Annotated in this window: 53 protein-coding genes (2 of these 53 cut by a window edge); 20 read left to right on the top strand and 33 right to left on the bottom strand. The window is 69.7% G+C overall.

Features of this window, described 5'->3' with window-relative positions:
• Together ACZ6WN_RS14445 and ACZ6WN_RS14440 are read right to left on the bottom strand one after the other, a co-directional pair.
• Window positions 1–670 carry the 5' portion of a hypothetical protein gene (locus tag ACZ6WN_RS14445; RefSeq protein ID WP_465865409.1) on the bottom strand. Its footprint begins 170 nt before the window's first position, so the window shows 670 of its 840 coding nt (coding positions 1–670); it begins with the start codon at window positions 668–670; the stop codon falls past the left edge of the window.
• Window positions 651–1,805 carry a hypothetical protein gene (locus ACZ6WN_RS14440; protein WP_465865408.1) on the bottom strand — a complete coding sequence of 385 codons (1,155 nt, stop codon included), beginning with the start codon at window positions 1,803–1,805 and terminating at the stop codon, window positions 651–653. Before ACZ6WN_RS14440 ends, ACZ6WN_RS14445 begins: the two co-directional genes overlap by 20 nt.
• Window positions 1,806–1,880: 75 nt before the next feature.
• On the opposite strand from ACZ6WN_RS14440, the gene ACZ6WN_RS14435 reads away from it, so the two are divergent.
• The gene (locus ACZ6WN_RS14435) at window positions 1,881–2,249 is read left to right on the top strand and encodes a hypothetical protein (RefSeq protein ID WP_465865406.1); all 369 of its coding nucleotides are present in this window, start codon (window positions 1,881–1,883) and stop codon (window positions 2,247–2,249) included.
• Here ACZ6WN_RS14435 and ACZ6WN_RS14430 read toward each other — a convergent pair.
• The 14 genes from ACZ6WN_RS14430 to ACZ6WN_RS14365 form a co-directional block, all read right to left on the bottom strand.
• Window positions 2,188–2,946: a glucose 1-dehydrogenase gene (locus ACZ6WN_RS14430; protein ID WP_465865405.1), complete on the bottom strand. Its 759-nt coding sequence runs from the start codon at window positions 2,944–2,946 to the stop codon at window positions 2,188–2,190. The genes ACZ6WN_RS14435 and ACZ6WN_RS14430 overlap by 62 nt on opposite strands.
• A gap of 2 nt (window positions 2,947–2,948) precedes the next feature.
• Complete coding sequence (locus ACZ6WN_RS14425; protein ID WP_465865404.1) at window positions 2,949–3,833, bottom strand: SDR family NAD(P)-dependent oxidoreductase; 885 nt, start codon at window positions 3,831–3,833, stop codon at window positions 2,949–2,951.
• 6 nt (window positions 3,834–3,839) lie between these two features.
• A complete protein-coding gene (locus tag ACZ6WN_RS14420) occupies window positions 3,840–4,034 on the bottom strand; it encodes a ferredoxin (protein ID WP_465865403.1) in 195 nt (64 codons plus the stop codon).
• A 37-nt stretch (window positions 4,035–4,071) separates the two neighbouring features.
• Window positions 4,072–4,548, bottom strand: coding sequence for a pyridoxamine 5'-phosphate oxidase family protein (locus ACZ6WN_RS14415; RefSeq protein ID WP_465865401.1), 477 nt, complete (start codon window positions 4,546–4,548; stop codon window positions 4,072–4,074).
• 83 nt (window positions 4,549–4,631) lie between these two features.
• Window positions 4,632–5,507, bottom strand: a complete 876-nt coding sequence (locus tag ACZ6WN_RS14410) for a hypothetical protein (protein WP_465865400.1) — start codon at window positions 5,505–5,507, stop codon at window positions 4,632–4,634.
• Window positions 5,507–6,094, bottom strand: coding sequence for a hypothetical protein (locus ACZ6WN_RS14405; protein ID WP_465865398.1), 588 nt, complete (start codon window positions 6,092–6,094; stop codon window positions 5,507–5,509). The genes ACZ6WN_RS14410 and ACZ6WN_RS14405 overlap by 1 nt, the downstream gene beginning before the upstream one ends.
• Window positions 6,095–6,099: 5 nt before the next feature.
• A complete protein-coding gene (locus ACZ6WN_RS14400; RefSeq protein ID WP_465865397.1) occupies window positions 6,100–7,377 on the bottom strand; it encodes an MCE family protein in 1,278 nt (425 codons plus the stop codon).
• Window positions 7,374–8,732: an MCE family protein gene (locus tag ACZ6WN_RS14395; protein WP_465865396.1), complete on the bottom strand. Its 1,359-nt coding sequence runs from the start codon at window positions 8,730–8,732 to the stop codon at window positions 7,374–7,376. The genes ACZ6WN_RS14400 and ACZ6WN_RS14395 overlap by 4 nt, the downstream gene beginning before the upstream one ends.
• Window positions 8,729–9,979, bottom strand: coding sequence for an MCE family protein (locus tag ACZ6WN_RS14390; protein ID WP_465865395.1), 1,251 nt, complete (start codon window positions 9,977–9,979; stop codon window positions 8,729–8,731). The genes ACZ6WN_RS14395 and ACZ6WN_RS14390 overlap by 4 nt, the downstream gene beginning before the upstream one ends.
• Window positions 9,976–10,965: an MCE family protein gene (locus ACZ6WN_RS14385; RefSeq protein ID WP_465865393.1), complete on the bottom strand. Its 990-nt coding sequence runs from the start codon at window positions 10,963–10,965 to the stop codon at window positions 9,976–9,978. The genes ACZ6WN_RS14390 and ACZ6WN_RS14385 overlap by 4 nt, the downstream gene beginning before the upstream one ends.
• Window positions 10,965–12,065 (bottom strand): MCE family protein, encoded by a 1,101-nt coding sequence (locus tag ACZ6WN_RS14380; protein ID WP_465865392.1) that lies wholly within the window; start codon window positions 12,063–12,065, stop codon window positions 10,965–10,967. The genes ACZ6WN_RS14385 and ACZ6WN_RS14380 overlap by 1 nt, the downstream gene beginning before the upstream one ends.
• Window positions 12,062–13,204, bottom strand: coding sequence for an MCE family protein (locus ACZ6WN_RS14375; protein WP_465865391.1), 1,143 nt, complete (start codon window positions 13,202–13,204; stop codon window positions 12,062–12,064). Before ACZ6WN_RS14375 ends, ACZ6WN_RS14380 begins: the two co-directional genes overlap by 4 nt.
• Before the next feature lie 7 nt (window positions 13,205–13,211).
• Window positions 13,212–14,054: an MlaE family ABC transporter permease gene (locus tag ACZ6WN_RS14370; RefSeq protein ID WP_091041523.1), complete on the bottom strand. Its 843-nt coding sequence runs from the start codon at window positions 14,052–14,054 to the stop codon at window positions 13,212–13,214.
• Window positions 14,055–14,061: 7 nt separating this feature from the next.
• Window positions 14,062–14,835, bottom strand: a complete 774-nt coding sequence (locus ACZ6WN_RS14365) for an MlaE family ABC transporter permease (protein WP_465865389.1) — start codon at window positions 14,833–14,835, stop codon at window positions 14,062–14,064.
• A 335-nt stretch (window positions 14,836–15,170) separates the two neighbouring features.
• On the opposite strand from ACZ6WN_RS14365, the gene ACZ6WN_RS14360 reads away from it, so the two are divergent.
• Complete coding sequence (locus ACZ6WN_RS14360) at window positions 15,171–16,421, top strand: phospholipase D-like domain-containing protein (RefSeq protein WP_465865388.1); 1,251 nt, start codon at window positions 15,171–15,173, stop codon at window positions 16,419–16,421.
• Window positions 16,422–16,440: 19 nt separating this feature from the next.
• Here the strand turns inward: ACZ6WN_RS14360 and ACZ6WN_RS14355 are convergent, their stop codons facing one another.
• On the bottom strand, window positions 16,441–17,346 hold the full coding sequence (locus tag ACZ6WN_RS14355) for a DNA-3-methyladenine glycosylase family protein (protein ID WP_465865387.1): 906 nt from the start codon (window positions 17,344–17,346) through the stop codon (window positions 16,441–16,443).
• Window positions 17,343–18,731 carry a serine hydrolase domain-containing protein gene (locus ACZ6WN_RS14350; protein ID WP_465865385.1) on the bottom strand — a complete coding sequence of 463 codons (1,389 nt, stop codon included), beginning with the start codon at window positions 18,729–18,731 and terminating at the stop codon, window positions 17,343–17,345. The genes ACZ6WN_RS14355 and ACZ6WN_RS14350 overlap by 4 nt, the downstream gene beginning before the upstream one ends.
• 76 nt (window positions 18,732–18,807) lie before the next feature.
• Here ACZ6WN_RS14350 and ACZ6WN_RS14345 point away from each other — a divergent pair, with 76 nt between their 5' ends.
• The 3 genes from ACZ6WN_RS14345 (at window position 18,808) to ACZ6WN_RS14335 (ending at window position 22,633) form a co-directional block, all read left to right on the top strand.
• Window positions 18,808–20,328, top strand: a complete 1,521-nt coding sequence (locus ACZ6WN_RS14345; protein WP_465865384.1) for an ATP-dependent DNA ligase — start codon at window positions 18,808–18,810, stop codon at window positions 20,326–20,328.
• 56 nt (window positions 20,329–20,384) lie between these two features.
• Window positions 20,385–21,845 carry a glycerophosphodiester phosphodiesterase gene (locus tag ACZ6WN_RS14340; protein ID WP_465865383.1) on the top strand — a complete coding sequence of 487 codons (1,461 nt, stop codon included), beginning with the start codon at window positions 20,385–20,387 and terminating at the stop codon, window positions 21,843–21,845.
• A 62-nt stretch (window positions 21,846–21,907) separates the two neighbouring features.
• Window positions 21,908–22,633: a TetR/AcrR family transcriptional regulator gene (locus ACZ6WN_RS14335; RefSeq protein WP_465865381.1), complete on the top strand. Its 726-nt coding sequence runs from the start codon at window positions 21,908–21,910 to the stop codon at window positions 22,631–22,633.
• A gap of 528 nt (window positions 22,634–23,161) precedes the next feature.
• Here ACZ6WN_RS14335 and ACZ6WN_RS14330 read toward each other — a convergent pair.
• Complete coding sequence (locus ACZ6WN_RS14330; protein WP_465865380.1) at window positions 23,162–24,442, bottom strand: acetyl-CoA C-acetyltransferase; 1,281 nt, start codon at window positions 24,440–24,442, stop codon at window positions 23,162–23,164.
• Between the two features lie 151 nt (window positions 24,443–24,593).
• Here ACZ6WN_RS14330 and ACZ6WN_RS14325 point away from each other — a divergent pair, with 151 nt between their 5' ends.
• Genes ACZ6WN_RS14325 through ACZ6WN_RS14305 form a run of 5 tightly spaced genes read left to right on the top strand, consistent with a single transcriptional unit; the run spans window position 24,594 to window position 28,442 of the window.
• On the top strand, window positions 24,594–25,916 hold the full coding sequence (locus ACZ6WN_RS14325) for a 3-oxoacyl-ACP reductase (protein WP_465865379.1): 1,323 nt from the start codon (window positions 24,594–24,596) through the stop codon (window positions 25,914–25,916).
• Window positions 25,916–26,797 (top strand): MaoC/PaaZ C-terminal domain-containing protein, encoded by an 882-nt coding sequence (locus ACZ6WN_RS14320; RefSeq protein WP_465865377.1) that lies wholly within the window; start codon window positions 25,916–25,918, stop codon window positions 26,795–26,797. Before ACZ6WN_RS14325 ends, ACZ6WN_RS14320 begins: the two co-directional genes overlap by 1 nt.
• A gap of 54 nt (window positions 26,798–26,851) precedes the next feature.
• Window positions 26,852–27,766 (top strand): GNAT family N-acetyltransferase, encoded by a 915-nt coding sequence (locus tag ACZ6WN_RS14315; RefSeq protein ID WP_465865376.1) that lies wholly within the window; start codon window positions 26,852–26,854, stop codon window positions 27,764–27,766.
• Window positions 27,767–27,822: 56 nt separating this feature from the next.
• Window positions 27,823–28,041 carry a type II toxin-antitoxin system VapB family antitoxin gene (gene vapB / locus ACZ6WN_RS14310; protein WP_091041496.1) on the top strand — a complete coding sequence of 73 codons (219 nt, stop codon included), beginning with the start codon at window positions 27,823–27,825 and terminating at the stop codon, window positions 28,039–28,041.
• Window positions 28,032–28,442: a PIN domain-containing protein gene (locus ACZ6WN_RS14305; RefSeq protein ID WP_465865374.1), complete on the top strand. Its 411-nt coding sequence runs from the start codon at window positions 28,032–28,034 to the stop codon at window positions 28,440–28,442. The genes vapB and ACZ6WN_RS14305 overlap by 10 nt, the downstream gene beginning before the upstream one ends.
• Window positions 28,443–28,448: 6 nt before the next feature.
• Here the strand turns inward: ACZ6WN_RS14305 and ACZ6WN_RS14300 are convergent, their stop codons facing one another.
• From ACZ6WN_RS14300 to ACZ6WN_RS14290, 3 genes are all read right to left on the bottom strand, one after another.
• Entirely contained in the window at window positions 28,449–28,799 is a 351-nt protein-coding gene (locus tag ACZ6WN_RS14300; RefSeq protein WP_465865373.1) for an arsenate reductase family protein, read from the bottom strand.
• Window positions 28,800–29,089: 290 nt separating this feature from the next.
• Window positions 29,090–29,968, bottom strand: a complete 879-nt coding sequence (locus ACZ6WN_RS14295) for an acyl-CoA thioesterase (protein ID WP_465865371.1) — start codon at window positions 29,966–29,968, stop codon at window positions 29,090–29,092.
• A 15-nt stretch (window positions 29,969–29,983) separates the two neighbouring features.
• A complete protein-coding gene (locus ACZ6WN_RS14290; protein WP_465865369.1) occupies window positions 29,984–30,943 on the bottom strand; it encodes a proteasome assembly chaperone family protein in 960 nt (319 codons plus the stop codon).
• Between the two features lie 310 nt (window positions 30,944–31,253).
• Here ACZ6WN_RS14290 and ACZ6WN_RS14285 point away from each other — a divergent pair, with 310 nt between their 5' ends.
• The gene (locus ACZ6WN_RS14285; protein ID WP_350658645.1) at window positions 31,254–32,453 is read left to right on the top strand and encodes a thiolase family protein; all 1,200 of its coding nucleotides are present in this window, start codon (window positions 31,254–31,256) and stop codon (window positions 32,451–32,453) included.
• Complete coding sequence (locus ACZ6WN_RS14280; RefSeq protein WP_465865367.1) at window positions 32,450–34,543, top strand: 3-hydroxyacyl-CoA dehydrogenase NAD-binding domain-containing protein; 2,094 nt, start codon at window positions 32,450–32,452, stop codon at window positions 34,541–34,543. The genes ACZ6WN_RS14285 and ACZ6WN_RS14280 overlap by 4 nt, the downstream gene beginning before the upstream one ends.
• A 63-nt stretch (window positions 34,544–34,606) precedes the next feature.
• Here the strand turns inward: ACZ6WN_RS14280 and ACZ6WN_RS14275 are convergent, their stop codons facing one another.
• From ACZ6WN_RS14275 to ACZ6WN_RS14265, 3 genes are all read right to left on the bottom strand, one after another.
• Window positions 34,607–34,837, bottom strand: coding sequence for a hypothetical protein (locus ACZ6WN_RS14275; protein WP_465865365.1), 231 nt, complete (start codon window positions 34,835–34,837; stop codon window positions 34,607–34,609).
• A 147-nt stretch (window positions 34,838–34,984) separates the two neighbouring features.
• On the bottom strand, window positions 34,985–36,883 hold the full coding sequence (dxs, locus tag ACZ6WN_RS14270; protein WP_465865363.1) for a 1-deoxy-D-xylulose-5-phosphate synthase: 1,899 nt from the start codon (window positions 36,881–36,883) through the stop codon (window positions 34,985–34,987).
• Between the two features lie 11 nt (window positions 36,884–36,894).
• Window positions 36,895–37,347 carry an NUDIX hydrolase gene (locus tag ACZ6WN_RS14265; RefSeq protein ID WP_465865361.1) on the bottom strand — a complete coding sequence of 151 codons (453 nt, stop codon included), beginning with the start codon at window positions 37,345–37,347 and terminating at the stop codon, window positions 36,895–36,897.
• Window positions 37,348–37,567: 220 nt separating this feature from the next.
• On the opposite strand from ACZ6WN_RS14265, the gene ACZ6WN_RS14260 reads away from it, so the two are divergent.
• Complete coding sequence (locus tag ACZ6WN_RS14260; RefSeq protein WP_465865359.1) at window positions 37,568–37,777, top strand: hypothetical protein; 210 nt, start codon at window positions 37,568–37,570, stop codon at window positions 37,775–37,777.
• Here ACZ6WN_RS14260 and ACZ6WN_RS14255 read toward each other — a convergent pair.
• Window positions 37,774–39,009, bottom strand: a complete 1,236-nt coding sequence (locus tag ACZ6WN_RS14255) for a PucR family transcriptional regulator (protein WP_465865357.1) — start codon at window positions 39,007–39,009, stop codon at window positions 37,774–37,776. The two genes, ACZ6WN_RS14260 and ACZ6WN_RS14255, sit on opposite strands and share 4 nt — an antisense overlap.
• Before the next feature lie 224 nt (window positions 39,010–39,233).
• Here ACZ6WN_RS14255 and ACZ6WN_RS14250 point away from each other — a divergent pair, with 224 nt between their 5' ends.
• Entirely contained in the window at window positions 39,234–41,555 is a 2,322-nt protein-coding gene (locus tag ACZ6WN_RS14250) for a molybdopterin cofactor-binding domain-containing protein (RefSeq protein ID WP_465865356.1), read from the top strand.
• A gap of 8 nt (window positions 41,556–41,563) precedes the next feature.
• Window positions 41,564–42,055 carry a (2Fe-2S)-binding protein gene (locus tag ACZ6WN_RS14245; RefSeq protein WP_465865354.1) on the top strand — a complete coding sequence of 164 codons (492 nt, stop codon included), beginning with the start codon at window positions 41,564–41,566 and terminating at the stop codon, window positions 42,053–42,055.
• A gap of 9 nt (window positions 42,056–42,064) precedes the next feature.
• Here the strand turns inward: ACZ6WN_RS14245 and ACZ6WN_RS14240 are convergent, their stop codons facing one another.
• Window positions 42,065–46,264, bottom strand: a complete 4,200-nt coding sequence (locus tag ACZ6WN_RS14240; protein WP_465865852.1) for an nSTAND1 domain-containing NTPase — start codon at window positions 46,262–46,264, stop codon at window positions 42,065–42,067.
• A gap of 172 nt (window positions 46,265–46,436) precedes the next feature.
• Between ACZ6WN_RS14240 and ACZ6WN_RS14235 the strand changes: the two genes are divergently transcribed.
• A complete protein-coding gene (locus ACZ6WN_RS14235) occupies window positions 46,437–46,697 on the top strand; it encodes a hypothetical protein (protein ID WP_465865352.1) in 261 nt (86 codons plus the stop codon).
• 17 nt (window positions 46,698–46,714) lie between these two features.
• Here ACZ6WN_RS14235 and ACZ6WN_RS14230 read toward each other — a convergent pair whose 3' ends face one another.
• On the bottom strand, window positions 46,715–47,020 hold the full coding sequence (locus ACZ6WN_RS14230; protein ID WP_378863631.1) for a thiamine-binding protein: 306 nt from the start codon (window positions 47,018–47,020) through the stop codon (window positions 46,715–46,717).
• A gap of 87 nt (window positions 47,021–47,107) precedes the next feature.
• Here ACZ6WN_RS14230 and ACZ6WN_RS14225 point away from each other — a divergent pair, with 87 nt between their 5' ends.
• Together ACZ6WN_RS14225 and ACZ6WN_RS14220 are read left to right on the top strand one after the other, a co-directional pair.
• The gene (locus ACZ6WN_RS14225; protein WP_465865350.1) at window positions 47,108–47,335 is read left to right on the top strand and encodes a hypothetical protein; all 228 of its coding nucleotides are present in this window, start codon (window positions 47,108–47,110) and stop codon (window positions 47,333–47,335) included.
• Window positions 47,332–48,018 carry a hypothetical protein gene (locus ACZ6WN_RS14220; protein WP_465865348.1) on the top strand — a complete coding sequence of 229 codons (687 nt, stop codon included), beginning with the start codon at window positions 47,332–47,334 and terminating at the stop codon, window positions 48,016–48,018. Before ACZ6WN_RS14225 ends, ACZ6WN_RS14220 begins: the two co-directional genes overlap by 4 nt.
• A 79-nt stretch (window positions 48,019–48,097) precedes the next feature.
• Here ACZ6WN_RS14220 and ACZ6WN_RS14215 read toward each other — a convergent pair whose 3' ends face one another.
• Window positions 48,098–49,135 carry a hypothetical protein gene (locus ACZ6WN_RS14215; protein WP_465865346.1) on the bottom strand — a complete coding sequence of 346 codons (1,038 nt, stop codon included), beginning with the start codon at window positions 49,133–49,135 and terminating at the stop codon, window positions 48,098–48,100.
• Between the two features lie 250 nt (window positions 49,136–49,385).
• Complete coding sequence (gene acnA, locus ACZ6WN_RS14210) at window positions 49,386–52,073, bottom strand: aconitate hydratase AcnA (RefSeq protein ID WP_465865344.1); 2,688 nt, start codon at window positions 52,071–52,073, stop codon at window positions 49,386–49,388.
• Window positions 52,074–52,326: 253 nt separating this feature from the next.
• Between acnA and ACZ6WN_RS14205 the strand changes: the two genes are divergently transcribed.
• Together ACZ6WN_RS14205 and ACZ6WN_RS14200 are read left to right on the top strand one after the other, a co-directional pair.
• Window positions 52,327–52,698 carry a hypothetical protein gene (locus ACZ6WN_RS14205; protein WP_465865342.1) on the top strand — a complete coding sequence of 124 codons (372 nt, stop codon included), beginning with the start codon at window positions 52,327–52,329 and terminating at the stop codon, window positions 52,696–52,698.
• Window positions 52,685–53,125 (top strand): hypothetical protein, encoded by a 441-nt coding sequence (locus ACZ6WN_RS14200; RefSeq protein WP_465865341.1) that lies wholly within the window; start codon window positions 52,685–52,687, stop codon window positions 53,123–53,125. Before ACZ6WN_RS14205 ends, ACZ6WN_RS14200 begins: the two co-directional genes overlap by 14 nt.
• A 7-nt stretch (window positions 53,126–53,132) precedes the next feature.
• Here the strand turns inward: ACZ6WN_RS14200 and ACZ6WN_RS14195 are convergent, their stop codons facing one another.
• The 3 genes from ACZ6WN_RS14195 to ACZ6WN_RS14185 all read right to left on the bottom strand — a co-directional run.
• A complete protein-coding gene (locus ACZ6WN_RS14195; protein ID WP_465865339.1) occupies window positions 53,133–53,951 on the bottom strand; it encodes an arylamine N-acetyltransferase family protein in 819 nt (272 codons plus the stop codon).
• Window positions 53,952–54,012: 61 nt separating this feature from the next.
• Window positions 54,013–55,194, bottom strand: coding sequence for a class I SAM-dependent RNA methyltransferase (locus ACZ6WN_RS14190; RefSeq protein ID WP_465865337.1), 1,182 nt, complete (start codon window positions 55,192–55,194; stop codon window positions 54,013–54,015).
• Window positions 55,191–55,342, bottom strand: partial view of an APC family permease gene (locus ACZ6WN_RS14185; protein ID WP_465865335.1) — the final stretch only. 1,864 nt of this gene lie beyond the right edge of the window; only the last 152 of its 2,016 coding nucleotides appear in the window; the start codon falls outside the window, past its right edge — the gene reads right to left on this strand; its stop codon occupies window positions 55,191–55,193. The genes ACZ6WN_RS14190 and ACZ6WN_RS14185 overlap by 4 nt, the downstream gene beginning before the upstream one ends.

Here is a 55,342-nt window from a genome sequence, read left to right as displayed (position 1 = left end):
CGACATAGTCGGCCTCGAGCACCCACTGGCAGGTCGGTCCCTGGCTGGTCGCCTCGATCGAGATCACGACCGTCTCGCCCTTGGCCAGCGTGACCGTCCCGCCGTCGAAGTACGCCGAGCCGTCATCGGCCGAGGTCAGCTGCGGGACCTTCGCGTCGATGGCCGTCTTCAGCTCGATCTTCGTGCCTTCACCCTGCGGGAGGTCCTCCACGATCGTCCCGGCCTCGAGCCGCTTCGTGCAGGGTCCCGTCCGTTCGGGACGCAGGTCGGTGATCACCACCGGGTCGCTGTGGCGCCCGACGAGAGTCACCTCCCAGGTGATGTAGCCGGCGGCGTACCACTCGTGCTGGGCCTCCCACTCGGCGTCGTTGACGGAAGCCGTAGCGTCCGCCCGGTCATCGAACCGAGCCGATTCGGGGTCCGGGATCAGCACGCGACCGCTCAGCGGCTGGCGGCGTACGTCCACGACCTTGATGCCGTCGCCGGGCTCGCTCCATCCGTCGGGCAGCAGACCGGTGAACAGGCTCTGCAGACCCGAGCTGAAGGTCGCCCCCAAGGCGACCAGGATCACGCCGACGACCCACGTAGCGGGCTTCGTCAGCAGCGAGGTGAACCGCCCGCCCCCATCGCGCGGACGCTCGTCGTTCCCCTCACGCCGCTGTTTCGACATCAGTGCGCACCCCTCTCGAGAGTCGATGGGAGATCGCTACGGCGACCCCGGTCGTCCAGCCGAAGCAGGCAGCGAACCTCACGCCGTCGGCGGCGACCTCGAACGCCCAGTAGAGGGCCGATCCGGCGAACTCCTCCTGCTGCACCAAGACGCCCTCGAGCAGACCGACGACCGCCGCCAGCACAGCCACCACACCCCAGCACTGCATGAGGACGGACAGCACGCTCGGCCCTCCTCCGCGAGGCCAGCGCGCCACGATCAGCAGCATCGCCAGCCACACCAGCAGCACCAGTGCGATCGAGCTGAACGTACGCGGCAACCACACCGAGGTCTCGAAGCTGCCGCTCAGCGCATGCGGGTTGTGCGGCGCCGAGAGGCTGGCGTGAGCGAACCAGACCAGGCGGACCCAGGCCTGTCGCGACTCCACGGCCACCCCGTACGGGTCCGCGTCCGGACCGTAGTCCCAGACGAAGCCGCCGACGAGGGCCAGCACGAGGATCGGCAGCGCTCCCCAGGTGGCGATCCTCGCCGCCCGTGCCCTTCCGTAGACCCCATCGGAGGCTTCCGTCGCGCGGGAGTCCTCGGTGTCGGCATCACGGAGGGCGAGCGAGGCGATCTTGGCGAACGCCGCCGCTGCATAGGCCGCGTAGCCGCCGAGCACGCCCACGACCAGACCGAGCCAGATCCCGTCGGCGGGTAGTGCCCAGATGATCGCCGGCAAGGATGCCAGTCCGCCACGGACCTCCAGGACGGCCTGGAAGACCACGAAGAGGTTCGTCAGACCGCCGGCGAGGACGCTCGCGCACAGCACCCGCCCGGCAACCGCGTAGGCGCTGTCCGAGGCGGTGCGCAGGCTCGCGTAGACCAACGTCACGAGCAGCACGACGAACACCACTGTCGGCCAGGCGGAGGCAGGCGCGACGGGATACCCCTCGTCCATCACGGCCGATCCCCACAGGAACGAGAACCCGTCCACCACCCGGCGCAGCGCCTCCCCGAACCAGGCATACCCGCGTGCGGTCCAGAGCGCCGAGATGTCGCCGACGTAGACCGGGATCGCGAGGGTCAGGCTGTAGAGGAAGGCGAAGACACCGAGGACCACGACGGTGGTGAACGCACTGCGTCGTCGCGACATGTTCTGATGGCCTTCGGTTAGTCCCCCGGTGACTGAAACCTTCCCGGCGAAGTATGCCGGAGACCGACCCCGTGCGTGGCCGACTCACCCATGCCGAGGCGTCACCCCGGTCGGCCGAGTTGGCATCACCATGCCGTCTCGGCCGACGTACGTGACGGCTCGACCGACGTACGTGCCCCCTCGGCCGACGTACGTGACCCCTCGGCCGACGTACGTGACGGCTCGACCGACGTACGTGACGGCTCGACCGACGTACGTGACCCCTCGCCCGACCGCGGAGACGCTTCGGCCGACGTACGCGACGGCTCGGCCGACCGGGGTGACGGCTCGGCCGACCGGGGTGACGGCTCGGCCGACCGGGGTGACGCCTCGGCTGACGGGCTCAGCCGCCGAAGGCGTGGGTGGCGGTCGCGCCGCCGTCGATGGCGATCTCGGCTCCGGTGACGAAACCGGACTCGTCCGAGGCCAGGTAGACGTAGAGAGGGGCGATGTCCTCGGGGTGGCCGACGCGCTTGAGGGCGACCTTGGCGGCACCGAACTCCATGGCGGCATCGTCGGCGCCGACGCCGCGGGTCATGGAGGTGTCGATCATGCCCGGATGTACGGAGTTGACCCGGATGCCGCTGGGGCCGAGCTCGAGGGCGGCGGCCTTGGTCATGCCGCGGATGGCGAACTTGGTGGAGGTGTAGCCGGCTACGAACGCCATCCCGGCGAGGCCCTCGATCGAGGAGGCGTTGATGATCGAGCCGCCGCCGTTCTCCTTCATGGTCGAGATCACCGAGCGCATCCCGAGGAAGCAGCCGAGGGTGTTGACCCGCCACAGCAGCTCGAACTCCTCGACCGGCTGGACCAGGATCTCGCCGAAGCGCAGGATGCCGGCGTTGTTGGCCAGGACGTTGACCGGGCCGTACGCCTCGGCGGTCTCGGCCACCAGCGCGGTCCAGGACTCCTCCGAGCTCACGTCGTGGTGCACGAAGAGCGCCGAGTCCCCCAGCTCCTCGGCGAGCAGCTTGCCGGGCTCGTCGGCCACGTCGGCGATGACGACCTTGGCACCCTCCGCGACGAAGGCGCGCGCGATGGCGGCTCCCTGGCCCTGTGCACCACCGGTGACGATCGCGGTCTTGCCCTCGAGACGTGCCATCACTACTCCTCCTGGTCTTTCAGCGTGAGCTGCATGATCGAGTCGGCCGAGAACCCGGCCGCGGGGTGGCGGTCGGCGAACCAGCCGCCGACCTGCTTGTCGAGCGAGTCCAGGTCCCAAGCGGCGTTGTCGAAGCGTTCGGCCACCGTGGGCGGCGCGAGGACGGCGATCATCCCGCCGTAGACGACGAAGACCTGCCCGGTGATCGCGGCGGCGGCCGGCGAGGCCAGATAGGTGACCAGCGGCACCACGTGCTCGGCCCCGTAGGAGTCGCCCGTGAGCACGCCCTCGGTCATCGCGGTCGCGGCCCGTGGGCAGATCGCGTTGGCACGTACGCCAGAACGGCCCATCGAGCGGGCCGTCGACATCGTCAGCGCGGTGATCCCGGCCTTCGCGGCGCCGTAGTTGGCCTGTCCGGGAGGCCCGGCCAGGAACGCCTCCGAGGAGGTGTTCACCACCGCGGCGTCGACCGGTGCGCCCGTCGACTTCGCGACCGAGCGCCAGTGCGCCGAGGCGTTGCGGGTGAGCAGGAAGTGGCCGCGCAGATGGACGCGTACGACGAGGTCGAACTCCTCGTCGGACATGTTGAAGAGCATCTTGTCGCGGGTGATGCCCGCGTTGTTGACCACGATGTCGAGCCCGCCGAAGCCGTCGACGGCCGCGGCCATCATCGCGTCGGCGGTGGCGCGCTCGCTCACGTCGCCGGCCGCGATCACCGCCTCGCCACCGAACCCGCGGATCTCCTCGGCCGCCTCCTCGGCAGCGCCGGGGAGATCGTTGAGCACCACCCGCGCGCCCGCCCGGGCCAGCGCGACCGCCTCCGCGCGCCCCAGACCCGCTCCGGATCCGGTGACGATCGCGACCTTGCCGTCCAGATCTACGCTCACGTGGGGCTACTCCTCGATCCTCAGGGCCGCCTTGGGGCAGCCGGCCACGGCCTGCTCGACGCGGCCGCGGTTCTCCTCGGTCACCGTCGGGTCCGCGATCTGCAGGTAGTCGTCGTCATCGATCTCGAACACGTCGGGCGCGAACGACTCGCACATCCCGTGGGACTCGCACAGGTCGAAGTCCGCGATCACCTTTGCCATGTCCGTCTCCTTGTCCTCGTCATCGTCGTCATCGACGTCAGCCTTGGCCGGGCAGCGCGCCCAGCTTGCGGTGGTCCCAGCTTGCGACCTTGTCGGGCTCGATGACGATGCCGACCCGCTTGTGCGCCTGCTTCGAGACCAGGTCCTCGCCGAGCTCGCCCAGATCGGCTCCGCCGGCCATCCGGGTCATCACCCGCGACCCGATGCCCTTGATCTCGTCGTAGTCCTCGACGAGCCGCGCCCGCCCGGTGATGCTCACCCCACGCAGCTCGAAGTAGTCCACGCCGTCCTCGACCAGGCAGGTGACCCGCGGGTCACGCCGCAGGTTGCGGACCTTCTGCGAGGACCCGTAGGTCCAGAAGACGATCCTTCCTTCGTCGAGCACGTAGAACAGCGTGGTCAGGTGCGGCGCTCCGTCGGGACCGACGGTCGCGACCTGCACCTTCATCTGCGATCCGAGGAAGTCCTCGATCTCGGTATCGCTCAGCTGTACGGACTGGCGTGAGCCGGCCATGTGCCCTCCTCGAGCAGTGAAACTAGAACACGTTCTACCATATCAGGATGGAGCGGTCCCTCGAAGGGACCTCAGGGTGAGATCTAGGAAGCAGCCTTCATCTCGGAGATCAGCCAACCACCGTCGTCCTTCACCAGCGTCAGCACCTCCCAGGTCGGGCTCACCACGGTGTTCTTCGTCTTCGGCGCGGTCGCGCTCTGGTTGACGAAGAGCAGCACCTCGGCCGAGTCCTCGGTCGCCGAGATGATCGAGGCGGCACAGTCCTCGTCGACGCAGGCCTTGCCCTCCTCGGCAGCCTTCGCGCCCTCCTCGGAGAGCGGGGCCACCTCGGCGTCGACCTTGATGCCGAGGTCGGCCTGCTCCTTGCGCTTGTCCTCGCCGGGCAGCGTCTTCTCGTAGTCCTTCTGCATCGCCGGCGTCATCAGCTTCTTCGCCGCCGCGATGTCCTTCTCCGCACTTGCGGCCCGGTAGGACATCACCGTCTGCGCCAGTCCGACCGAGTGCTCCATGATCGCCGCCCTGGAGCCGGCCGCGGTCAGCTCGCCGCCCGGCGCCACGTCGTCCTTCGACGCCATGTCGACCGCCAGCCAGAGCAGGCCGCCGGCCACCAGGACGAGTACGCCGAGAACGGCCGTCAACACTCGGCTGCCATCGCCCAGCCAGCGCTCGGCGAGCCCGGCGCGCGCCTCGGTCTCACCCTCACCCTCATCCTCAGCTTGAGGCTCTACGGCCGTCGTCTCGGCGTCCTCGGGCTCGGCCGAACCAGCAGCGTTCTCCTGCGGAGCCTCGACCTCCTCGCGTACGTCCTCGGCCTGCTCCGCGCCCTGCTCCTCGGCAGGAGGAAGCAGGTCGGAGCCGCAGTAGCGGCACTTGATCGCGGCGGCCTTGATCGTCTCCGCGCAGAAGGGGCACTCCTTCTGGCCGGCGGAGACCGATCCGTTCGCTCGTACGCCTGTCATCAGTTGACTCCTGCCAGGTCGGACATGCGCCATCCGTCCTTCGTCTTGGCCAGCGACACCTTGAAGCGGTACTTCGAGCACCGCGCACCGTCGTAGGGGCAGGTGTCGCTCTTCTTCAGCTCTGCGGTCTGGCTGCTGGTGACGACCGAGTCGACGGCGACCAGGACGACCGCCTTCTTCGACCCGACCGCGCGGATGCCGACCTGCCTGACCTTGCCCTTGGACACCGTCTGGGCCGGGATCGCGGCCTGCCGGATCTGCTCGGCGATGGCGGTGTACTCCTTGCCGAAGGTGCCGGTCGAGATCTCCTTGACGGCCTGGATCCTCGGATCCATGTCGCGGTAGTCGACGTCGAGGAAGGCGATCACGCCGTCCTCCGCGACCGCCGCCACCTCGTCGTAGTCGGCGGCCGCCGCCTCGGCGGGCGTCGTCCAGGGAAGCACCCGAGCGCCGCCGATGAAGACGGCCGCCGCCAGCACGACCAGGATCACGACCACCGCCGCGAGCACGGTGTTGACCCGCCCCAGTCGGGCGAGGGAGAGCTTGACCTCGAGAGCGTTCTTGGCCTGGTCGGCAGGTTCAGCCACCGGACTCACTCCTCTCCCATGATCATCGATCGCCAGGAGTCGTCGGACAGGGCGGAGACGAGGCCTCCGTCATCGTTCGGGGTGGACATCGTGACCGTCTTTCCATCGGGAAGCTTGGTGCGCCCGGTCTTCGGGTCGTAGGTCGTGACGTACTTCCCCACGCCCTCGGGCTCGGGGACCATGTTGACGCCACGCTGCATGATCGGGTTGTCGCCCTCGTAGCCGGGCTGGGCGCGCTCGTCGGTGCACTTGGCCGGATAGAGCGGCTGGTCCTCCATCACGGTGCCGGGGATCCACTGGTCGGCGGGCTTGTAGCCCTCCTGGCACGGCGGTGTGGTGTAGACGAAGCCCATCGACAGGTGACCGTAGCCGTCACCGGGCGAGCCGGTCCAGCCTGTCGCCACGACGCGCGGGAAGGTCACCAGGGTCTGCTCGATCGCGGGCAGCCGGGCGGTGAGCACCTCGTTGACGGTGCTCAGGTTGGCCAGGAAGACCGGCAGGAGCGGCTGCAGCCCGTCGATCAGCGACTGGACCTGGACCGCGGTCGCCTCGCCGCCCTGGAGGATCTCGCGCAGCTCCGGGTCGCGCTTGTCCAGCGTCGCGGTGACCTCCTCGAGCCCCTTGGCGAACTCGCGGATGTCGCCGCTGTGCTCCTTCTGCGTCTGGAGCACGGTCTGGCTGGTGTTGAGGAGCCGCACCGTCTCCTTCTGGTGGGCGGAGGCCTGGTCGACCAGCGTGGAGCCCGAGTCGAGCAACGTACGCAGGTTCTCGGCGTTGCCGCGGAACAGCGTGCCGAGCTCGGCGACGACGGTGCTCAGGTCCTCGCCGTTGATCGAGGTGGTGAAGCTGTTCAGCTCGGTGAGGAGCTCGTCGGTGGTGCCGGGCATCGACTCGGGCCCGGCGGTCACGACGTCACCCTCGGCGAGGTAGGGGCCGGCGGCCGAGTCGGGGATGAAGTTGATGTACTGCTCCCCCACCGCCGAGAGGTTGTGGACCTCCACCGCGGCATCCCGCGGCACCTCGGTGCCGGGATCGAGCTCCAGCTCGGCGCGTACGCCCTCCTCGGTGACGATCATCGAGGCGACCCGGCCGATGCTGATGCCGCGGTAGTTGACCTCGCTGCCCTCGTAGAGACCGCCGGAGGCCGGCAGGTCGACCGAGACATCCACGTGGCGGCCCAGGACCCGGTCGACGACGCCGAGGTAGGCGGCCGAGACGTAGAAGATGCCGACGGCGGCGAGGATCAGGAAGATGACCAGCTTGTTGCGGACGCTCCGTGTCATCGGCTACCGCCTCCCAGCAGTCCGAGGAGGCCGGCCAGGCCTCCGGTCGTCGGCTCGGCCGTGGGCGACTCGGTCTCCGTCGGGCCGGACAGTCCCTCGGCGATCTCCGGGACCAGGTCGTCGAGCCCCGGTGTCTTGGTCGAGGCCGAGCTCTTGGGCATCAGGTCGGAGACGTCGGGGATCTTCGGCATCTTCTCGCCCTTCTTGAGCGGCGTGTCCTCCTTGCCGACCACCGAGCACACCAGGTTCAGGTTGGTCAGGTCGCACAGCGCCTTGGCCAGCGGCTGGACCGCCGCGCACCCCTTGGAGTAGGAGAGGCAGATCTGGATGACCTGCGGCAGGATGCCGGTCGACTTGCCGTTAGTGAGGCTGCCGACCAGCTTGTTGAGGTCGAGATCCATGTGGAACAGCGCGTTGGAGTAGTCGCCCATCGCCAGCCCGGAGGCGTTCTCGGGGAACGGGAAACTCGCGGCCATCATCAGGCCGCGCGGCAGCGAGTCACCGGCGTCGGCGAGCTCGCGCAGCGTCGGGGCCAGCTCGTCCAGCGCCGTGGTCAGGTTGTCGCCGCTCTGGTTGATCACCCGGGTCGCGACCACACCGAGCCGGTCGAGCGCCTTCATCATCTTCATCAGGTCGGCGTGCTGCTGGCGCAGCACCTCGAGCGCCGGGCCGAAGGAGTCGATGGCCGCCTCGATCTTCGCGGACTCCTTGTTGAGGGTGCGGGTCAGCCGGTCGACCTGCTCCATCGCCTTGATGATCGAGCCCTTCTGCTGGTTGAGCGAGGCGACCGTGGTCTCCAGGTTTCCCAGCAGCGCCCGCATGTCGCCGGTGCGCCCGTCCATCATGGTGTTGAGCTCGTCGCTGATCGTCTTCAGCTGCCCGACGCCGCCGCCCGCCAGCAGGAAGGAGAGCGCACCGAGCACCTCCTCGACCTCGGGGTTGCGGTTGGTGCGGTCGAGCCCGATGGTGGCGCCGTCGGCCAGTTTGCCGGCGCTCGCGATGGTGGATCCCTCGGGTGCCACCAGGGCGATGTACTTCTCCCCGAGCAGGCTGGTCTGGCGTACGTTGGCCAGCGCGTCCGCCGGGAGCTCGATGTTCTTGCGCAGGGTCATGGTGACCTTCGCGTGCCAGCCCTCCCGCTCGACCTTGTCGACCTGGCCGACCGGCACGTCGTTGGCCATCACCTTCGTGCGCGGCACCACGTCGACGACGTCGTTGAACTCGGCGGTGACGACGTAGCCGTCGCCCTCGCCGACCTCCTTGCCGGGCAGCGGCAGGTCATAGGCCTGTACGCCGCACCCGCTCGCCACCGCGACGAGGCCGAGCATCGCCAGGCCGATCAGGACGCGCCTCATTTCTTGCCTCCCGACATCAGATCCTGCAGTGAGCCGCTGAGCTCGGTGATGCCACCTTGGGTGACCACCTCGGGCTCCACCTCCGGCTTCTTGGCCGGGGTGCCGTTGTCGAGCGGCAGCCCGGTCTCGGTGTCGCGGTCGGTGGGGGCACTGCCCTCGGTGAGCGCCTGGCCCGCCTGCGCCGTCGACCCCGTCGGCAGCAGCGCCTTGAACAGCGCGCAGATCTCCTTGGCCCCCGGGATCTGGTCGTTCTCCACGACCATGCAGAGGATGTTGGACAGGTCCGAGCCGATCGGGCCGACCTGCAGCCGGAAGCCGACCGAGCCGGACGCCGGGTCGAAGGACTCGGCCAGGTTACCGATGCCCAGCGGCGCCAGGTCGATGACCGTGCCGAGGGTCTCCTTCTCCTTGGCCAGGATGTTGAGCGTCTTGTTGAGCTGCTTGACGTCGCCGACCAGCGCGTCGGAGTTGTTCTCCACGAAGGACTTGGTCACCTTGACCGCCTGCGCGATCGCGACGAGCGCCTGGTCGAGCTCGTCGCTCTCCCCGGCCAGCTGCGTGGAGACGTCGGAGAGGTCGGTCAGGAACTTCTCGGTCGTGTCGTCGTTCTTCGCCAGCGTCCTGGTGACCTCGGAGAGCTGGGAGAGGGTGCTGAAGAGCTGCTCGGAGTTGCCGCCGAGCACCTGCGCCGCCTCCGACATGTCGGCGATCGCCTGGTTGCCGATCTTGCCGTTGCCCTCCAGGGCGTCGGCGCCCTCGCGCAGCACATCGCTCAGCGCGCCGTTCTTGTTGGCCCCGTTGGGGCCCAGGGCCGTGGTCAGCTCGGAGAGGCTGGCGTAGATGCGGTCGAGCTCGACCGGGACCGCGGTGCGCTCGATCGGGATCTCCCCGCCGTCGGCCAGGGTCGGTCCGCCGGTGTAGGCCGGGGTCAGCTGCACGAACCGGTCCGCGACCAGCGTCGGGGTGACGATCGCCGCCTTCACGTCCTTCGGGAGCTTGTAGTCGCTCTGATACTCGATCACCGCGTCCACGTGGTCGCCCTTCGGCTCCAGCGCGGCGACCTTGCCGACCTTGACGCCCATGATGACGACGTCGGAGCCCTCGTAGATGCTCACCGCCTGCGGGAAGCTGGCGGTCACCAGCTTGGTGTCGGGCGCGGCCACCTCGGAGACGAGCAGCAGCCCGCACATCAGCACCAGCGCGATCGGCAGCGCGGCCCACTTTCGGCCCCAGAAGTTCTTTGTCATTCCACGATCCCTGGTCGTCGTCCGGGCACGAACTCGCCGCTCACGATGCCGGTCAGGTTGGCGAGGTAGGCGTCGAACCAAGGGCCGGTGCCGATGATGTTGATCAGGATCGACGCGTACGGCCCGTAGTTCTGGATGGTCTTGGTCAGGTCCTCGTCGCGCGCGTTGAGGAACTTCAGCGCGGTCTCGAGCGCGTCCAGCGCGGGCCCGATCTGCTTCTCGTTCTCCTTCACCAGGGCCTGTAGCTGCTCGGCCAGCGCGGTGGCGTTGACCAGCAGCTGGTGGATGGCCTGGCGGCGGGAGATGAGCTCGGCGAAGACCTGGTCGCCGTTCTCCATCACGCTGATGATGTCCTGCTTGCGCTCGTTGACGAGCTGGACGACCTGCTCGGCGTCCTGGAGCAGCGACTCCAGCTCGTCGCCGCGGGCGGCGATCGTCTGGGAGAGCGCGGCGATGCCCTGGAAGGCGCCCTGCACCTCGGGCCCGGCCTTGTCGAGCGTGCCCGACATCGTGGTCAGCGCCTTGGCCAGCTGCTGGGTGTGGATGGCCTCGGTCGTCTCGGCGAGATCGCCGAAGGTGCCGACGATGTCGCTGCCGGCGCTGGTGCGGGCCAGCGGGATCGTCGAGCCGGCGTCCAGCGTCCGGCCGCCCTGCGGGGTGATGTCGAGGTACTTCTCCCCCAGCAGGTTGAGCACCCCGATCTTCGCCTCGCTGCGGTGGCCGATCTCGGTGCCGTCGACCGAGAAGGAGACGACCACCTTGGCGCCCTCGATCTCGATGTCGCTGACCCGGCCGACCCGGATCCCGGCGATCTCCACCCGGTTGCCCACGTGCAGGCCGCTGGTGTCGGAGAACTCGGCCTGGTAGGTGGTGCCGGCGAACCACGGCAGCTTGCGCAGGTTGAACGCCGCGGTCAGCGCCAGCGCGATCGCGACGATGGTGATCACGCCGGTGCGCTTGAGCTGGGTGTCGCTGTGATGAGCCATCAGAGCTTGCACCTCTCGGCCCGGCTGTAGAAGGCCACGTTGTCGAGCTGCTTCTGGATCGCCTTGACGGCCGGTGAGTTGTCGAGCAGCTCACCGAGCGAGGGCAGCTTGATCGAGAAGTCGAGGTCGCAGAGGTAGTAGTTGTACCAGGAGCCGTAGCTGCCGATCCGCGCCTGCGACTCGAGGGTCTCCGGGAGCCGTTCGAGCGTCTTGTCGAGCAGCTTCTGGTTGCCCGGCTTGTTGAGGATGTCCACCACGCGCTTGAGCTGCTTGATGTCCTCCTTGAGGAACGGGCGTACGTCGGTGAGGAGCCCGGCCAGCTCGTCGGTCAGGTCGCCGATCGAGGAGATCGAGTCGCCGATCGCCTCCTTGTCGCGCGCCAGGTCCTTCATCCAGCCGCTGAGCTGCTGGATCAGGTCGGCCAGCTCGGTGTGGTGCTCGTTGACGGTGCTGAGGGTCTTGGACAGGTTGGTGATCACGTCCCCGATCAGCTGGTCGCGCTCGGCCAGGGCACTGGTCAGCTCGGCCGTCTCGGAAAGGAGGCTCGCGACCGTGCCGCCCTCCCCCTGCAGCACCCGGATCAGGTTGAGCGAGAGCTTGTTGACGTCCTTGGGCTGCAGCGCCTGGAAGAGCGGCTGGAAGCCGTTGAAGAGCTCGGTCAGGTCGAGGGCGGGCGTGGTGTTGGCCACCGCGATCGTCTGCCCCTCCCGCAGCGGCGTCGCGTCGGCCTCCGGGTCCTGGGAGCCGGCGTCCTGGGTCAGGGCCAGGTAGCGGTCACCGACGAGGTTGAGGTAGCGCACCTGGGCGCCGCTGGCGTTCGTCAGCGGCACCGTCTTGTCGACCCGGAAGGTGACCATCGCGTGGTCACCGCCCTCGATCTCCACGGCGAGCACTTCGCCCACGGTGATGCCGGCGACGCGTACGTCGTCTCCCTCGCTCAGGCCCGAGGCGGTGGTGAACTCGGCGCGGTAGGGCACTCGGTCGCCGAAGCCCACGTTGCCCATGATCGAGGCGAGCGTGCCGGTGACGAGGATCGAGAGGACGGTGAAGAGGACCAGCTTGGTGCCGGCGACCGCGGTCTTCAGATCGCGCTTGTTCACTGCAGACCCCCGTTCCCGGGTGCCCAGGGGATGTCCTCGGTGCCGTTCTTCAGCTCGTTCGGTCCGGCGGGCACCTTCGGGTTCGGCAGCCCGTCGCACCACGGCCCGTGGCCGATCTCGCCCCACTCGGGACGGTCGTCACGGCCGTACGCCGGCTTCTGGGTGCCGTCGAGGACCATCGTCTGGCGCACGCGGTTCTGCTGGAAGACGGTCGCCAGCAGCTCGGTGTAGTCGTCGAGGCCCTGCAGCAGGCAGGTGTACTCCGGCGAGTAGTCCGAGAGCAGCTTGAGCAGCGGGACGGCCAGCTCGGTCTCGTACCGGATCGCCTTCTCGTTCTCGGCGAGCAGGTTCTTGGAGGTGTCGGCGACTCCGGTCACCGACGTGAGCAGGCCGCCGAGACGGGCTCGCTGCTCGGTGACGGTGTTGGCGGTGGTCGTGGTGTTCTCGAGGACCTCGACCAGGTCGGGTGCGGCCAGGGAGTAGGTCTCGGCGACGTCGGCCATGTCCTCGAGATCGCGTTCGAGTGTGGGGAGGTGGACGTTCATCTTCTCGAGGTAGTCGTTGAGCTGGACCATGGTCTCGCCGAGCTTCTCCCCGTTGCCGGAGAGCGCGGTGGCAAGGGCGTGCAGGGTGCTGTTGAGGTCCTGGGGACGGATCGACTTCAGCAGCGGGAAGAGCCGGGCCAGGATCACGTCGAGCTCGACGCTGGTGCGGACCCGGTCGGCGGGGATCACGGTGCCGTCGCTCAGTGCGCCGGTGCGCTCCCCCTGGGGGTCGATGAACTCGACGTACTTCTGCCCGAACAGCGTCGTCGGCTTGATCGCGACACTGATGTTGGCGGGGATCTGCTCGGCCTGCTCGGGCTCCAGGCCGAGCCGGATGACGGCCTTCTTGCCGTCCTGATCGATCTCGCGGATCTGGCCGACGATGACGCCGTGCATGCGGACGTCGCCGTAGCGCGGGAGCTGCAGCCCGGCCCGGTCGGCTTCGACGCTGACCGTGGTGAACTGCACGAACGCCTTCTGGTAGATCGCCACGCAGAGCGCGATCAGCAGGGCGAGGGTCACGGTGAAGGCGATCCCGGAGACGAAGAGCTTGGTGTGCTCGGCGCGGGTGTCGCGCTGGATTCCCATCAGCATCCGGCGCTCACCCCGTGATCCTGACCGTGGTGGTCGATCCCCAGATCGCGAAGCTCAGGAAGAAGTCCGCGACGACGACGGTGACGATGGACGTACGGATCGCCTTGCCGACCGCGATGCCGACGCCCGCCGGGCCGCCGGAGGCGGTGTAGCCGTAGTAGCAGTGGATCAGGATGATCGCCACCGCGAGGATGATCAGCTTGAGGAAGCTGTAGAGGATGTCGATCGGCGGCAGGAACGCCAGGAAGTAGTGGTCGTACGTCCCGCCCGACTGCCCGTACATCAGCGTCGTGATCAGCCGCGGGCTGAGGTAGGAGGCGCACAGGGCGACGATGTAGAGCGGGATGACGGCCAGGAACCCGGCGATCATCCGCGTGGTGACCAGGTAGGGAAGGCTCGGCACGCCCATCGCCTCGAGCGCATCGATCTCCTCGCTGATGCGCATCGCGCCCAGGCGGGCGGTGTAGCCGCAGCCCACCGTCGCGGCCAGGGCGATCGAGGAGATCAGCGGGGCCACCTCGCGGGTGTTGAAGAAGGCCGAGATGAACGCGGAGAACTTCGCGACACCGATCTGGCTCAGGCTGGCGTAGCCCTGGATGCCGACCTCGGAGCCGGCGAAGAAGGCCATGAAGGCGATCACGCCGACCGTGCCGGCGATCATGGTCAGGCCGCCGGCGCCGAAGGCGACCTCGGCCAGGATGTTGAGCACCTCCCGCTTGTAGCGGCGGATGGTGCGCGGCGCCCAGGCCAGGGCCTTGACGTAGAAGAGCAGCTGGTCGCCATAGCCTTCGACGGCCTGGCGCTGCTCCTTGACGATCTGGTTGCCCACCTGGGCGAGCGTGTTGGACACCGGGGGATCACAACCCGTCCTGAGGAACGATCTGGAAGTAGACCGCGGTCATGATGGAGTTGAGGACGAACAGCATCATGAACGCGATGATCACGGCCTCGTTGACCGCTCGGCCGACGCCACTGGGACCACCCTGGGCGTTGAGACCGTTGTAGGCGCCGATGATCGCCGCCAGGAACCCGAACAGGGCCGACTTGACCATCGAGATGTAGAGGTCGGGCAGGCTCGCCAGCGCGGTGAAGCTCGACAGGAACGCACCGGCGGAGCCGCCCTGGACGATCACGGTGAAGAAGTAGCCGCCACCGATCCCGGTCGCGATCACGATCCCGTTGATCATCACCGAGACGAACAGGCACGCCAGGACCCGCGGGATCACCAGCCGGATCACCGGGTCGATGCCCAGCACCTCCATCGCGTCGATCTCCTCACGGATCTTGCGCGAGCCCATGTCGGAGCAGATCGCCGACCCGGCGGCACCGGCGATGATCAGGGCGGCCGCCATCGGCGCCGCCTCCCTGACCACGGCGAGCACTGCCGTCGCCCCCGCGAACGACTGTGCCCCGAGCTGCCCGGCGAGGTTGCCGACCTGCAGCGAGATGACGGCCCCGAACGGGATCGAGACCAGCACCGCGGGCAGCAGCGTGACGCTGGTGATGAACCAGGCCTGCTCGAGGAACTCCCGGAGCTGGAACTTGGTCGTGAACGTCCCCTTCACGACCTCGCCGGTCATCAGACCCATCCCGCCGACACCTCGGACCAGGGAGGCGAACTGCACTGCCATCCTTCACCTTTCGCGTGGTCTTGTGACTCGGCTCACGTTTCAAGCCTGTAGTAGAACATGTTTCAGTTCTGAGGGCAACGACCCGCCGCGACATGCCCGGGAACAGGGTGGGAGGTATCTCTGTTCAACGACTTACCCGCCGGTAGGTGACGGGGATCACAGGGATCCTCCACCGCCGCGTCACGATGGGCGAACCACCCTTCTCGCCGGCCGGTCCGAGCGTGCTCGCCTGCGCCGGGGGCCGTGCACACACGCCAGAAGACCGCACCGGTGTGTCTCGCCATGCCGGGACCGTTAGATTGGGGACCGTGATGAGACTGTCGCCGGGGGGCGTCATGAGGTTCCTACGCCGCCTGCTCCTCGTTGTCTTCGGCGTGCCGGTCGCGCTCGCCGTCGCGATGAGCCTGGTCGACGGCTACCGCAGCCGCGGCCAACGCGGCCGACGGGGCAAGCCGTTCCCGGTGACGCCACCGCTGACCAACAGCGTCGGCGACGGCACCGTCACCACCTACACCTTCGGCAACGACCTCTACGAGGACATGATCGCCGCCATCGACGGCGCGAAGAAGCAGATCTTCCTCGAGACGTACATCTGGAAGGGCGACGAGGTCGGCCAGCGGTTCAAACAGGCGCTGGCCTCCGCGACCGAGCGCGGGGTCGACGTCTACTGCATCTACGACGAGCTCGCCAACCTCGTGGTGCCCTCCCGCTTCAAGCGCTTCCCCGAGGGGATGCACGTCCTGCGCTACCCCACCTACGCTGCAGGGTGGCGCTTCTTCGACCTCTCCCGCTACGGCCGCGACCACCGCAAGATCCTGGTCGTCGACGACACGGTCGGCTTCGTCGGCGGCTACAACATCGGGACCGCGTACGCCACCGAGTGGCGCGACACGCACGTCCGCATCACCGGCCCCGGCGTCTGGGACCTGCGCCGCGCGTTCGCCGACTTCTGGAACCTCAACCGGCGGCGGCCGCACCCGTTGAACCACCGCAACGGCGCGGAGGGACCGCTGCTCATCGAGACCGCGCCCTCGTGGGAACCCGATCTCCGGTTCCACCGCAACGTGCCCCGGCTGTGGATGTTCCCGATCCGGTCCATGTATCTGGAGGCGATCAACCGGGCCTCCCGCAACATCTACCTGACCACCGCCTACTTCGTCCCCGACGAGGACTTCGTGGACGCGCTCAAGGCCGCGGCCCGGCGCGGGGTCGACGTACGCATCCTGCTGCCGCTGAAGTCGAACCACATCGTCGTCGACTGGATCTCGCGCGGCTACTTCTCCCAGCTCCTCGGCTCGGGAGTGCGGATCCTGCGCTTCAAGGACGCGATGATCCACGCCAAGACCGCCACCGTCGACGGCTTCTGGTCGACCGTCGGCACCGCCAACATCGACCGGCTCTCGCTGACCGGCAACTACGAGATCAACCTGGAGATCTTCGACCGCGACGTCGCCAAGCAGATGGAGGAGATCTTCTCCCGCGACGAGTCCAACGCGATCGAGCTGACCGCCGAGGAGTGGGCCTCCCGCGAGATCCACCGCAAGTTCACCGAGCTCGTCCTCACTCCCCTGCGCCCGCTGCTCTGAGTCAGCAGGAACTCAGCACTCACGAAGGAAGATGCGTGCGCGGCGACATCTTCGGTCCCCGCCGAGGCCGTTTGCCGGCACCTCGGTAGATCAGCGCCACGACACGGGCACGATGCGGACGGAAGCTCTCCAGGTAGTCACGTAGCCGGTCGTCGTCCCAGGCCGCGTTGGTCAGCGCCCAGCCGACGTCCTTGGCGAGGTGGTAGTCGCCGAAGCTGACCGCATCGGGATCACCGAGCGCGCGCTGGCGGACCTCGGCGACGGTCCACTCGCCGATGCCCGGGATGGACGTCAGACGTCGCTCGACCTCCTCGCCGGGCAGACCGGCCGTGCGCTCGACCGCGGTCGCGACCCTGGCCGCGTGCAGGACGGCCTTGGAACGGGCCGGGTCGACCGGCAGGCGCAGCCAGTCCCAGCTGGGGATCGTCCGAAGCACCTCGGGCGTCGGCTGCAGGCGCAGACCGTGATCGGCGCCGGGGCCGGGGGCGACCTCACCGAAGCGCCTGACCAGGTTGCCGAAGCCGCGGAACGCCTCGTGGTTGGTCACCTTCTGCTCGATGATCGAGGGCACCAGCGCCTCCATCACCAGCCCGGTGCGCCCGAACCGCGGCACCTCGAAGCGCTCTAACAGCGTCGCGAGCAGCGGGTCCTCGGTGCGGAACTCCTCGGGACGGTCGTCGGCCCCGAGCAGGGCAGGCACGTGCTCGAGCGCCCACTCGGCACCCTCGCCCCACGCCTCGGACTCCACCTCGGCGTCGCGCTGGCGCAGCCGGAGCGTGGCGGGACCCTGGGGCGTACGGATGGCTCGCCAGTGGTCATCGCCGAGGATCTTGTACGTCGGGTCGCCCAGCCCGCGACGAAGCGGCCGCAGCATCGAGGCCAGGCCCACGGCATAGCCGGGCCGGACCGTCCGCTGCGCACTCATGCCTCGAGATTAGCCCGCGGGAGGACTCGGCTGGTCGTGAGATGGGTCGCGCGGCCGGCGAGGTCGCTGCCGGTGAAGCCGAAGACGTGGTGGGCGCCGTGGAGGGCCTCGGCGGTGACGACCTGGTCGGTGGCGTACGGGAGGACCTCGTAGGTCTGCGGCTCGTCGCCGACGGCGGCGGCCTCGGGGCCGGGGACCTCCTCGACCCACAGCCGGCCGTCGGGGTGCCGGCGCAGCGTCCAGTCGACGATGCGGGCGCGGTAGGTGCCGAGGAGCCGATCGGCGTCGAAGCCTGCGAGCACCTGGTCCGGTGCCACCGGGTCGGGCGCGATCCGGACGCCCGCGAGGTCGTCGAGGAGGTGGCCCACGACGTCGTGGTAGAGCCCGTGGGTGTCGCCGCCGTTGGTGAGCAGCGCGACGGCCAGGCCGTGCTCGGGCACCATCCGGAAGAACGCCGACTGGCCGATCGTCTGGCCGTCGTGGCCGACGAGCCCCTGGCGGGTGTCGTCGAGGGACCAGCCCAGGCCGCGGGCGTCGGTACGGGTCGATGCGGGATGGTCGACCTGCCGGGTGAGCGCCTCGGCGCAGGAGGCGGCCGAGACGACGCGGGTGCCGTCAGGAGCCGTCCCGTCGGCGAGATGCATGGCGGCGAAGCCGAGCAGGTCGCGTACGCGCATCGACAGCATCGCGCCGACCGGGCCGCTGGCGCGGGCCATCCCCCACGCCGGCCCCGGACGCAGGACATGATCGGGTGCGGGGTCGATGTGGCCCATCGCGGCGCGGAACCTGATCGCGTCGTAGGCCGTGGTGGCGACGTGGGTCAGGCCGAGCGGGGTGGCGAGACGCTCCTGGAGCGCCCGGTCCCAGGTGGTGCCCCGCAGCACCTCCACCAGGCGCCCGAGCACCGCGAAGCCGGCGTTGGAGTAGGAGAACCGCTCCCCCGGGGCGAAGATCTGCGGTAGATCGCCCATCGAGGCGACGAACCGTTCGACCGCGTCGTCGCCCGGCCCGTGGTCGGTGAAGATGTCGCCCTCGAAACCGGCCGTGTGGGAGAGCAGCTGGCGGACGGTGATCGCCGCCGCCGCGTCCTCGTCGGCGACCGCGAAACCCGGCAGGTGGCGCCTGATCTCGTCGTCGAGGCCGATCCGGCCCTCGTCGACGAGCTGCATCACCAGGTCGGTGGTCCACAGCTTGGTGATCGAGCCGACCTGGAACAGCGAGTCGGTCGTCGCCTCCACACCGGTCGCGAGGTTCAGGATGCCGCTGGCGTGGTCGACGACCTGGCCGTCCTGGAGCACCCCGACAGCCGCCGCCGGCACGCGATGACGGGCCAGCAGGGCGGGCAGCTCGGACTCGATCCAGGAGCGGGCGACAGCAAGCGACATGGGGCGAGGATAGGCGGGGCATCACCTCGCGCACCGGGCGGGACGGAGCAAGCCGGCGACGACTGTCGGTGCCGTGATGTTCACTGGACACATGCTGCTCGCCGACATCGTCTCCACCTCGAACGCCGTCGCCGCGACCCGGTCGCGCAAGGCGAAGGTCGCCGCGTTGGCCGAGTGTCTCGGCGCGGCCTCGCGCGATGAGCTGCCGGTGGTGACCGCCTATCTCGCCGGCACGCTGCTGCAGCGGCGTACGGGACTGGGGTGGCGCTCTCTCACCGCGCTGCCCCCGCCTGCGGCCGAGGCGTCGCTGACGGTCGGCGACGTCCACGAGACCTTCGAGCGGATGTCGCTGCTCGCGGGCCCGGGTTCGCAGGTGGCCCGGGCGGCCGAGGCCGAGACGCTCTTCGGCGCTGCGACCGACGCGGAGCAGGTCTGGCTTCGGGGCGTGGTCACCGGAGAGGTACGCCAAGGGGCGCTCGACTCGCTGGTGCAGGAGGCGCTCGCGGTGGCCGCCGGGGTGCCGTTGCCCGCCGTACGCCGCGCCGCGATGCTGGCCGGCTCGACCGTGGTGGTCGCCGGTCTCGCCTTCGACGGCGAGGAGGCGCTCGCCGAGGTCGGCCTGGTCGTGGGGCGGCCCGCGCTGCCGATGCTCGCGTCGTCCGCCGGCTCAGTCGAGGAGGCCATGGCGAAGCTCGGCGAGCCGGTCGTGGTCGACACCAAGCTCGACGGCATCAGGATCCAGGCCCACAAGTCGGGCTCGGAGGTGCGCATCGCGACCCGCACCTTGGAGGACATCACCGAGCGGCTGCCCGAGGTGGCGGAGATCGTCGCCTCCTTCCCCGCCGAGACGCTCGTCCTGGACGGCGAGGCCATGACACTGAGCCCCGACGGGCGGCCGCGGCCGTTCCAGGAGACCGCCTCGCGCACCGCGACCCGCTCGGCACCCGGCGCGGTCGTCGCGCCGTACTTCTTCGACATCCTCCACGTCGACGGCCGTGACCTCATCGACCTGGCGCTCGACCAGCGCCTCACCGAGCTCGACCGGGTCGTGCCCGAGCAGCACCGCTCGCCACGACTGGTCACCGTGGACACCGAGGAGGCGGAGCGGTTCGCCACCGACGTGCTCGCTGCCGGCCACGAGGGCGTCGTCGTCAAGGGGGTCGGCCTGCCCTGGGAGGCGGGGCGGCGTGGCTCCGGCTGGATCAAGGTCAAGCCCGTCCACACCCTCGACCTGGTCGTCCTCGGCATCGAGTGGGGCTCGGGACGCCGCAAGGGCTGGCTCTCCAACATCCACCTGGGCGCGCGCGGGCCGAACGGGTTCGTGATGATCGGCAAGACGTTCAAGGGCATGACCGACCAGATGCTGGCCTGGCAGACCGAGCGGTTCACCGAGCTCGCCCTGAGCGACCCGCACAGCGACTGGGCGGTCGAGGTCAGGCCCGAGCAGGTGGTCGAGATCGCCTTCGACGGGGTCCAGCGCTCGACGCGCTATCCGGGCGGGGTCGCGCTGCGGTTCGCCCGGGTGGTGCACTATCGCGACGACAAGACCGCGGCGGAGGCGGACACGATCGAGACCGTCCAAAGCTTTCTCGATTAACACGATAGGGATACCGGTTAAAGACGCTCTCCACCCATCCCCTAATCTCACTGCGTATGCCCCCACATGCCCGGTTCGCCACGCTGCTCGCAGCGCTGGTGATGGTTCTCGGCCTGGCCGCTTCCACCCCAGCTCCTGACTCCCCCGCTCCCGCGGGGGCCGTCACGGTGGCAGCCCCGACCTCGAGCGTGGCCCGGCCGATCCCGCAGGAGACCTTCACGCTGAGCGGCTCCCTGGGCGTGAGCGTGCCGCGGGTGGTGCGGCTGCAGACGTACGACGAGGGCGAGTGGCGGGTCGTGCAGAAGCAGAGCGTCGCGAGGTCGGGTGACTACTCCTTCCAGGTGACCCAGCCCTCCTCGGTGCGCACGCGGTGGCGGGTCCTCGCCTACGGGATCAAGCGCGAGGGGCGCGGCTGGCGGGAGCGGGTCACGGCGCCGCGTACCCTCTTCGGGCAGCCGCAGACGGTCACGACCAGCGTGGCCCGGTCCGTGCGCGCCGGCAGCGCCGTGCGGCTCACCCTCTTCGCCTCGCCGGCCCGCCCCGGCAGGGTGCTCGCCCTCCAGCGCGACAGCGGGCAGGGCTGGCGAACGGTCACCGACCTCACCACCGACGCGACCGGCCACGCGGCGTACGCCTTCAGGACCCGGGGCGTGGCGAAGACCCGGTTCCGGGCGGTCGCCCGCGCGCACCACGGCGCACCCGCGGTCGCGGGACCTGCGGCGGCGGTCTACGCCATCGGGGACAGGCCCGTCGGGGTGATGGCCTGGCGCGGTGACTCCCTCAACTATCCGGAGAACACCCTGGACGCCTTCCGCAGCGCGGTGCGGCAGCGGGCCGACTTCATCGAGATGGACTTCCAGCCCACGGCTGACGGCGAGTGGGTGCTGCTGCACGACGGCGACTTCCGGCGTACGACCGACGTCGAGGCCCGCTTCCCCGAGCGGCGGACCGCGAGTCCGCGGGCGTTCACCCTCGCCGAGGTGCGCTCGCTCGACGCCGGCTCGTGGATGGGGCCGCAGTTCCGTGGCGTCCGGGTGCCGACCATCGAGGAGGCCTTCGACGCCATCGAGGAGGCCGAGCGACTCCACGGCCACCGGGTGCGGCTCGTGGTCGAGCTCAAGGGCGAGAGTGCCGCCGAGATGCGCGCGCTCTACCACAAGGTCGTCTCGCTGCGTCCGAGCTGGGTCTCCCGGAAGAGCCACGGCGACAAGGCGATCTTCATGAGCTTCGAGGCGAGCCACTTCGACTTCCCCGGGGTCGAGCGGACCGGGATGGAGAAGGTCGCCGTCAAGGACGAGCCCGACCCCGCGGACGCGTACGGTCCCGGCTTCGCCCAGGTGCACCTCCACACCAGGGTGCTCGACGCCGCCCTCGTGGACCGCTACCACCGCCAGGGCGCCAAGGTCGGGACCTGGCCGGCCGTCGGCACCGCGGCGGTGCTCCGCGCCGCGGTCTCGGGGGTCGACTACGTCACGACCGACGACGTCGCCGGTGCACGGAGCGCGTTGCTCCGCTAGGCCGATGTGAGGACCGACACTGATAGTGCAACTCCGAGTTGCACGCCGCGTACAGTGTCCGTGTGAGCACCCGACCAAGCACCTCCCACTCCGCCTCGGGCTCCGTCTCGGCCCACGGCTCCGAGTCCGACGGCCGCCGCTCGGCTGCCGCGGCCCGACGCCGTGCCCGCGAGGCAGACATCGTCGCCGCCACCCGCAGGATCTTCGACGAGCGCGGCGTCAGCGACGCCCAGATCGAGGACATCGCCAAGGCGGTCGGCATCAACCGTGCGATCGTCTACCGCCACTTCACCGGCAAGGACGAGATCTTCGCACTGACCCTGGTCGGCTACCTCGACGAGCTCCGCGAGCGGATGCTCACCGCGACCGAGGGCGACAGCGCACCCACCGACGTGGTCCGTGACGTCGTCGGCACCTTCGTCGACTACGGGATCGAGCATCCCGCCTTCGTCGACTGCGCCCAGACGCTGATGCGGCGCAGCGGCTCCGACCTGCTCGACGAGCTCTCCGAGAGCGCCCTGTTCCGTCTGGGCCGAGCGATGAACGGCTGCCTCACCATCCTCACCACGGTCTTCGAGGACGGCGCCGCCTCCGGCGAGCTCCACGTCAAGGACGCCAACCTGCTCGCCAACACCCTCTACGCCTCCGGCCTCGGCGCCCTCCAGCTCGCCCGCGTCGGCATCCTGGTCTCCGAGTCCGCCCCCGGCGTACCCACCGTCGGCTCCGTCTCCCCCGACCAGGTCCGCGACTTCCTCGTCACCTCCGCCCTGGCGCTCACCGCCAAGTAACCCCCACCGAGCCGTCACCCCCGTCGGCCGAGCCGTCACCCCCGTCGGCCGAGCCGTCACGTACGACGGTCGAGCCGTCACGTACGACGGTCGAAGCGTCGCGTACGAGGGCCGAGCCGTCACGCAGGACGGCCGAAGCGTCACGCAGGTCGGCCGACCTGGCATTCAGGTGCCAACTCGGCCGACCGGAGCGACTTCTCGGGCGAAGCATCACGCGCCAGTCGAGACGTCCCGTAGGTCGGCCGAGGTGGCGGCAAGATGCCATCTCGGCCGACGGCGGGGACGCCTCGAGCGACTGGAGCGACGCCTCGGCCGACGGGAGCGACCTCTCGGCCGACCGGGGCGACGCCTCGGCAGACGGGGGCGACGCCTCGGCGATGCGGGGGTTCGACAAGGTCAGGTACGCCGACCGAGCCGTCACGTACGTCGGCCGAGTTGGCAATCGGGTGCCAACTCGGCCGACGGGAGCGACCTCTCGGCCGACCGGAGCGCCGCCTCGGCCGCCGGGGGCGACGCCTCGGCAGGGTTCTACTTCTCCAGGATGGCGACGACGCCCTGGCCGCCAGCGGCGCAGACGGAGATCAGGCCGCGGCCGGAACCCTTCTCGTCGAGCAGCTTGGCGAGGTTGTTGATGATCCGTCCGCCGGTGGCGGCGAAGGGGTGACCGGCAGCGAGGGAGGAGCCCTTGACGTTGAGCTTCTCGCGCGGGACGGTGCCGAGCGGGGCGTCGAGGCCGAGCTTGTCCTTGCAGAAGTCGGGAGACTCCCAGGCGGCGAGGGTGGAGAGGACCTGCGACGCGAACGCCTCGTGGATCTCGAAGAAGTCGAAGTCGTCGAAGGTGAGGCCGTTGCGGGCGAGGAGACGGGGGACGGCGTAGGCCGGAGCCATCAGCAGGCCCTCGCCACCGGCGACGTAGTCGACGGCGGCGACCTCGGCGTCGACGAAGTAGGCCAGGACCGGCAGGTTCTTGGCAGCGGCCCACTCCTCGCTCGCGAAGAGCACGGCCGAGGCGCCGTCGGTCAGCGGCGTCGAGTTGCCGGCCGTCATTGTCGGGTTCTCACCCTTGACACCGAAGACGGGCTTGAGCGTGGCGAGCTTCTCCACCGTCGAGCCCGGGCGGAGGTTGTTGTCCTTCTCCAGGCCGCGGAAGGGGGTGATCTGGTCCTCGAACCAGCCGGCCTCGTAGGCAGCAGCGAGCTTCTGGTGAGAGGCGGCGGCGAGCTCGTCCTGCGCCTCGCGGGTGATGCCCCACTCCTGCGCGGTCAGCGCGGCGTGCTCACCCATGGAGAGCTTGGTGCGCGGCTCGACGTTGGCCGGGATGTTGGGGATGACGTCGGCCGGGCGGAGCTTGGCGAACGCCTTGATCCGGTCGACGTTGGTCTTGGCGCGGTTGGCCTCGAGCAGGACCTTGCGGAGCTTCTCGCCCAGCGCGATCGGCGCGTCGGAGGTGGTGTCGGTGCCACCGGCGATGCCGGACTCGAGCTGGCCGAGCGCAATCTTGTTGGCGATGTAGGTCGCAGCCTGGAGACCGGTGCCGCAGGCCTGCTGCAGGTCGACGGCGGCCGTCTCGGGGGCCAGCTTCGAGCCGAGCACCGACTCACGGGTGAGGTTGAAGTCGCGCGAGTGCTTGAGCACCGCGCCGGAGGCGACCTCACCGATGCGCTCGCCCTCGAGGCCGAAGCGAGCGGCGAGGCCGTCGAGGACGGCGGTGAACATCTCCTGGTTGGACGCGGTCGCGTACGCACCGTTGGAACGGGCGAAGGGAATGCGGTTGCCGCCCACGATGGCGACACGACGGGTGGTGGTCATGGGTTCATCCTTGTCTGATGAAGCTCTTTGGAGAAGGGTATGTCAGAGAGATCACGAAAAGTGGACACCGAGTTACACGCCTAGTTACAACTGGCCAGTAACATACCAACGTACGCCTCAGAGACCACGTCCAGAAGGATTCAGAGAGACCATGAGCGACAAGTACCAGAGCTTCACCCAGTCGGCGATCGGCAAGGTCCTCGTCAAGAACCTCGGGCTGCCGAGCCCCGCCAAGCTCGAGCGGTACGCGGCCGGTGCCCCGCTCGTGAAGGGCACCGTCCTCACCGGCGGACGTGGTCGTCTGGCCGAGTCGCTCAGCGGCCTTCTCGGCGAGCTGGACATCGCCTCGACCGACACCGCGGCGGCCGGCGCCCGTTTCAAGGGCCTCGTCTTCGACGCCACCGGCCTCACCTCGACCGCCGACCTGGTCGCGCTCCAGGAGTTCTTCACCCCGGTGCTGCGCAGCCTGGAGACCAACCCGCGCGTCGTCGTGATCGGCACGCCGCCCGAGCAGCTCAAGGGCGGGGAGCGCGTCGCCCAGCGCGCACTGGAGGGCTTCACCCGCAGCCTCGGCAAGGAGATCGGCAAGGGCGGCACCGTCCAGCTCGTCTACGTCGCCGAGGGCTTCGAGGGCTCGCTGCTCTCGACGCTGGCCTTCCTGCTCTCCCCCAAGAGCGCCTACGTCTCCGGTCAGGTCGTGCGGATCGGCACCAAGAACGCCTCCCCCGCCGCCGAGCAGGTGGACCCGAAGAAGCCGCTGACCGGCAAGGTCGCGCTCGTCACGGGTGCCGCGCGCGGCATCGGCGAGGAGATCGCCAAGGTCCTGCAGCGCGACGGCGCGACCGTCGTCGGCCTCGACATCCCGCCCGCCGAGGACGACCTGAAGAAGGTCACCCCCGACTACATCACCGCCGACATCACCGCCGAGGACGCGCCTGCCAAGATCGCGGCATACCTCCAGGAGAAGTTCGGTGGCGTCGACATCGTCGTGCACAACGCCGGCGTGACCCTCGACAAGAAGCTGGCCAACCAGAAGCCCGACCGCTTCGGCAAGGTGCTGGACATCAACATCACCGCACCCGAGCGGATCACCGCCGAGCTGCTCGAGCAGAAGCTGGTCCGCCCCAACGGCCGCATCATCGGCGTCTCCTCGATCGCCGGCATCGCCGGCAACCTGGGCCAGACCTCCTACGGCGCCTCGAAGGCCGCCGTCATCGGCTTCGTCGACTCGCTGGCCGAGGAGCTTCCCGACGGCATCACCATCAACGCGGTCGCCCCGGGCTTCATCATCACCCAGATGACCGCCGCGGTTCCGTTCGCGACGCGCGAGGTCGGCCAGCGACTCAACGCGATGGCCCAGGGCGGCCTGCCGGTCGACGTCGCCGAGACCATCGCCTGGTACGCGTCACCCGCCTCCACCGGCGTCAACGGCAACGTCGTGCGCGTGTGCGGCCAGATGATGCTGGGGGCCTGATGAGCGCCCCGAGGATCGAGCCCAGCTTCACGGGCAAGTCCGGCCCCGGCCTGCTGGTCCGGGCGGCGCTGCCCGCCATTCCGGGCATCAACGCGCTCCCGGGCATCAAGAAGACCGGCGTCGCCTACGAGGAGCTGAGCCTCACCCGCGAGCCGGTCGTTCTCGACCGCGGTGCCGTAGACGCGTACGCCGAGCTGTGCGGCTTCCCCATCAAGGACACCGTGCCGCTCCCCTACCCGCACATGCTGGCCTTCCCGCTGCACATGGCGCTGATGTCCTCGCCGGACTTCCCCTCGCCCGCGATGGGGATGGTCCACATCGAGAACTCGATCAGCGGCTACCGCCCGGTCTCGGTCGGTGAGGCGGTCGCGGTCACCGCGACCGTGGGGCAGCCCGAGCCGCACCCGGTCGGCAAGGCGTACCGGTTCCTGACCGTCGCCACCGTCGAGGGTGAGGTCGTGTGGGAGTCGACGTCGACCTACCTCGTACGCGGCAAGCGCAACCCCGACGTCTCCTGGAAGTCGGATCTCATCGAGGTCGACCCGTCCGGGCCGGTCTTCCCGCTCAAGGCCGATCTGGGGCGGCGCTACGCCAAGGTCGCCGGCGACTACAACCCGATCCACCTCTACCCGCTGACCGCGAAGGCGCTCGGCTTCAAGCGCCAGATCGCCCACGGGATGTGGACCAAGGCGCGCTGCATCGCGGCCCTGGAGAACCGGCTCCCGGGCTCGGTGCGCGTGGACGTGGCGTTCAAGAAACCGGTCTTCCTGCCCTCCTCGGTCGCCTTCGGCTCGCTGAAGCACCTGGACGGCTACGACTTCTCGCTCCACAAGCGGGGCTCGGACACGCTCCACCTGGTAGGCCGTACGACCGCGCTGTGACCTGCCCGATTTAACCCGTGGCGGGCGAGGTCCCGCAGGTGAGACGGTGCTCGCATGCCTGCCCCACTTCAGCTCGCCTCGGGTTATTCGGAGCGTCCTCTGACGCTCGCGGACGCCGGTGCCGTGACCCGCGTGATGGCCGCGAACGAGCTGGCCACCGTGGGCGAGGTCATCATCGAGGAGGCCGACATCGTCGCGGAGTGGCAGCGGCCCTCCTTCGACGTGGGTGCGGCCACCGTCGGCGTGCTCGGACCCGCCGGTGAGCTGGTGGCCTACGCCGAGTGCTCCGGGGGCGCCCGCGCCGACGCGGCCGTCCACCCCGATCACTGGGATCGCGGGATCGGCACGGCCCTGGCGGGCTGGATCAGCGCCCGCGCGGCCGAGCTCGGGGAGCCGGTCATCGGCATGCCAGTCCCCCAGGGCTCACCCGGCGACCGGCTGCTCGAGTCGTTGAGCTGGTTCGCACGCTGGGAGTCCTGGGTGCTCGCGCTGCCTGAGGACGCAGCGATCCCGGCGCGCGAGCCGCCCGCGGCGTACGCGATCCGGGCGGCGGCGCCGCAGGACCTCGAGCAGGTGTGGACCGTGATCGAGGACGCCTTCCTGGAGTGGTCCGAGCGCGAACGGGAGCCCTACGCAGACTGGGTCGCGACGACGATCGAGCGACCCGGCGCCGAGCCGTGGAACGTCCGCGTGGTCACCGGCCCGGACGGTGCCGTGGTGGCCGCGGCGGTGCTGGTGATGACCGAGGACGGGCGGGAGGGGTACGTCAGCAAGCTGGCCACGCGCAAGGACCAGCGCAACCGTGGCCTGGCCCGGGCGCTCCTCGCCGACGCGTTCGGTGCCGCCCGCGCTCATGGGGCGACCCGCGCGACCCTGTCGACGGATTCGCGCACCGGCGCCCTCGACCTCTATCTCCACGTCGGCATGGAGGTCGAGTCCACCTGGGTCCACCGCGCGACCCGGCCCTGATCCCACCTGGACGCCCCGCGCTGGGCTACCATCTTGCGTCCAGGAGGTGGACAGACATGTCCGACGTACTGATCCGAGGCCTCTCGGACGACGAGCTCGCACGCATCGACACCGAGGCGACGCGGCTGGGGCTCACCCGCAACGAGTATCTCCGCCGGTGGTTCACGCCCGACGCACTGCGTCCGCTGCCACCGGCACGACCCGTGGCCGGCGGCGACTTCGCGAAGTTCGCCCCGCTCGCCGACCGGGGTCTGATGCGTGACGCATGGTCGTAGCCCGACCCTGGTTGATGCACCGGTCGGCCCTCGCCCGGATGTCCACCAGCCCCGACGCCGAGAAGTGGTCCCGTCTGATCGAGCTGGGGCAAGTACGCATCACCACCACGACGCTGCTCGAGATCGGCCATCTGGCCCGCACCGAGCGGGAGTGGTCCGACCTCGTCGAGGACGTGCCGGTGATCCACATGCCGCTCGCGACCCTCACGCCGCGTACGGAGGCACGGGCCCTGGAGATCCAGCGCATCGTGCTGCGCGAGAGCCGTCGGGCCCCCTCGGTGCCCGACCTGCTCGTGGCAGCGGTCGCGGAGGAGGCTGATCTCACCGTGCTCCACGCCGACAACGACGTCGAGCTCATCACCCGCACCACGGGTCAGCCGGTCGAGCGGCTGCGGGCCTGAGGTCGCTCAGAACAGCTCGCGCACCTTCTCGATCGGGCGGGCCAGCACGCCGCGGTCGCCCTTGAGCACGATCGGGCGCTCCATCAGGGCTGGATGCTCGACCATCAGCGCAACCAGCTCGTCCTCGGACAGGTCGCGGTTGCCCAGGTCCAGCTCCTTGTAGACCGGCTCCCGCTTTCGCAGTACGTCGCGCGCACCCAGACCGGTCTTCGCGAGGATGTCCTTGACCTCCTCGGCCCGCAGGCCGAGCACGTGGTAGTCGACCTTCTCGAAGTCGACGCCCTCCTCCTCGAGGAGGACGAACAGCTTCCGACACGTCGTGCAGGTCGGCTTCTCGTACACGGTGATCTGATCCACGGCGCCACCTTAGCCCGCGGCGTTCGTGCACTAGCGCGGCAGGCCACCAGGTTGTGCGATAGTGCGCTGGCCTATTCAGAACATGCGATGCCACAGACACTGAGTCGGCTCGTCCTGACCGAAAAACCCGTCGAGTCGGCTCGTCATAACGAGTCGACTCGACGCCGGATCTGGTCAAGACGAGCCGACTCGAGGCCGGATCTGGTCAAGATGAGCCGACTCGACGCCGGATCTCGTCAAGACGAGCCGACTCGACGCCAGATCTCGTCAAGACGAGCCGAGTCGGCGCCTCAGGCGCGGGGTGGGCGGATGAGGCCCTCTTGCGCGACCGTGGCGGCCAGGATGCCGTCGGCGGTGAAGACGCGGCCGATGGAGAGGCCGCGGCCGCCGTAGGCAGCCGGGCTCTCCTGGTCGTAGAGCCACCACTCATCCGCGCGGAAGGGGCGGTGGAACCAGATGGTGTGGTCGAGGGAGGCCATCTGGATGCCCTTGTGGTCCAGCGAGTGGGCCGCCAGGGAGGCGCCGAGGAGCGAGATGTCGGAGGCCCAGGTGAAGGCGCCGCGCTGGATGTCGGGATCATCGGGGAGCGAGGCACCCAGGCGGATCCAGAGGCGCTGCTGCGCGGGACGGGCGGGGTCGGGCTTGATGCCGAGCAGCGAGTTGCCGACCGCACGCACCTCGACCGCCTCCCACTCACGCGCCAGCGAGACGGCCTCGGGGCTGCCCGAGTCGGCCATCATCTTGAGGAAGTCGATGCACTTCTCGGGCGCGGGGACCGACGGCATCGCGTCCTGGTGCTCGAAGCCGGACTCCTCACGCTGGAAGTTGGCGGTGAGGTAGTAGATGTCGCGCCCCTTCTGGCGCGCGCGGACCCGCCGGGTCTCGAAGGAGCGCCCGTCGCGGATCCGCTCGACGTCGTAGACGATCGGATAGGACGGGTCACCCGGCAGCAGGAAGTAGGAGTGCATGGAGTGCACCGTGAAGGCCGGGTCGGCCGACCGCACCGCGGCCATCAGCGCCTGCGCGGCCACCTGGCCGCCGTAGGCCCGGCCGCGCGAGTTGCGGGTGGTGGTGGCGCCGTGGAAGAGGTCCTTGTCGATCTCGACCAGGTCGAGCACTCCTACCAGCTCGGCCACTGCCTGATCCGCCGCTACGGCGTCCGTCGTCATGGGAGTGAGTGTCTCTCAATCCTTCTCAGGGTTGTCATCGGGGTCGGGACCGTTCAGTCCCGCCAGGAACTGCTCGAACTGCTCGCCGAGCTCGTCGCCGGTCGGCAGCGGCTCGTCGGAGGCCAGCAGGGAGCGTCCGGACTCCTCGCCGCGCTGGAAGGTGTCGTACTGCTGCTCGAGGGCGGCCACGACCTCGCGTACCTCGGCATTGTCCTCGATGTAGGAGGTGATCTCCTCCTCGCGGCGCTGCGCCTCGGCCTCCAGGTCGGAGACCGGGATCGTCAGCCGGGCCGCACGCTCGAGCTCCTCGACGAGGACGACCGCCGCGGCCGGGTAGTCGCTCTGGGCCAGGTAGTGCGGCATGTGCACGACGAAGCCGCCTGCCGGGTGGCCCCACTCCCCCAGGCGTACCTCCACCAGGGCCTGGGCGGAGGCCGGGATCCGGATCTCGCCCTTCCATGGGCTCTCCCAGACCTGGCCGGCGAGCTCCTGGGCGGGGTCGTTGGCGTGCCGGGTCGTGGTCAGCGGCCGGGTGTGCGGCACCGCCATCGGCACGGAGGCCAGTGCGATCACCTCGGTCACGCCGAGGCGCTCGATGACCTCGCGTACGGCGCCGGCGAAGGCCTCCCAGCGGTTGTCCGGCTCGGGGCCGTGCAGCAGGAGGTAGGGCGTCTCACCGGTGTCCTTGAGCAGCCGGACGACCAGCCGCGGCGCGTCGAAGGACTCGTAGTGGTCGCTGACGAACGAGATCGCCGGGCGGCGGGCCCGGTAGTCGTGGAGCTCGTCGACATCGAAGGTCGCCACCACCGGCGCTCGCCTCGAGGTCTGGATCAGATGCGCCGCGGCCCGCTCGGCGGCCTTGCCCGCGTCGAGGAAGCCGTCCAGGACGACCACCAGCGGAAGCTGGTCCCCACCGGCAAGGATGATCTCCTCGGGCAGGTCGTCCACGATGTGCACCAGTCGTGATCCGGCCATCGGTGTCTCCTCCCGTTGCGTTCGGCCCTCGCGGACCTCGTCGTCGCTCGCCTCGCCAGGGATCGCGACCCTGGGGCTCAACCTTCTCAATACACGCTTCCACATGACGACAGCGCAGCATTCTGGACGCCCACGTTATTCCCAAGCCGACGCGCGGGGACCGTCGGGCTCGCCTGCGACGGGCGGTGTGACCTCCCCCTCGGTGCGGCCGTTGTTACTAGCGGGTAATGTAGGCGCCGGGCACCACCCGTGCCCGCACCACCAGCGTTGCCAAGCGGCAACCGACCGGCAATTCACATGGAGTGACACGGTGACCCGACAGCTGCGAGAAGTCGTCTTCGTCGACGGCGTACGCACACCTTTCGGCAAGGCCAAGGGCCAGTACGCCGAGACCCGCGCAGACGACCTGGTCGTCAAGCTCATCCGTGAGCTCACGCGCCGCAACCCCGAGCTTCCCCCGGAGCGGATCGACGAGGTCGCCATCGCCGCGACCACGCAGATCGGCGACCAGGGCCTGACGATCGGCCGCACCGCGGGCCTGCTCGCCGGGCTTCCGCAGTCGGTTCCCGGCTACGCGATCGACCGGATGTGCGCCGGCGCGATGACCGCCGTCACCACGACCGCCGGCGGCATCGCCTTCGGCGCCTACGACGTCGTCATCGCCGGCGGTGTCGAGCACATGGGCCGCCACCCGATGGGCGAGGGCGTCGACCCCAACCCGCGGATCATCTCCGAGAAGCTCGTCGACCCCTCGGCGCTCGTCATGGGCAACACCGCCGAGAACGTCCACGACCGCTACCCGGCGATCACCAAGGAGCGCACCGACGCGTTCGCCGTCCGCTCCCAGGAGCTGGCGGCCAAGGCGTACGCCGACGGCAAGATCCAGCCCGACCTGGTCCCCGTCGCCACCCGCTCGGCCGAGAACGGCTGGGGCCTGGCCACCACCGACGAGCCGATGCGTCCCGGCACCACCACCGAGGACCTGGCCAAGCTGAAGACCCCGTTCCGTCCGCACGGCCGCGTCACCGCAGGCAACGCGGCGGGCATCAACGACGGCGCGACCGCCTCGCTGCTGGCCTCCGAGGACGTCGCCCGCGAGCTCGGTCTGCCGATCAAGATGCGACTGGTGTCCTACGCCTTCGCCGGCGTCGCGCCCGAGGTCATGGCCGTCGGCCCGATCCCGTCGACCGAGAAGGCGCTGGCCAAGGCCGGGCTCACGATCGACGACATCGAGGCCTTCGAGGTCAACGAGGCGTTCGCGATCCAGGTCCTCGCGTTCCTGGACCACTTCGGCATCGCCGAGGACGACGAGCGCGTGAACCCCTACGGTGGCGCGATCGCGTTCGGTCACCCGCTGGCCTCCTCCGGTGTGCGGCTGATGATCCAGCTCGCGCGCCAGTTCGAGGAGCGCCCCGAGGTCCGCTACGGCCTCACCACCATGTGCATCGGCCTGGGTATGGGCGGCACGGTCATCTGGGAGAACCCGAACTGGACTGGGGAGTCGAAGTGACTGACATCAACACCCTTCTCGCTGATGTCGAGAAGCTCTTCTCCGACGACGAGGTCGTGACCGCGGCCAAGCTGACGAAGATCAACCTGCCCTCCGGCAAGGTCCTCGGCCTGGTCACCCTCGACAACGGCCACGACCACACCCGGCCGAACACCTTCGGGCCGAAGTCGCTGGTCGAGCTCAACACGGCGTACGACGCGGCCCTGGCCGACCCCGAGATCGACGCGATCGCGGTGACCGGCAAGCCGTTCATCCTCGCGGCCGGCGCCGACCTGACCTCGCTGCAGGCGGGCGGTCCCGACGGGATCCGTACGATCGCCGAGCTCGGCCACGCGGTCTTCCGCAAGCTGGGCGACGGCAACGGCACCACGAAGAAGCCGTCCTTCGGCTTCATCAACGGACTCGCGCTCGGCGGTGGCCTCGAGGTCGCGCTGCACGCCGACTACCGCACGATCCAGGACTCGGTGCCGGCCGTCGGCCTGCCCGAGGTCATGCTCGGCCTGATCCCCGGCTGGGGCGGCGGCTACCTGCTGCCGAACCTGATCGGTCCGGCCAAGGCCGCCAAGGTCTTCATCGAGAACCCCCTCAACAACGGCAAGGTGCTCAAGGGCACCGAGGCCTTCGACCTGGGCATCGCGGACGCGATCTTCGGTGGCGCCGACTACCTGGAGCAGTCGCTGCTGTGGGCCGACGGCGTCCTGTCCGGGACCGTCGAGGTCACCCGTGAGCAGATCGACCGTGGCGACGCCTGGGACGAGGCGGCCAAGAACGCCGGCTTCTTCGCCTGGGCCAAGACCGGCGACGCCTCCCCGGCCGCCAAGAAGGCCGTCGAGCTGCTCACCCTGGCCAAGACGGCGACCCGCGACGAGGGTTTCGCGGCCGAGGACGACGCCCTCGTGGCGATGTCGAAGACCCCGCAGCTGCTCGCCTCGCTCTACTCCTTCGACCTGGTGCAGAAGCGGGCCAAGCGGCCCGCGGGCGCGCCCGACAAGGCGCTCGCGCAGAAGGTCACCAAGGTCGGCATCATCGGTGCCGGTCTGATGGCCTCGCAGTTCGCGCTGCTCTTCGTCCAGCGTCTCAAGGTCCCGGTCGTCATGGTCGACCTGGACCAGGAGCGTGCCGACAAGGGCGTGGCGTACGTCCACGCCGAGCTCGACAAGAAGCTCGCCAAGGGACGCGCGAGCCAGGATGCGACCAACCGCCTCAAGGCGCTGGTGACCGCATCCGTGGACTACGCGGAGGCCTTCTCCGACGCCGACTTCATCATCGAGGCCGTCTTCGAGGAGATGGGCGTCAAGAAGACCGTCTTCGCCAACGCCGAGGCGGTCGCGCCGGAGACCGCGGTCTTCGCCACGAACACCTCGAGCCTCTCGATCACGGAGATGGCTGCCGACCTCAAGAACCCCGAGCGGGTCGTGGGCTTCCACTTCTTCAACCCGGTCGCGGTGATGCCGCTGCTGGAGATCATCCGCGGCGAGAAGACCTCGGACGCGGCCCTGGCCACGGCGTTCTCCGTCTCGAAGTCGCTGAAGAAGACCTCGATCCTGGTCAAGGACAGCCCGTCCTTCATCGTGAACCGGCTCCTGGGCCGCTTCATGGGCGAGGTCTCCAAGGTCGCCGACGAGGGCACCCCGGTCGACGTGGTCGAGGCCGCGTTCGCCGGTGTCGCGCCGATGGGCCCGTTCACGCTGATCGGCCTGGTCGGTCCCGCGATCGCCTACCACAACAACGAGACGCTCGCGAAGGCGTTCCCGGACCGGTTCTACCTCTCCGAGAACCTCCACAAGGTCGTCGAGGCCAAGAAGAGCTCCTTCTTCGGTCCTGACGGGCGCACCCTCGACCCGGAGGTCGAGGCGCTCCTCACCACCGGCGACGTCGTCAAGACCGCCGAGGAGACCCGGCAGCAGGCGCTGGAGGCCATCGCCGACGAGATCGGCCGGATGCTCGAGGAGGGCGTCGCGCAGGCCGCCGAGGACATCGACCTGGCGATGATCACCGGTGCCGGCTTCCAGTTCTGGAACGGCGGCATCACCCAGCTCCTCGACCGCGAGGGCATCTCCGAGAAGGTCACCGGCAAGAAGTTCCACTGACGCAGACAAGTCCGCCCCCGACCGAGCTGATCGGTCGGGGGCGGTCCCATGCCGGGCCGGGGCTCAGGCCTTGTCGGTGGCGACCTTTCCGCCGCCGACCGCCGTCCCCGGCGTGCCCGGCGTAGCGACGTTCTGCCGCGCACGGGGCCGCTGCTGGCGACCGGAGGCCTGCGCCGAGCCGCGTCGGCCTTCGATCCGCTTGCGGATCTGTTCGTCCGCCGCTCTGAGATCGAACGGCGCCGACATCTGCTCAGGTGACCAACGGAACTCGGCCACGAGGTCGTCATAGAGCATTGAATCCCCCGAGTGCTGTGTGGTGACGTGACCGGGGGCCCTCGTCGCCCCCGACGGACCCCACTCTAAGCCCAGAACGACCGATCTTCGCCAGGGGCTCGACCAGAGAGACCGACCCCGTAGGGTCAAAACTCTGCCGGTGCGGCGTCAGAGACTGACGTCTCGGGGCAGCGGGGTGGGGTTCAGGGCACCCAGGCGCTCGATGGTGTCGAGCGCGACAGCCTGGGAGGTCAGGCCGATGCTCTCCAGGATCTTGGGCCGCTTGGCGTGGTCGAGGAACTCCTGCGGGATGCCGTGGATCTTCACCGGAGTGCGTACGTCGGCGGCGGTCAGGGCCTGCAGGAAGGCCGCCCCCACGCCGCCGGCGACACCGTTGTCCTCGATGGTGACGACGAGGTTGTGGTCGGCGGCCGCCTCGATGAGGGCAGGGTCGATCGGCTTGACCCATCGCGGGTCGACGAGGGTGACGCCGATGCCTTGGGCGGTGAGCCGCTCGGCGACCCCCACGGCGACCTCGGCCATCGAGCCGACGCCGATGACCAGGACGTCCTTGGTGCCGTTGCGCACGAGCACGTCGGCGTCGCCGAGCTTGGCGATCGTCGGGATGTCCTCGGGCGGCGGGCCCTTCGGGAAGCGGACGACGGTGGGCGCGTCGTCGACCTCGACGGCCTCGTCGAGGAGCTCGTTGAGACGAGTGATGTCGCGCGGCGCGGCCAGGCGCAGCCCGGGCACGACCTGGAGCAGCGACATGTCCCACATGCCGTTGTGGGAGGCACCGTCGTCGCCGGTGACCCCGGAGCGGTCGAGGACGAACGTCACCCCGGCCCGGTGGAGGGCGCAGTCCATCAGCACCTGGTCGAAGGCGCGGTTGAGGAACGTCGCATAGACCGCGAAGACCGGGTGCAGGCCACCCATCGCCAGGCCGGCGGCCGAGGTGGCGGCGTGCTGCTCGGCGATCCCGACGTCGAAGGTGCGCTCGGGGAACCTGGCCTGGAAGGCGTCGAGGCCGACCGGGTGCATCATCGCCGCGGTGATCGCGACGATGTCCTGACGGCTCTCCCCCAGTCGCACCATCGCATCGGAGAAGTGGTCGGTCCAGATCCGGCCCTTGGGCTTCTCGGCTCCGGTCTGGACGTCGAAGGGACCCGGCGAGTGGAACTGGTCGGCCTCGTGGCGCTCGGCCGGGTCGTAGCCGTAGCCCTTGCGGGTGATCGCGTGCACGATCACCGGTCCCCCGAACCGCTTGGCCGAGGTCAGCGCCTGCTCGACCGCATGCCGGTCGTGGCCGTCGACGGGGCCGACGTACTTCAGGCCGAGGTCCTCGAAGAGGCCCTGGGGCGCGACCGCGTCCTTGAGCCCCTTCTTGACCGCGTGCAGCGCGTCGTAGGCGAGCGCGCCGATCCCCGGCACCGCGTTGAGGCGGCGCTTGACCATGTCGAGGAGCACCTCGTAGCGGGGGTTCGTACGCAGCGAGGTCAGCGCCGTGGCCAGGCCACCGATGGTCGGGGTGTAGGAGCGGCCGTTGTCGTTGACCACGATGACCAGCTTGGAGTCGTGCTGGATCGCGATGTTGTTGAGCGCCTCCCAGGCCATCCCGCCGGTCAGCGCGCCGTCGCCGATCACGGCGACCACGTGGCGGTCCTCGCCGCGGATCGTGAAGGCCTTCGCCAGCCCGTCGGCGTAGGAGAGCGCGGTGGAGGCGTGGGAGTTCTCGACCACGTCGTGGTCGGACTCGGACTGGCTCGGATAGCCGCTCATCCCGCCCTCGCGGCGCAGCGTGCCGAAGTCGCCGGCCCGTCCGGTGACGAGCTTGTGGACGTAGGACTGGTGGCCGGTGTCGAAGACGATCTTGTCGCGCGGGCTGTCGAAGACCCGGTGCATGGCCAGGGTCAGCTCGACCACGCCGAGGTTGGGCCCGAGGTGGCCGGTGTTGGTGGCCACGGTCCGGATCATCAGGTCCCGGATCTCGCTCGCGAGGAGCTCGAGCTGGTCGTCGGAGAGATCACGAAGATCCTGCGGCGCGGCGATGCGTTCGAGGAGACCCATAGGAGGGGATTCTACGTCTCCACCCTGACGGGCGCCGACCCGGATAGGGACGCATGCTGGGGCGATCCGAGGAAGGGCGTCAGCCCGATCCGGGCCGAGTCACTGAGGTCCAGGTCAGGGACGGTCGCGGGGTCGACGAAGACGATCTGGCGGCCTTCGTGGCACACGATGTCGGCGTCGGTGAGGTCGACGCCGGCCGCATACAGATGAAGCGTGTCGTCGGACCCGGTCTCGGGGTGGTGCACGTCGTGGACGGCGACCAGGTGCAGGTCCTCGGGGCGCAGCCGGACCTCGGTCTCCTCCTCGAGCTCGCGCACCGCACCGATCAGGGGGTCCTCTCCCGGCTCCAGGTGGCCCCCGCTGAACGCCCACTTCTCCGGCGCGATCCGGGGGTGCTCGTCACGTTCCTGGAGCATCACCCACCCACGACGGTCGACAAGGATCACAGCGGCGAACTCGGTCATGAGGAGCGAGCCTAGTTGCTGCCCGGACGTACCGACGCCCGTGGTCTACCCGGCTCGTAGTTGTGTACGCCGCTGAGCGAGCGCCAGCCCCGCACGACCGCTTCCGGGTCGACCGAGATCGCGCGCCCCGGGGAGACCGAGCCCCCACCGCGCACCTGCCGACACTCCTGTGAGACCTACCTTCCTTGACTGGACACAAGTCAAGGCAAAGACTGGCTCCATGGCACTGACGAAGAAGCAGAAGACCATCCTGACCACCACCGCGCTCGTGGCCCAGGCGGCAGTCGCTCCGGTGATCCTGCGCGACCTGCAGACGCGCTCCGACGACGAGATCCGCGGACCGCGGACGCTGTGGCGGCTGTGGGGCAGCACCAACCTGCTCGGCGCGGCGGTCTACTGGTTCTACGGCCGCAAGACCACGGCGGCCTAGGCCCTGGCCACCCCGCGCGGCTCGGTGAGGAGACGGATCGCGAAGATCAGCTCCTCGACGTCGGCGAACCGGCGCAGGTCGCACCCGGTGCGCTCGGCGATCCGCTCGAGCCGGTGGTAGGCGGTGTTGACGTGGACGTGCAGACGCTCGGCGGCCAGCTTGGCGTTGAGGTCGCAGGCGACGTAGGCCAGCATGGTCTCGATCATCACGCAGTCGCGCGCGAGGTCCTCCTCGACGAACTGGCGCAGCGCCGGGCGCACCAGACGCCGAGCGGTCGGATCCTCGCGCAGCACCAGGTAGTCGATCGTCGAGATCATCGACAACGCCATCACCCCGGGATCCGCACCGAGGACGTCGCGAGCGATCCCCGCCTCTGCGTACGCAGCGGGCACGGCGCCCAAGCCGGGGTGCACGGTGCTGGCGCCCACGGCCAGCTCGAATCCCTCCCGGGCGAGCTGGCGGTAGATGCGGCGCAGGTCGGGCACGATCGTGCGGACGTCGTCGGTGGCGACCGGCAGGATCCCGACGAGCTGCTCCTGACGGATCACCGTGACCCCCTCCCGCGCCGGGCCCAGCTGGGTGCGCACGTGGCGCAGCGCCTCGCGCAGGCTCCGTCCCGGGCGTAGCGGCCGCACCGGCACCGCGATCACGACGATGACCCGGTCCTGGGGCTCGAGCCCGCACCTGCGGGCCACCTCGAGCATCGGGCCCGGCCGGACACCGCGTCCGGCGAGCAGGTCCTCGACGAGGTCCCGGCGGATCCGGTCACCCTCGGCGAGCTCGACCTGGTGGGCCGCGAGGTAGGCCTCGGCCGCGACCGTGCTGCCGACCTCGATCACCTGCATCACGTGCGAGGCCACCGGGAGCGCCGCACGGCTGGTCTCCGGGTCGGTGGCGGCGATCTCGACGATGCGCTCCCACAGCGCCACCTGGCCGATGCGGAAGGCCTGCAGGAAGTCGGCCAGCGCGACCCCCTGGCGGACCCGCCGCGTCGCCTGGTCCACGGTGAACTGGAAGTCCTCGCGTACGGCCGCGCGTCCCTCCTCCAGCGTGGTGAGCACCGCCAGGAAGACCGCCTCCGCGTGGTCGCCGACCTCCTTGCGCAGCTCGGGGTCGGGGCTCACGGCGTAGGCCGGGACCTGGTCCCAGTTGTGCTTGAGGAACAGCTCCACGGTGTGCGGAAGGTCCTCCCTGATGCCCGCGACGATGCGTCTGATCGGTTCCATGCTCATCGCGCTCCCTCGGTGTCTCGCTGGCGGTTGCGGCGTCAACCAGATCAACGCGCGAATGTGGCGACAGTCACGCCCGGACGGGTGTGTGATCCGTCTCCATCCCGGTTGTCGCGCCCTCACACATTTCCCGACGCGCCCTTCCCAACCGAGATCTGGCTGGTGAATGGTGCTATGTGTCGGGGGTCACAAAACTCGGACCCTGCCCACGCCAGGAGTGATTACACATGGGGACGCACAACCCGGAAGGCCCTGCTCGGGTCTCCAGACGATCGTTCGTCGGATACGTCATCGGCGGCACCACGCTGATCGCAGCCGCAGACCTGGGCCTGACCCCGTCGGCCGCCCAGGCCGCGCCCGTGCCGTCGGTGCCACAGGTCCCCGAGCTCTATGACCTCAACGACTTCCTGAGCCACTGCGCGATGCCGACCTCCAACCTGATCGCGATCGAGGTCGACGAGAAGGGGCACGCCCACTTCGCGCTGCCCCGGATGGAGGTCGGACAGGGCATCACCACGGCCGTGTCCATGCTGATCGCCGACGAGCTCGACCTCCCGGTCGACCACGTGCACGTCACCCTGGCGCCGGCCCGCCCCGAGCTGCTCTTCAACCAGCTGACCGGCGGCTCCAACACGATCATCTCGATGTACACCCCGGTCCGTGTCGCCGCCGCCATCGCCCGCAAGGCGCTGTTCGAGGCCGCCGCGATCCTGCTCGGCACGACCGTGGCACAGCTGGTCGCCAAGGGCGGCGTGATCAGCATCCCGGGTGGGTCCTCGGTGACGTACGCGGAGGCGGCGGCCAAGGCCGCGAAGCCGACGACCGAGAAGGTCGAGGTCGAGCTGAAGAAGACCTCCGAGCACGCCGTGGTCGGCAAGCCCCATCGCCGCGTGGACGCGCGCGACGCCGTCACCGGCAAGAAGAAGTTCGCGATGGACCTCGACGTCCCCGACGCGCTGCCCACGATGGTCTGCCGCGCCCCCGAGCTCAACGGCACGCCGGAGTCGATCAACAACAAGGGCGAGGTCGAGACGATGCCCGGCGTCACCCACGTCGCGATCATCCCCACCGGCGTCGCGGTCCGGGCCAAGACCTTCGGGCAGTGCATCGACGCCGTCCGCGCGCTGGACGTGACCTGGAACTCCGGCACCGTGACCACGATGTCCGCCAAGGACATCCGGGCCGAGCTCAAGGCCGGTCAGATCCCGCTGGCCGTGCCGAAGCTCGGCGCGACCTCGGTCGACGGGGAGTTCACCTTCCACTTCCGCAGCGGATCGGCCCTCGAGCCCAACTGCGCCGTCGCCGACGTACGCGACGGGAAGGCCACCATCTGGGGCGGGCTCAAGTCGCCGATCACCGCCCAGGAGAAGATCGCCGCTGCCCTCGGCCTGGCGCCGACCGACGTGACGGTCAACGTGGTCCAGGGGGGTGGCTCCTTCGGCCGCAAGCTGTTCTTCGACGCCGCCCTCGAGGCCGCGCACGCGTCGAAGGCGTTCGGGGCGCCGGTCAAGCTGATGTGGCACCGCGCGGACGAGCCGCGCCAGGGCCGGGTGCACCCGATGGCGGTCTCCCAGGTCCGGGCGACCGTGCTGGCCGGCAACGTGCTCACCTTCGAGCAGCGCCACGCGAGCGTGGCCTGCGACTTCACCCACGGGCTCGGGGAGCGGCTGACCGCCGAGGTGGCGGCGCTGCCGACCGGTCTGTCGAACCTGAGCTTCTCCGAGACGATCTTCATGCTCGCCACCGAGCTGCCCTACAACTTCGGGGTCGTCACCCAGCTGCTCAACGAGCCGAAGCCCGCGGTCGACCGGTTCAACACCAGCTCGGTGCGCAACATCTACTCCCCCGATGTCGCCACGGCCAGCGAGCTGATGGTCGACCAGCTCGCCAAGAAGCTCAAGCAGGACCCGGTCGCCTTCCGGCGCCGCTACCTCAAGAGCGACATCGTCAGGCGGGTGCTCGACCGTGCCGCCGAGCTCGGCGACTGGGGCCGCTCGATGCCCGCCGGCACCGCGCAGGGCATCGCCATCCACAAGGAGTACAAGGGCGCCACGGCTGTCCTCGTCGAGATCGACTGCCGTCCCGAGACGGTCAACCGTGAGGTGCGCGACGCGGTCACCGGACCGCGGGTCACCAAGGCCGTCGTCGTCGCAGATGTCGGCCTGGTGATCAACCCGGCAGGAGTGAAGGCCCAGATGATGGGCGGCTTCTCCGACGGGATGTGCCAGGCGCTGACCTACAGCAACCACCTGGTCGGCGGCCAGTTCCTGGAGGCCAGCTGGGACAACTCGGCCTACACCCGCCAGTGGAACACGCCGTTCGAGTTCGAGTGCGAGGTCATGGAGTCGCACGGCAGCCAGCCGGGCGGTGTCGGCGAGGCCGGTGTGGCCGCCTCGATGGCCGCCGTCGCCTGTGCCTACGCCCGCGCGACCGGCGAGGTGCCGAAGGAGTTCCCGATCAACTTCCACGAGCCGCTGCACTTCAAGCCCAAGTCCTTCATCCCGTCCGTCCCCGAGTCGCCGACCGACGGCCTCGCCTACACGTTCTGAGGTCCTCGATGCCTTCTCACACCTTCCAGCTCAACGGCGAGACCGTCACCGTCGACGTCGAGGACGACGTACGCATCCTGTGGGTGCTGCGCGACATCCTCGGCGTCACCGGCCCGAAGTACGGCTGCGGCATCAACGTCTGCAAGGCGTGTACGTCGCACATCAACGGCAAGGCGTTCAACCCGTGCTCGGTGCGGGTCGCCGACCTCGACACCGACGACGAGATCACCACCATCGAGGGGCTCGCCGACACCGCTCCGGGCGACGGCCTGCACCCGATGCAGGAGGCCTGGCTCGAGCACGACGTCGCCCAGTGCGGCTACTGCCAGCCCGGCCAGATCATGACCGCGGTCGCCCTCGTCAACAAGGTCCGCGAGGAGGGCCGCGCCATCACCGAGGCCGACCTCGACACGATCCGCAACGTCTGCCGCTGCGGGACGTACTCCCGGATCCGGGAGGCCATCAAGACCGGACAGGACGCGATGGCCCGAGGGCTCTAGCCGAGCCTCTCACTCGTCCGGGCAGACAGGCTGGTACGGCTCCTCGGGCAGGAACTCGTCCCACTCCTGCTCGGTCAGGTCCCGGCCCGCCATCTGGCACGCGAACCCGACGGCACGGTCGATATCGGTCTCCCACCGATAGACCGTGCCGTCGTTCGACGCGAGCGCCACATCGTGGCTGTCGTCGATGAACTGCGCGTCGGCCGGGACCGGGTCGCCCTCGTGGGGTGGATGCACGGTGCCCAGCAGGTCCAGCGTCGTGGCGTCCCACAGGCTGACGCCGCCGTCATCGGCCCCGGAGACGAGCAGCTCGCCGTCGTCGGAGTAGTCGAGCCCGAGCACGGCGGCCCCGGGACCGGTGGATCGCTGCAGCGTCTCCCCGGTCGAGACGTCGGTGGTCACGATCTCGCCGGTGTCTCCCGCCACCGCGACCGTGGACCCGTCCGGCGAGGCGACCGAGGCGTACCTGACGAAGTCCAGGCTCCCCTCGGTCCGGACGTCGCCGGTGCGCACGTCGATCACCTGCCACGTCTCGGAGACTCCGTCGGCAGAGACGCCGCCGACCATCGCACTGCTCCCGTCCCCGATCGGGGCGATGCTGGACGCGGGGATGTCGAACGGACCGGCTCGCGGCTGCAGGGTCTCGGCGTCGACGACGACCGTCCCGGTCATGCCACCGACGAGCAGGCTGCGGCCCTCGTCGACGTAGGCGAGCGAGACGATGTTCCCGTCGAGGACGTCGCGCCTCTCCACGGTGCCGGTGGCGGGGTCCAGCACCACGGCCTCCCCGCACGCACCCGTCACGCAGGAAGCGACGTACCGCTCACCCTCGGGGTGCCAGGTGCCGCTGCCCCAGGGGCCTGCGATCACCGGCACGCGGGCGGGCGGCGTCGCGTTCCCTGTGGCCGTGTCGACGAACCTGACCCATCCCGTGTCCCCTTCGGTCCAGCTGTACGCCACCCGCCGGCCGTCCGGGGAGAGGTCGGCGTGCGCGTACACCTCGGCGTCGCCGACCCGACTCGTACGCCGCAGGTAGGTGTCCTGCCCCGACAGGTCCCAGGTGCGCACCATCGAGGGGCCCCCGCCCTCGTAGACCAGGTCGCCGTCCGGGCTGAAGTCGACGCCCCACTCCGACGTGCTCTCCCACCGTGCCAGCAGCCGGCCGGTGGCGGTCTCCCAGGCGATGAGCTCGCCGTCGCTGGAGTGCGACACCACCAGCGAGCCGTCGGGCGAGAAGCCGACGTCGCGGACCTGGTCCTCGTGTCCACGCAGCGTGCGGACCGTCGTGCCGTCGGAGGCACGCACCAGGAGCACGTTCCAGCTCCGCTCCGAGCGTTCCCGCATGTTCGCCTCACCCGTGTCCGTGAGCGCCAGCAGGGTGCCTTCGGGGTTGAGGTCCGAGGAGGCGTAGGACTTGATCTCCTCGCGCTGCCAGATCCGGTCACCCGAGGCCACGTCGTACGCCGCCAGCGGCCAGTCCGAGTAGAGGGTCCGACCGTCCCGGCTGAGCCCGGCTCCCGACGGGACCGTGCCGGTCGGCATCCGGACGGGAGCCTTGGACGGCGAGCGAAGGTCCCAGACCAACGTGTAGCCCTCGTCCTGCCACTCTGGAATGTTCGGCCAGTCGGATGGATACACGCTGCCGGTCAGGTAGCGGCCACCTGCGCTGAACCGGACATCGACTCCCCAGACCTTCCTGCCACCGGGGAAGGCCAGCTTCGTCGTCGGCTCCATCGTGCTCGTGTCCAGCAGTCGCACCGGCTCCCTGGAGCCCTGGCCGTTGGGGATGACGGCGAGATGCTTGCTGTCCGGGCTGAACGCCGCGAGCATCCACCCGGCTCCTGAGGGCTGGACCGGGTCGTAGGTGTCCACCAGACGGCCGGTGACGGCCTCGTAGAGGTGCACCCGGTTCTGACCGTCCGAGGTGGCCATCCAGCGGCCGTCGGGGCTCACGTCCAAGGTCTCCACGTAGTCCCCCTCGGCAGGTGCCGAACGGACGAGCTCGGGACGCATCGCCAGCGCGGCCACTAGGTTCGCCCGGGTCTCCGGCGAGTCGTCCAGTCGCGCACCCGCGGTGGCGAGCAGCAGCGAGAGGCTGACGTCGTCGGCGAGCAGGGCACGGGCGCCGACCCGCCCCGCGTCCGCGGCGACGGCGGCATGCTCGGCCCGGGCGGCGTTCTCGGTCGCCCGGTCGGACTGGACGACCGCCACGGCCCCGGCGACCAGCGCGACGACGAGGAGTGCGGCGGCACCGCCCAGCGCCATCCGGAGCCGGCGGATCAGCCGGGCCTGCGCCCGGGCGCGCTCGAGGATGCTCCGCTGCTCGTCCTCGGCGTGGTGGGTGGAGGCCTGGAGGAACTGGTGCTCGATGTCGGTGAGCGCGGTGTTCTTGCCGGCCCGCCAGTCGAGTGCCCGGGCCAGTCGTATGCCGCGGTAGAGCTCGCTGTCGGGACGGCCGAGCGCCTCCCAGGCGTCGGCGGCGGTGGAGAGGTGGTGGCGGATGCGTTGGCCCTCGAGGTCGTCCTCGAGCCAGCCGCGTAGCCGGGGCCAGGCGCGGGTGAGGGCCTCGTGGGTGATCTCGAGGGCGTCGTCGTCGGTGGTGACCAGCCGGGCGGTGACCAGCATCTCGATGAGCTGCTCGTGCTCGGGGTCGGTGCCGACCAGGCGTCGCGGCACCCGGGTGCGGACCGGTTCGCCCTCGGGGCCCGGAGAGACCAGGCGCAGGACGAGGTCGCGCAGCAGGTGGCGACGTTCGACCTCGACGCGGGAGTACAGACCTTCGGCCGATTGGGCCACGGCTCCGTTGATGCCGCCGCTGGCGTGGTAACCGGCCACGGTGAGGGTGTTTCCCTCGCGTCGCTTCCAGGTCTCCTGCAGCGCGTGGGACATCAGCGGTAGCGCCCCGGGGTCATTGCCGACCTCGCGGAGGAGGAGGTCGACCAGGCCGGGCTCGATCAGCAGCCCGGCTTGCCGGGCGGGGGTCTCGATCGCCGAGCGCAGGCCGTCCTCGTCCAGCCCGCCGACCAGATGCATGCCGCGTTCGACGAGTCGGCTGAACCCCGGGTAGGCGGCGAGGTCGGCCAGGTGGTCGGCGCGCAGCGCGAGGGCCACGGTCCGGTTCGGGGCCTCGGCGGCCAGGACTTCGAGGAACTCCTGCCGCTCCTGCGGATCGTCGCACAGCGAGAACAGCTCCTCGCACTGGTCGATCAGCAGCGCCGCTGTGCGCGGGGCCTGCGCGAGCATCGTCAGTGAGTTCATTGGATGGGGACCGGGTGTGATCGTCACGCTGGGCTGTCCGCGACCTCGCAGCGCCGCGGCCACCCCGGCGCGGAGCAGCGAGGACTTGCCCGAGCCCGAGGGCCCGACCAGCGCGAGCACCGAGGTCCGCGCCACGATCTCCAGGCAGGCGGCCACATCCCCCTCGCGCCCGAAGAACCAGTCCGCGTCCTCGACGCCGTAGGGCCGCAGGCCCAGCCACGGACACGTGCCCGATGGGGTGGGTGCGTCAGCCACCAGCAACGAGGCGTCCTGGCGAAGGATCGAGGTCTCCAGCGCGACCACCTCGGGGCCCGGATCAATGCCCAGATGCTCCCCCAGGACGGCCCTGAGCTGATGGATCGTACGCAGCGCCTCACCCTGCTGCCCGCACTGGTACTGCGTCCGCGCGAGCAGCACCCACCGGTACTCACGCAGCGGTGCGGCACGGACCAGGACCTGTGCCTCGGCAAGGATCTCCCGGTACCGCCCGGCCCGCAACAGCGCCTCGACCCGCAACTCCTCGGCCTCCAGACGCAGCTCCGAGAGCCGCGTACCGGCAGCAACCGCCGGCTCCCAGCCCTCCAGATCGACGAAGGGCTCCCCGCGCCACAACCCCAGCGCGTCGCTGAGCAGGAACGCCGCCCGGTCGGCCTCCCCGAGGGTGAGGAGCTCGTGGGCCCGGCCGACCTGGTCCTCGAACCGCAGCGAGTCGACCTCCTCGACCGGCAGGTGCAACGCATAACCCTGAGCCGAGGTCCGCACCGCGTCCCGCCCCAGCAGCTTGCGGAGCCGGACCACGCAACCCTGCACGATCTTCCCGGCCGAGGCCGGCGCAACCTCACCCCACAACGCATCGAAGAGCTGGTCGGCGCTCACCGGATGTCCGGGATCGGTCGCCAACGCTGCCAGAACCACTCGGTCCCGCCGACCCAGGTCGCCCGAGCCGTCCACCGTCAGTGGGCCGAGAACGCCAATGCCCACCCGTCAAGCCTCGCACCGGGCCCCGGCGCCGTCAACGCGGCCGATACCGGCGCGATACCGAGCCCCGACCACCGCGATACCGACCGATGTCAGAACGGAGACCTACACCGGGGCCGCCGGCCCCACGACCAAGGAAGGCGCCATGAACACCACCACCCACCGCACCGCGACCACCCTCGCCGCTGCCACCGCCGTCGCCGGCGCACTGACCATCATGTCCGCCGTCGCGCCCACGGCTGCCAGTGCACGCCGCGTCGAGCCTGTCACCGACCCGGCCGTGCGCTGCGCCGTCAGCACCGGCGACGCGTCGAGCACCGCATCCATGGACATCGCCGAGATCGTCACGATGCTGAAGGTTCGGAGGGCGAAGTACCTCTTCGACCACCCGTACCTGCTCCGCTGAACCACCTATCGCCCGGGTCAGCGCTCTCGCAGCACCGACTCGATCCGCTCCACCTTGGCGCTGAGCTGGCCCTCGTAGCCGGGCCGGATGTCGGCCTTGAGCACCAGCCCGACACGCGGGGAGACGGCGGCGACCGCGTCGACGCACTGCTTGATGACACCCATGACCTCGTCCCACTCCCCTTCCAGGTTGGTGAACATGGCATTGGTCTCGTTGGGCAGTCCGGACTCGCGGACGATGCGGATCGCCTCCGCGACGGAGGCGGCCACCGAACCATCGGGGTCGTCGGTCGTTGTCGGGGCGATCGAGAAGGCGACGAGCATGTCGAGACACTATCCAAATGCTTCCTGGGGCTGCATATAGTGGCGCCGCCGGGGGCCGAAGGTGCCTCACCCGGCGGGAAGGAACCGATGAGTGAGGGACTCGACCGGCTCGCTGCCACGCTGCGGGTGCCGGCGACGCGGCTCGCGCCGCTGGAGGCGTACGACGACCAGCAGCTGGGCCGGTTCGACGATCTGGTCCGGGGCGCGATGACCGCGGAGGACAAGGCCTTCGACGCCTCCCTCGACGAGGCGCTGAAGCTGGTGCCGAAGATGCTGCGCGGGGTCGTCCAGAAGATGCTCGGAGGCAGCCGATGACCGCCCTGACCAGCGCGCTGGAGATCACCAAACTCGCCCACGAGATGCACGTGGACGAGGCCGAGCTCGCCTTCCTCGCCACCACCTCCCCCGACGATCTGCGTGACCTGCGCGGGATCGTCTCGCACGCGATGTTCAGCCGTCACGAGTCCCGGGTGAAGGGGCTGGCCGCGGTCAGCAAGAAGCTCCCCGCCGCCGTCACCGCGAAGATCACCGAGATCGCGATGGGCCCGATGCTCAGCGCCCGGGTCGCGGCGGTGATGGACCCTGCCGACGCCGCGAAGCTGGCCGGCCATCTGAAGCCGGAGTTCCTCGCCGAGCTCTCGGTCCATCTCGACCCGAGCCGGGTCGAGGGCATCATCGCCAAGCTGGACAGTGCTCTGGTCATCGAGGTCGGTCGCCGGCTGCTCGCCCAGGGTCACCTGATGGCACTGGCCCGCTTCACCGGCGTGGTCAGCCCGGCGACCTCGCTCGAGGTCGTCGACGGCGCCTCGGGCGCCCAGATCCTCCAGCTCGCGCTCTTCATCGACGAGCCCTCCGTGGTCGACCCGATCCTCGCCGGCCTCCCCGACGAGACCGTCGCCGAGATCGCCGCCGCGACCGCCGAGCACGGCGAAGCCGGCGACGCTCTCCTGGCGGCACTCACCGAGGACAGCCGCGCCAGGATCGCCTCGCTCACCTGAGGCCGAGGCGTCACTCCCGTCGCTCGACTGGGAGGGCTGTGCCATCTCGACCGACGTACGTGACGCCTCGGCGGGCTCGTCAGCTCGCGCCCCCGCGGCTTCTCCGCGCTGCGGCGGCGAGCAGTGCCGTACCGGCCAGCAGGATCGTGGCCAGGGACAAGCCCGCCACACCGAAAGGACCGCGGAACCACCCAGAGGCGCGCGGGGCGGGGCGAGGTACGGGTGGGACCGAGAGAAGATCGCCGGCGAAGCTGATCGGGTCCGACGAGGTGCTGTCGATCCTGGTCAGGACCTCCCGCCGGCCGGTCTCGATATCGGTGGCCACCAGACGCCGGGAAACATCGTCGGCGGTCTGCGTCATCGCGACCACCGAGCCCTCATCACGCCAGCCCACGACGTCCACATAGTCCTCCGGACCTGGCACCTTCCGACTCTCCTCGCCCAGCCTGTTGTCCCACGAGGAGACCAGCAGCGGCCCGCGGTCGCGTCGGACACGTACGGTCCTGGTCGAGGTGCCATCGATCGCGACCCCATCGACGCTCCGCAGCGGCAGCCGCACACCTTTCAAGGGCTGCGGCAGACCGTCGCGGGGAGCGGCATCGGGACGGCGTACATCCCAGACCCGGAAAGGCGCGGCCCGCAGGTCATCGGTGCGCGGCCGTAGGGACTCGAAGTGCCCGATGACGAGCTGATCGGAGTCGATCCATGCCACGCTCTCCCCGGGCGTGGTCGAGAGCCGCACGACCTCGCCCGTCACTGTGTCGTAGACCCCGAGAGCAGTGGCGTCGCCGCACTCCCATGGCACCCATGGCCGGGACACCCGATTGATCCAGAACGCCATCCGCCGTCCGTCCGGCGAGAGCTCGACGAAGCCGCAGCGATAGGTGTCCTGCTCCATCGGGATGTCGAGGAAGGCGTACGCACCGGTCTCCGCGGAGACGCCGGCGACCTGCCGCTCGTAGAGCGGCCGGAAGAGTGGGATTCCGCCGATCATCCGCCCTCTGTTGGAGGTCCAGGCGACCGCGAGGGGTCCGATCAGCCCGACCTCGTCGGTTCCGTGCAGGTCACGGTCGACGTCATGGAGCCGGGTCGGCAGTGCGCCACCCGGCGGCACCACGGGATCATCCCCACCAGGCGTCGCACAGGCCGCCATCAGACCCAAGGCGGCCACAAGGCACAGCACCACAGACGTACGAATCGGAGACCGCACTTTCACAACCCCTTCGTCCGGCCCGATTCCGGTGAACTCGACAAAGTCGGCTCAGACTGCCAGGGCAGACGCCACGACAGGACGCCTTCTGCTCACGATTCGGCAACGGCCCGTCGCCTCCCGAGGGAGACGACGGGCCGTGGATGACCGCGGAGGATCAGGCGTTGACCAGGCTGCGCAGGACGTACTGCAGGATGCCGCCGTTGCGGTAGTAGTTGGCCTCACCGGGGGTGTCGATGCGGACGACCGCGTCGAACTCGACGCCCGTGTCGGTGGTGACCTTGACCGTCTTCGGGGTGACGCCCTCGTTGAGCGCGGTGATGCCGGAGATCGAGAAGGTCTCCTCACCGGTCAGGCCGAGGCTCTCGGCGTTCTGGCCCGCCGGGAACTGCAGCGGGATGACGCCCATGCCGATGAGGTTGGAGCGGTGGATGCGCTCGAACGACTCGGTGATGACGGCCTTGACGCCCAGCAGCGAGGTGCCCTTGGCGGCCCAGTCGCGCGAGGAGCCGGAGCCGTACTCCTTGCCGCCCAGGACGACCAGCGGGGTGCCGGCCGCGGCGTAGTTCTGTGCGGCGTCGTAGATGAACGACACCGGGCCCTCGGGCTGGGTGAAGTCGCGGGTGTAGCCACCCTCGGTGCCCGGGGCGACCTGGTTCTTGATCCGGATGTTGGCGAAGGTGCCGCGGATCATGATCTCGTGGTTGCCTCGGCGCGAGCCGTAGGAGTTGAAGTCCCGCTGCTCGACACCGTGCTCGATGAGGTACTTGCCGGCGGGCGAGTCCTTCTTGATGTTGCCCGCGGGGCTGATGTGGTCGGTGGTGACCGAGTCGCCCAGCTTCAGCAGGACGCGCGCGCCCTCGATGTCGGTGACCGGGGACGGGGTCTTGGCCATGCCCTCGAAGTAGGGGGCCTTGCGGACGTAGGTCGACTCCTCGTCCCAGGTGAAGGTGTCACCGGTCGGGGTCGGCAGGTTCTGCCAGCGCTCGTCGCCCGCGAAGACGTCGGCGTAGTCCTTGGTGAACATGTCGGAGTCGATCGCGGTGGCGATGGTCGCCTCGACCTCGGCCGGCGAGGGCCAGATGTCCTTGAGGAAGACGTCGTTGCCGTCGTGGTCCTTGCCGAGGGAGTCCTCGAGCAGGTTGAGGTTCATGTTGCCGGCCAGGGCGTAGGCGATGACCAGCGGCGGCGAGGCGAGGTAGTTCATCTTCACGTCGGGGTTGATCCGACCCTCGAAGTTACGGTTGCCGGAGAGGACCGAGACGACGGCGAGGTCGTTGTCGTTCACCGCGGCGGAGACCTCGGGGATGATCGGGCCCGAGTTGCCGATGCAGGTCACGCAGCCGTAGCCGACCAGGTTGAAGCCGACCTTCTCCAGATAGGGGGTGAGCCCGGCCTTGTCGTAGTAGTCGGTGACGACCTTCGATCCCGGCGCGAGGGTGGTCTTGACCCACGGCTTGCGGGTCAGGCCCTTCTCCACGGCCTTCTTCGCCAGCAGCGCGGCGCCGATCATGACCGACGGGTTGGAGGTGTTGGTGCAGGAGGTGATCGAGGCGATCGTGACCGCGCCGTTCTCCAGCTCGAACTCGGTGCCGTCGGCCAGCTTGACCGGGATCTTCGCGTCGGTCTGGGAGGTGTAGGACGGCAGGTGCCCCTCGAAGGAGGTCTTGGCGTCGGTGAGCTCGACGCGGTCCTGGGGGCGCTTCGGGCCGGCGATGCTCGGGACGACGGTGGAGAGGTCGAGCTCGAGCGTCTCGGAGAAGCGCGGCGCGGCGGCCGGGTCGTGCCACAGACCCTGCTCCTTGGCGTACTTCTCCACCAGCGCCAGCTGCTCCTCGGAGCGGCCGGTGAGCTTGAGGTAGTTGATGGTCTCCTCGTCGACCGGGAAGATCGCGATGGTGGAGCCGAACTCGGGGCTCATGTTGCCGATGGTGGCGCGGTTGGCCAGCGGCAGCGCGGTCACGCCGGCGCCGTAGAACTCCACGAACTTGCCGACCACACCGTGCTTGCGCAGCATCTCGGTGATGGTGAGGACCAGGTCGGTGGCGGTCGAGCCCTCGGGCAGGTCGCCGTGGAGCTTGAAGCCGACCACGCGCGGGATCAGCATGGAGACCGGCTGGCCGAGCAGCGCGGCCTCGGCCTCGATGCCGCCCACGCCGAAGCCGAGCACGCCCAGGCCGTTGACCATGGTGGTGTGGGAGTCGGTGCCGACGCAGGTGTCGGGGTAGGCCTGCAGCTCGCCGTCGACCTCACGGGTGAAGACGGTGCGGGCCAGGTGCTCGATATTGACCTGGTGGACGATGCCGGTGCCCGGCGGGACGACCTTGAAGTCCTCGAAGGCGGTCTGGCCCCAGCGCAGGAACTGGTAGCGCTCGCGGTTGCGCTCGTACTCGATCTCGACGTTGCGCTCGAAGGCCTCCGGGGTGCCGAAGACCTCGGCGATCACGGAGTGGTCGATGACCATCTCGGCCGGCGAGAGCGGGTTGATCTTGGTCGGGTCGCCGCCGAGCTCGGCCGCGGCCTCACGCAGGGTGGCCAGGTCGACGATGCAGGGCACGCCGGTGAAGTCCTGCATGATCACGCGCGCCGGCGTGTACTGGATCTCCTTGTCGGGCTCGGCGGTCTCGTCCCAACCCGCCAGGGCCTTGATGTCGTCGGCGGTGATGTTCGCGCCGTCCTCGGTGCGCAGGAGGTTCTCCAGCAGCACCTTCAGAGAGAAGGGCAGCGACGCGACGTCGAGGCCCTCACCCTTGACCGCATCCAGGCGGAAGATCTCGTAGGACTTACCGTCCACGTCCAGGGTGCTCTTGGCACCGAAGCTGTCCTTGCTGGCCAACGCGTTCATCTCCTTGCTCGCGTCCACAGTGACGTACGAATTCAAGTCTTTGAGGCCCATCCTGCCCCGGCTACCTACGCCGGGAAAACAAAGGCTCACCTAACCTTTTACGACGGACATGCCGTCGATCTCTTGATATCAAGATACATGATGTCGAACGACATTTCGAATCACCGCGGCGCGCCGTGTTGTGACCACCGCCGCTGACAGCGATCCTCGGATGCTCCATGATTGGCCCGACCCCGATGAACTGAGGAGAGCCTTGAGCACCCTGATCGCCGTCGTGGCGCTGGTGATCGCCGTGGCCGCCGCAGCCGTCGCCTGGCGCCTGAGGCGCGCCAACAAGGCGCTGCGTGCCGAGACCATCGGTCTGCTGTGGCGGCTGGAGCAGGCCGACCTCTCGGCCCCGCGCACCGCCTACGCCGAGCTCCCGCCCGAGGACCGGCTGCTGAGCATCCGCATCCTCAACCCGCTCGAGCTGGCGTCCGCGCAGACCAAGGCGGCCACGATGCTGCACAAGGTCCGGCCGGCACTGCTCTCCAAGATGGTCTACGACCAGGCCGCCGAGTCGCTGCGCGAGCGGCTCGCCGACGAGGGCGTCGTGGCGGAGGTCAAGGTCCATGCTGGTCGCTAGCCTCGCGCTGCTCGGCGCGCTCGGCGCCGGGGTGGTCGTCACTCTCGCCTTCCTCGAGCAGCGTCGTGCGGAGCAGGCCCTGGAGGACGTACGCCTCGCGGATCTGAAGGCGCGCACGTCGCTCGCCGAGGCCGAGCGGGCCGCGGACTGGCTCAGCCCGATCACCGACCCGATCACGGCACCGTTCGCGGAGGCGACCCGGTCGGTGGCCGGGGCGCTGGCCCGGGTGGTGCCCTACTCCGGGCGCCGTGCGCCGCGCGTGCTCAACGCCATGCCGGCCACGACGACCGGCGAGCTGCTGGGCGCCCTCGGCCCACACCTCGACGAGGCCGTCCTGGACCGCCGGGACCTGATCACCGACCTCTCCGAGGACCCGACCATGGCGATGCGGATCATCGTCGACGAGCACGAGAGATCGCGTAGGTAGGGCCGCCTCAGGCGAGGGTGGCCAGCCGCTCGCGCAGGCGCCCGCGCTCCTCTTCGGTGAGCGGCACCTGTGCCTCCTCGATGTAGTCCATCGCCTCGTCGAGCCCGATCTCGCGGTGCTCGGTCTGCTCGCCCTCGCGGCGGATGGTGACGGTGTCGTGGGTGAGGCTGAGGTGTCTGTCCTCGAGGAGCTTCGTCACGATCAGCCGATGCCGGAAGTGCACCGTGGGGTGGGTGCTCGTGTAGTGGTGGCCGAGGGCGACATCGCTGGGCACGACCAGCGCCTCGTCGTGGGTGTGCATCAGCTCCCAGCCGTCGTCCTTCCCCCGCTCCAGGGCCCAGCCGTGCTCGCTCCGCCGCACCCGGTAGGAGATGCCCCGGACCTCGTCGACCGCGCCGTCGGCCAGCGGGATCGGGCGCCACAGGCTCAGCCCGAACCCGGGATCGAGCAGCAGCCGCTCGCCGTCCAGATCGACCACGACCACCAGATGCGTACGCCCCGACGCGGTGGGGTCGGGACCGACCCGGGCGAGCCGCCGTTCGACGGCGAAGCCGAGCCGGTCCAGCACCGCGCCGAGCAGCGTGCCGTGCTCGAAGCAGTAGCCGCCTCTCCCCCGGCCGGCGAACTTCGCCTGGACCTCGGGCAGGTCGACGCCGGGGTGCTGGTCGAGCAGCACGTCGATGTTGTCGAAGGTGAAGGTGCGCAGGTGGGCGTCGTAGAGCTCGTCGAGGACCTCACGCGACGGGCCGGGTGGCTCGCTCACCCCCACCCGCTCCAGGTAGGCGGTCAGGTCGAGCCGGTCGGTGCCCCACAGGTCATCGCTCACGGCAGCATCTCAACGCCGATGCTCCCGGCGCGCAACCGATATCCGTCGCACCGCGACGGTGTCAGCGGGGAGTCAGGAGCGCGACCGCCTCGACGTGATGGGTCATCGGGAACAGGTCGAAGGCGCGCAGCGTACGCAGCCGGTAGCCGTGCTCGGCGAAGATCGCGACGTCGCGGGCCAGCGCGGCGGGGTCGCAGGCCACGTAGGCGACCTTGCCCGGCTCCCGTGCGACCACGGCCTCGACGACCCGGCGGCGGGCGCCCTCACGGGGCGGGTCGAGGACGACGAGGTCGAAGGGGCCTTCGGCGAGGCCGGCCAGCACGGTGGCGACGTCACCGGCGGTGACCTCGGCGGCGGGGACGTTGCCCACCGAGAGCGCGGAGGCGGTCTGGTCACCCTCGACGGCGACGACACGTCCGGTGGGACCGACCTCGTCGGCGAGGAAGGCGGAGAAGAGCCCGACGCCGGCGTAGAGGTCCAGGACGCTCTCGCCCGGCGCCGGCGAGAGGGCGGACAGGACCGCGGAGACCAGGGTCGCGGGTGCGCCCGGGTGGACCTGCCAGAAGCCGTCGGCGGCGACCTCGAAGGAGTGCTCGGCGCCGCCGACCTCGACCGTCTCCACGACCGTCCCGGCACCGGGCTCGCGGGCGTCGGCGGTGGCGATCAGGCAGTCGTCGACCGGGATGACCTCGTGCGAGCGGTACTTCCGCATGCCGCGGCCGCCGCCCGGGGCGGTCGCGTAGCGCTGACGGGTGCGCCAGCGCAGCCCGTCCACGTCACCGGGGACGGCCTCGACGGCCAGGTCCGCGACGAGCGGGTCCTCGGCGGAGAGGCCGCCCAGCCGGACGAGCTGCTCGCGCAGCACCGTCGCCTTCAGCTCGCGCTGACCCGACAGGGAGACGTGCTGGAAGTCGCAGCCGCCGCACAGGCCCGGACCGGCGTAGGGGCACGGCGGAACGACCCGTTCCGGTGCGGCCGAGACCACCGAGACCGCGTCGCCGCGCCAGAACCGGTCACCGGCGGTTCCCTCGGTGATCTCGACGACCACCTGTTCACCGGGCAGGGCGTGGCGTACGAAGACGACGCGAGAGGCCTCCTCGACCGGCACCCGGGCGACGAAGTGACCGCCGTGCGCGACCGGGCCGACCTCGACCTCGAAGCGCCGCCCGACGTACGACTCGCCCTTCGACGTCTTCGGGCGGGGCCGCCGTCCGCGGGGCGCGGGACGCTGCGGGCGGCTCATCGGCGCCCGCTTCCGCGGCGCAGGCCGGGGGCGAGCCAGTATTCCTCGCGCATCTCCTCGGCGCGCTCCTTGCCCGAGGCGAGCTGGTAGGGCACCGAGATGACCATGACGCCCGGGGTGAACAGCAGCCGGCCCTTGAGCCGCAGCG

It is taken from the genome of Nocardioides sp. NPDC054178 (assembly GCF_055585005.1).
Note: the sequence above shows the minus strand (reverse complement) of the source record. Positions and strands in the feature narration are given on the sequence as shown.

Excerpts from the sequence above, each read along its gene's own strand:
- ACZ6WN_RS14440 (WP_465865408.1), bottom strand. The coding sequence starts at position 1,805 with ATGTCGCGACGACGCAGTGCGTTCACCACCGTCGTGGTCCTCGGTGTC.
- ACZ6WN_RS14430 (WP_465865405.1), bottom strand. The coding sequence starts at position 2,946 with ATGGCACGTCTCGAGGGCAAGACCGCGATCGTCACCGGTGGTGCACAG.
- ACZ6WN_RS14420 (WP_465865403.1), bottom strand. The coding sequence starts at position 4,034 with ATGGCAAAGGTGATCGCGGACTTCGACCTGTGCGAGTCCCACGGGATG.
- ACZ6WN_RS14415 (WP_465865401.1), bottom strand. The coding sequence starts at position 4,548 with ATGGCCGGCTCACGCCAGTCCGTACAGCTGAGCGATACCGAGATCGAG.
- ACZ6WN_RS14410 (WP_465865400.1), bottom strand. The coding sequence starts at position 5,507 with ATGACAGGCGTACGAGCGAACGGATCGGTCTCCGCCGGCCAGAAGGAG.
- ACZ6WN_RS14400 (WP_465865397.1), bottom strand. The coding sequence starts at position 7,377 with ATGACACGGAGCGTCCGCAACAAGCTGGTCATCTTCCTGATCCTCGCC.
- ACZ6WN_RS14395 (WP_465865396.1), bottom strand. The coding sequence starts at position 8,732 with ATGAGGCGCGTCCTGATCGGCCTGGCGATGCTCGGCCTCGTCGCGGTG.
- ACZ6WN_RS14390 (WP_465865395.1), bottom strand. The coding sequence starts at position 9,979 with ATGACAAAGAACTTCTGGGGCCGAAAGTGGGCCGCGCTGCCGATCGCG.
- ACZ6WN_RS14385 (WP_465865393.1), bottom strand. The coding sequence starts at position 10,965 with ATGGCTCATCACAGCGACACCCAGCTCAAGCGCACCGGCGTGATCACC.
- ACZ6WN_RS14375 (WP_465865391.1), bottom strand. The coding sequence starts at position 13,204 with ATGCTGATGGGAATCCAGCGCGACACCCGCGCCGAGCACACCAAGCTC.
- ACZ6WN_RS14365 (WP_465865389.1), bottom strand. The coding sequence starts at position 14,835 with ATGGCAGTGCAGTTCGCCTCCCTGGTCCGAGGTGTCGGCGGGATGGGT.
- ACZ6WN_RS14360 (WP_465865388.1), top strand. The coding sequence starts at position 15,171 with ATGAGGTTCCTACGCCGCCTGCTCCTCGTTGTCTTCGGCGTGCCGGTC.
- ACZ6WN_RS14355 (WP_465865387.1), bottom strand. The coding sequence starts at position 17,346 with ATGAGTGCGCAGCGGACGGTCCGGCCCGGCTATGCCGTGGGCCTGGCC.
- ACZ6WN_RS14350 (WP_465865385.1), bottom strand. The coding sequence starts at position 18,731 with ATGTCGCTTGCTGTCGCCCGCTCCTGGATCGAGTCCGAGCTGCCCGCC.
- ACZ6WN_RS14345 (WP_465865384.1), top strand. The coding sequence starts at position 18,808 with ATGTTCACTGGACACATGCTGCTCGCCGACATCGTCTCCACCTCGAAC.
- ACZ6WN_RS14340 (WP_465865383.1), top strand. The coding sequence starts at position 20,385 with ATGCCCCCACATGCCCGGTTCGCCACGCTGCTCGCAGCGCTGGTGATG.
- ACZ6WN_RS14330 (WP_465865380.1), bottom strand. The coding sequence starts at position 24,442 with ATGACCACCACCCGTCGTGTCGCCATCGTGGGCGGCAACCGCATTCCC.
- ACZ6WN_RS14325 (WP_465865379.1), top strand. The coding sequence starts at position 24,594 with ATGAGCGACAAGTACCAGAGCTTCACCCAGTCGGCGATCGGCAAGGTC.
- ACZ6WN_RS14320 (WP_465865377.1), top strand. The coding sequence starts at position 25,916 with ATGAGCGCCCCGAGGATCGAGCCCAGCTTCACGGGCAAGTCCGGCCCC.
- ACZ6WN_RS14315 (WP_465865376.1), top strand. The coding sequence starts at position 26,852 with ATGCCTGCCCCACTTCAGCTCGCCTCGGGTTATTCGGAGCGTCCTCTG.
- vapB (WP_091041496.1), top strand. The coding sequence starts at position 27,823 with ATGTCCGACGTACTGATCCGAGGCCTCTCGGACGACGAGCTCGCACGC.
- ACZ6WN_RS14305 (WP_465865374.1), top strand. The coding sequence starts at position 28,032 with ATGGTCGTAGCCCGACCCTGGTTGATGCACCGGTCGGCCCTCGCCCGG.
- ACZ6WN_RS14295 (WP_465865371.1), bottom strand. The coding sequence starts at position 29,968 with ATGACGACGGACGCCGTAGCGGCGGATCAGGCAGTGGCCGAGCTGGTA.
- ACZ6WN_RS14290 (WP_465865369.1), bottom strand. The coding sequence starts at position 30,943 with ATGGCCGGATCACGACTGGTGCACATCGTGGACGACCTGCCCGAGGAG.
- ACZ6WN_RS14275 (WP_465865365.1), bottom strand. The coding sequence starts at position 34,837 with ATGCTCTATGACGACCTCGTGGCCGAGTTCCGTTGGTCACCTGAGCAG.
- dxs (WP_465865363.1), bottom strand. The coding sequence starts at position 36,883 with ATGGGTCTCCTCGAACGCATCGCCGCGCCGCAGGATCTTCGTGATCTC.
- ACZ6WN_RS14265 (WP_465865361.1), bottom strand. The coding sequence starts at position 37,347 with ATGACCGAGTTCGCCGCTGTGATCCTTGTCGACCGTCGTGGGTGGGTG.
- ACZ6WN_RS14260 (WP_465865359.1), top strand. The coding sequence starts at position 37,568 with ATGGCACTGACGAAGAAGCAGAAGACCATCCTGACCACCACCGCGCTC.
- ACZ6WN_RS14255 (WP_465865357.1), bottom strand. The coding sequence starts at position 39,009 with ATGAGCATGGAACCGATCAGACGCATCGTCGCGGGCATCAGGGAGGAC.
- ACZ6WN_RS14250 (WP_465865356.1), top strand. The coding sequence starts at position 39,234 with ATGGGGACGCACAACCCGGAAGGCCCTGCTCGGGTCTCCAGACGATCG.
- ACZ6WN_RS14245 (WP_465865354.1), top strand. The coding sequence starts at position 41,564 with ATGCCTTCTCACACCTTCCAGCTCAACGGCGAGACCGTCACCGTCGAC.
- ACZ6WN_RS14235 (WP_465865352.1), top strand. The coding sequence starts at position 46,437 with ATGAACACCACCACCCACCGCACCGCGACCACCCTCGCCGCTGCCACC.
- ACZ6WN_RS14230 (WP_378863631.1), bottom strand. The coding sequence starts at position 47,020 with ATGCTCGTCGCCTTCTCGATCGCCCCGACAACGACCGACGACCCCGAT.
- ACZ6WN_RS14225 (WP_465865350.1), top strand. The coding sequence starts at position 47,108 with ATGAGTGAGGGACTCGACCGGCTCGCTGCCACGCTGCGGGTGCCGGCG.
- ACZ6WN_RS14220 (WP_465865348.1), top strand. The coding sequence starts at position 47,332 with ATGACCGCCCTGACCAGCGCGCTGGAGATCACCAAACTCGCCCACGAG.
- acnA (WP_465865344.1), bottom strand. The coding sequence starts at position 52,073 with ATGAACGCGTTGGCCAGCAAGGACAGCTTCGGTGCCAAGAGCACCCTG.
- ACZ6WN_RS14200 (WP_465865341.1), top strand. The coding sequence starts at position 52,685 with ATGCTGGTCGCTAGCCTCGCGCTGCTCGGCGCGCTCGGCGCCGGGGTG.
- ACZ6WN_RS14190 (WP_465865337.1), bottom strand. The coding sequence starts at position 55,194 with ATGAGCCGCCCGCAGCGTCCCGCGCCCCGCGGACGGCGGCCCCGCCCG.